Source organism: Pseudomonas silesiensis (assembly GCF_001661075.1).
Classification (GTDB): domain Bacteria; phylum Pseudomonadota; class Gammaproteobacteria; order Pseudomonadales; family Pseudomonadaceae; genus Aquipseudomonas; species Aquipseudomonas silesiensis.
Genome location: NZ_CP014870.1, coordinates 3,178,581 through 3,236,251 on the forward strand (window position 1 = coordinate 3,178,581; position 57,671 = coordinate 3,236,251).

Here is a 57,671-nt window from a genome sequence, read left to right on the forward strand (position 1 = left end):
AGTTCAGCTGTACTGGCTCGCCGAACCACCAGCTGATTTGCGCTTTCCAGCGTGGGTCAGCTGATAGGCAATCGCCAACCAAATGAACCACCCCGGCATGACCATCAAGGCAATACGGGTGTCTGGCCTTAATGCCAGCAAACAGAGGACAAAGCCCAGGAACGCCAGGGAGAACCAGGCCATCGGCACGCCCCCGGGCATTTTGTAGGCCGATTGCGCATGCAGGTCGGGCCGGCTTCTGCGGTAGGCAATGTACGACGCGAGGATGGTCGACCAGGTGAAAATCACGAGGATCGCCGACACGGTCGAGACGATGGTGAACGCTGTCATGACTTCCGGAACGATGAACAGCAACAGGACGCCCACCAGCATCAACAGTGTGGTGAACGCCAGGCTCGCCAGGGGTACGCTACTGCTCGACAGGCGTCGGAAAATCCCTGGCGCATTGTCCTGGTTCGCCAGCCCGAACAACATGCGGCTGGACGAAAATACGCCGCTATTGGCCGAAGAGGCGGCAGACGTCAACACCACGAAATTGACGATACCGGCTGCTGCGGGAAACCCTGCCACCAGGAACAGTTCGACGAAGGGGCTCTTGTTGGGCGAAACCTGGTGCCAGGACGTCACCGCAATGATGCAGGCCAGCGCCAGCACATAAAACAGGATGATTCTCAGCGGAATCGAGTTGATGGCCTTGGGCAGTGTCTTCTCGGGGGAGCGGGTTTCCGCGGCGGCGATGCCGATCAGTTCGGTGCCGGCAAATGAGAAGATTGCCATCTGAAAACCGGCAAAAAAACCGAACAGGCCGTTGGGGAAAGTTGCCTGTTTGTCCAGCAGGTGGCCCAGGGATGCCGTGACGCCATTGGGGGAGACAAAGGAGCTGGCGATCAGCACCAGGCTGACGCCAATCAGGGTCACGACGGCAATGATCTTGCTGATCGCGAACCAGAATTCCACTTCACCGAACAGCCTGACCGTCAGCACGTTCAAGGCAAACAGCGTCATCAGCATACCGATGGCTGGTATCCAGGCGGGTACACCGGGGAACCAGTATTGAAAGAAGCCGCCGACCACCACGGCATCGCCTATCACCGCGACGCTCCAACTGAGCCAGTACGACCAGCCGAGGAAGAATGCCGCCCGCGGGCCCAGGTAGGTACCGGCAAAATCCGCGAAGCTTTTGAAGTTCAGGTTGGAAAGCAACAGTTCGCCCATGGCGCGCATGACGAAGAAGACGAACATCCCGATGATCATATAGATGAGGATGATCGATGTGCCGGAGAGGGCAATGATCTTGCCGGAGCCCATGAACAGGCCGGTACCGATGGCACCTCCCATGGCCATCAGCTGGATGTGACGATTGCTGAGCGTGCGCTGCAGCGCGGGTTGTTCAACCCGATCGGACGAAGTCGATTTCATTACAAAACCTCTTGATTTTATGTTTTTGAGTTTTGGCAGAAAGTGGCTGGCTAGCGTTCTTGTTAGAGATGCAAGGCTACTGACGGTGGGTGGCAGGGCTTCGCGTTCACGACAGGGTGAGTTGCCCCTTGGCACGTTGCTCAGGGGCATCACCCAGGGCTATCAGCTGGCCGTGCGCAGTCGCGAGGCAATGATGGCTGGCTGCTGATCAAGCAATTGGTAGAGGTTTTTTATGTTGGCAGGCGTTGGTACCAGATGGATGCGCTCACCGATCGCATGCTCCCGCGCCAGGTCGTGCATGTAGCGCAGTGACGAAAAGTCTTCGAGGGCGAAACCCACCGAGTCGAACACGGTGACCTGAGCGTCGTTCTCGCGCCCCGGGACTTCGCCCAGAACAATCCGGAAGAACTCGACGACGGGAAAGTCGGGCTCCAGCTGTTGAATATCGCCTTCGATGCGGGTTTGAGGTTCAAACTCGACGATAACCCGGGCATTGCGCAGGATCTCGGCGTGCAGTTCGGTTTTCCCCGGGCAGTCGCCGCCGACGGCATTGATATGCATGCCGGGCTCGATCATCTCGGGCGTCAGAATCGTTGCATAGGCCTTGTCGGCGGTGACCGTGGTGACGATGTGCGCGCCCTTGACCGCGGCCTGTACCGAGTCGGCCAGAATCACCTCGATATCCGGGAAGGCGGACAGGTTGTGCTTCAACTTGAGTGAAGCGTCGCGGTCGATATCGAAGATGCGGATTTGCTTGATGGACAGCATTTCGTGGAAGGCCAGGGCCTGGAATTCGCTCTGGGCGCCATTGCCAATGATTGCCATGATACTTGCACCCGGCCGAGCCAGGGACTGCGCGACCAGGGCGGAAGTCGCGGCAGTGCGCACGGCGGTGGTCAGCGTCAGTTCGCTGAGCAAGGTTGGATAGCCGCTGTGGACATCGGCCAGGACACCGAAGGCCATGACCGTCAGCAAGTTCCTTTGACCGTTGTCCGGGTGACCATTGACGTATTTGAACGAGTATTGTCGGCCATCGTCGGTCGGCATCAACTCGATCACACCGTCGGCCGAATGATTGGCGGTGCGGGGCGACTTATCGAACTGCGCCCAGCGTGAGTAGTCCGCTGCGATGTAAACCGCCATGTCGCGGATCGCCCGACGGATGCCCACCTTGGCGAACAGGCGTGCGGCTTGATCGACGTCTATAAAAAGAGTCATGTTGTTATTCTCCGATCCAATAGTTGAAGCGCTGCGATTCAGGGGAAAACTCAGGCACGTTTGCTCTCGTAGCCATGCAGCACGTTGACTGCATTGATCCCGATTTCATCGACCATGTAGCCGCCTTCCATCACGAACAGGGTGGGGCAACCCACATCCGCGATCAGCTCGCCAATGCCGATGAAATCCTCACTTTCCAGCAGGAAGTGACTGATGGGGTCGTCCTTGAACGTGTCGACGCCCAGTGAAACAACCAGTACTTCAGGGGCAAATTGCTGGAGTTTCTTGCAGGCGTGGAGCAGGGCGGTGCGGTAGCTTTCCCAGGTGGTGTTCTTCGGCAGCGGATAGTTCAGGTTGCAACCTTCGCCGTGGCCAACGCCGACTTCGTGGCTGAAACCCGAGTAATACGGATAAGACACCGCCGGCTCACCGTGCAACGAGACAAACATGACGTCGCCGCGCCCGTAGAAAATGTTCTGGGTGCCGTTGCCATGATGAAAGTCGACATCCAGTACCGCGACACGTTTGGCGCCTTGAGTAATGGCCTGCTGCGCGGCAATGGCGGCGTTGTTCAGATAGCAATAGCCGCCCATGTATTCACGCGCTGCGTGATGGCCGGGCGGACGGCACAGGGCAAAGGCACTGTCGTGGCCTTCATCGATCAACGCCAGCCCGGTCAGCGCGATATCGGCGCTGGTTTTTACCGCTTGCCATGTCGTGGCGGTAATGGGCGAGCCGGCGTCCATCGCGTAAAAACCCAGCTTGCCATCGATGAACGTCGGCACGTGCTCGTTGGCCAGATCGCGCACTGGCCATACCAGCGGCAAGGCATCGTGGGTGCGTCCGGTGGCGCACCACTCAGACCAGGCGGTCTCCAGGAAGGTGACGTAGCGCTCGCTGTGCGCGTTGACATAGCACGACCGGTCAAATGCTCGCGGCTCGATGATCTGGCCAAGCCCTACCTGCTTGACCCGTTTATGCACGGTATCGGCCCGGCTGGGCTGTTCGAAGGACGGCTTGAGCACGCCGTCTTTCAATTCGGTGCCATGGTGCAAACGGTGGGAATCACTGAAAACTGTAAACATTCTGCGCATCCGTTGAGGTGAACCAGTGCAAATATTTTGTTCTGGTACGGCGGCGCTTTCTTTGCTTTATGTTCAGGGTTTGGTAGATTTTTCGGGAGAATTTACTTGGGAATGGCGTAATGCAGAAAAAAATATCCAAGCGCATCAGTCTCGACGACACCGACCTGGCGATTCTCGCGTTGCTGCAGGAAGACGCGAGCATTTCCAACGCCGAGCTCAGTGAGCGGCTGTCGCTGAGCCTCACGCCGTGCTGGCGGCGTCGTAAGCGGATGGAGGAGGCGGGCGTGATCAAGGGCTACCAGGCCAACCTTGATCGACGGATGCTGGGGCTGGATATCATGGCGTTCGTGCACATCCGTTTCTCCACCCACGCCGATCACGCGCCCGACGCCTTCGAGGCGGTGATTGCGCAATTGCCTGAAGTGCTGTCCTGTCACAAGATCACCGGGGATGCCGATTACGTGCTGCAAGTGTTGGCAGAGGATCTGGATAGCTACAGTGATTTCATTGAGCAGGTGCTCAGGCGCCAGGTGGGGATTGCGTCCATTCAATCCAGTCTGGCTTTACGGGAGGTCAAGGCCAGTAGCCGGATTGCGATACCAAAATCGAGTAAGGACTAAGCGGACAAGGGTTGGGTCACCTGCTGAAAGGTGCAGTCGACGCACCTTCGTGCACAGCTCTCGGATTTTTCCTACCGCTGGACGGGAGTTGCCTGCTTTGCGGGTGTTGAAGGAAAGGAGACAGTAATAGATGCGCAGCCCACATTACCTGACAAAGCTTCACGCACCAGGACTGACCCGTGAGTCGTAAAGGAAGACCAAGCATGCCACCACTGTCTATGAATCGAGCCAGCCTTGAGCAGTTGCACCGTGAAGTAGCCGCTCTGGCCGAGGAAATGAGCAGGCCGGCGCCGACTGCGGCCCGCGCTTTTCTGCTGCCTTTCTGCATCGGTGTTGCGTTCGCCCTTACGACTTTTGTCGTCGTCGCTCTACTGGCCAGAATGGTCTGAGCGCTCGCTCATCAATCATTTATCGGCCCCTTCAACACATTTTGAGTTCGCTTGTTTAAGCGCCCTACAGCTTACTTCCTGTGAACTACAAGACCTTGCGTCGTTGCCTACAGGTACGCCAGAATCCGCCGGCTTGTGCGCCTTGGGGTTGCTCGGTAACTTGATTCGCGTCACTGCCCATCAGTGATCGGGTTTAGTAGCCCGTGGCTAAATCTAAGATGTACAACACTACTATCAGCCGGGCTTTTCGCCCGCATTTGATGGTGGCTGTACGCAGGGCGTCCTTGGGCGCGCCGGCTTCTTAGATTCCCCGGTCTACTAACCTGCGTACAGCTGCCACCCCTTTTTTAGTAGAGAAGGAGTGGGAGCCCACATCAGGAATCTAAGACATGTTCAAGGTCACGCCCAATCCGCCGGACACCGATCCGGTATCCCGATACGAATCCGCTTCAAACAAACTCAACGAGGCCGCCGACCGGGCCCTCGACGCCCACTTTCCCTCGACTGCCGACATCAAAGCCACACCGCGTACACCCAACACACTGTTTACCGTGGACCCGAACGCCACAACCGAAACCCTGGTGGTTTATCTGGTAGAGACCCTGGCGTCGGTCGATGTGATGGTGCATCAATTGGTGGATCATCTGGAGGGCGGCTCGCGCAATGCGCTGCTGGGTATTTCGAACAGCGTGATGCTGGCGGAGATCACTGCAAACCGGGTGCTGGATCAGATCGATCCGCCTGAGTAGTTATTCCAACGGCAAAATCCGTATGCCTGTTTGACGGACATCTTTATGCGCCTGCCGGATCAAGTAAGCGTCTGGAGAAGTCACCTTCCTGACTCCAGCATTAAGGGCGATGGTGTCTGCGTTTTGATCGGACACAATTACCCTTAACGCCATAACGCGGTCGAAAATCAGATAAGGCCACGGGCATGGACGCTCGAACTGGTTGTTCGCCGGATCGCTACGCAGCGGCAAACGGGCGGCAGCAATCATGAGCTTGATCCAGTCTGCCCGCATGAATGGGCATGATCCGTATGCGTACCTGAAGGACGTTCTTACCCGGCTGCCAACGCAGCGGGCGAGTGAGATCGCTCGACTGCTGCCATATCAGTGGGGCACTGTTAATTTATCGGAGATGGCAACTTTTTAGAGTGGCTGAAAGCGAAATGACAAAAGAGACGGCACGTTACATCTTGATCACAGGCGCGGCAGGTACCGGCACCACGACCTTAGCGGATGCTTTAGCAAAGGAACTGAGCACAACTCACCTGGAAGCAGATGATTTTTTGTGGCTGCCCAGTAGCCCGCCATATCAGCATCTGGCAGACAAAACGCAACGAGGAGAGCGCTTGCTACAAGAAATGCGCTCTCATGGTCGTGCAGTGGTTGCCGGATCAGTAATGGGCTGGGGTCAATCGCTTGAGAGCGAATTTGATCTTGTGGTGTTCCTTTATCTTCCTGTTGAACTCAGATTAGAGAGACTAAAACGTCGAGAGGTAAAACGCTTCGGTCAAGCAAAGCCGGAGTTTCTGGCTTGGGCAGCTCAGTATGATGAGGGGGGCGTCCCTGGACGTAGCTTGGCCAGGCATCAGGAATGGTTGTCTGCGCTTACTTGTACTGTCTTAAAGCTTGAGGGGGACATATCCGTTACAGATCGGGTACGGCAAATACTGGATGCAGTCGACTGACTGAACCACACACCGTCAGTCATGTGAAGGTGTGTTGGCTATACGCTTACGGATCAAATTCGGTTTATGTACAGAAGGGCCCTGTAGGAGCGAGCTTGCTCGCGATGGACTCAATAGCGCCGCGTTTAACCAGCGAACACGCGTTATCGTTAACGACCATCGTCGGAACGCCGCCCGGAGCAAGCTCGCTCCTACAGGGGCCGCATTCGCTTAACTGACTGGCAGTACCCTCGAAGGGCCCTTTTTTTGAACGCTGTTTGGTCCAGGCGCTACCGCGAGCTCTGTAATAACTCAAGCAGTGTGTCATTTACAGAAGAATGCTTCTCGGTGTGCCTGAATCGCCAATGTCGTTTCTGGCAAGTACAACTGGTTGGGATGGGCCTCCAGGTAATTAACGACGATTCGCACACTGTCTTTGTTGTTCACCGCCGGTGAAACGCAGATGCGTTGCTCTTTGGGTAAAAGATCGGCGTATGCGACCAGCGTCTGGCGAACACCTTGGACCAGCCCAATGCACAACCCACTTTCAAAGGCACTGTAGTCGTCCGTTGGAATCTTCTGACCGATCATTTTGCACGCCATGAGCAAGTTGTGCCCATCTGCCAGGGCCTGGCCACAACTCAACAGCGATACCAGTGCGATCAGTCCGATTCGTTTTATCAAAGTGAAATCTCCCATGACCCGGTAGATGCTAGCCGTTGGGGAGCAATGCTGAAGGCCACATAAACAAAACCGATTGCCATATAAGATTTTCGCAAGGCACCGCACCAAACCCCATTACGCTTTCTCTGTAAAGCTGATAAGAAAAACCGATACCTATGCAAGTAATTCCCAGAGGCGGGACGGACAGTTGCAGCTTTAGAGTCATGCCCAGCATTCGGTTGAGCCTTGGTCTGGATCTGCCCGGAGGTCGAAGTCAGCTCGTCGCTTGCTCGCGGATCACCCGGCGAATCATGTCCATCAGGGCTTTCGCCACCGGAGAGTGCAGGCAGCCGTTGCGGTAAGTCAGGCCGATGGCGCGGGTGGTCTGTTTCAATGTCAGCGGCAGGATGCACAGTTCGCCGGAGGCAATCTCCTGTTCCAACTGGTGGGCGGACACTGCCGCGAGCATGTCCGAACGCAGCAACAGGCCTCGAATGATCGCCATGTCGCCGCTTTCCACCCTCGGCCGGGGAGGTGCAATGCCGAACCGGGTGAAGCATTCGTCGAGCATCTGCCGGGCGGGCGATCCTGCCCTGGGCAGTACCCATTGGGCGGTGCCGAGCTCTTTGTGCAAGGCTGTTTTTTTGTAGAACGGGTGACCACGCCGCGCCACCACGACCATTTCCTCCGTGAGTAATACTTCACCGGTCAGGTCGCTGGCGTAGGCCTGGGATCGCAGGGCGCCAAAAATGAAGTCGACATCGCCGGCTCGCAACTCGGTCGCCAGCAGATCGAATGGGCTTTCGTTGGTGATCACTTGGGTGGCCGGGTGTTCGGCCATCAAGCGCATGATGGCTTCGGGCAAAATGCGCGTACGCCCCAAGGGCAGGGCCCCGACATGTACTACGCCTTGCAAGGCTCCGCGCATGGAGGTGATATCGGTTTCGATATGGCGTAACTCATTCAGCGCCCGGCGGATCGGGAACAGGATTTCATTGCAGGCACGGGTCGGTTGCAAACCGCGAGGCGTGCGCTCGAACAATGATTGGCCGCAGCCATTTTCCATGACCTTGATGGTTGAGCTGATCGCCGGCTGGCTAAGACCCAGCAAGCTGGCTACCGTCTGCATATGGTGGGTTTCACAGAGTTTGACGAACACCTGCAGGCGCCTGTTCTGAAACAGGTAAAGCGGTTCGACCGCACGCTTCTCGTCGCTACCCAATAATCGCGGCACGCCTCCCAGCTCGGCCAGCACCCGACGCGCCCGAGGCAATAGCCGTGCACCGTAATCGGTCAAACGCATACCATTGGGGTGACGTTCGAACAACGGCACCTCCAGTCGGGCCTCCATCTCGGAAATCGATCGGGTCACCACTGATTGAGCCCGATACAGGGCGACCGAAGCTTTGGAAACGCTGCCATGGTCGGCGACCCGGACAAAGGCTCGCACATGCATCAGGCTGGGAAGTTCATGGATCTCCATGGGGAGCGTACTCTGCGGATCGATGTTCGAACGTGACTATGCATCGCCTGTTTGGCTACAGGCAATAAAAAAAAAGCATACCTGGAATGCGAAAAACCGATGAAGCGTTAGCTCACGCCTGGAGGCGCTGACCCACCCAAATCCAAAGGTTAGACCTTAGCGATAGCGATCCTCAGAGTGCGTACAGCAAACACAAATGCGAATACGTATCAAAAGCTAAAAACATGGTATACCATGCGTCGCGATTTTGGCACGTATGCCGTCCTATTTGGCTGTTTTCAAGAGGTTCCTAGATGCGTCGTACTCTGGTCTCCATTTGTGTGCTTCAGGCGTTTTCCGCTGCTTGCTGGGCGGAGCAAGCTACAAACGATAAAAACAGCCTGGAGCTGCAAGCGACCGACATTGTCGGTACGGCGGAGTATGAAACGGCTCAGGGGCCGGTGAAGGGCTACCGTGCAACGCGTTCCGTCAGCGCGACGCGCACCGATACTTCAATTCATGAAACGCCGCAGTCCATCAGCGTGGTAACCAAAGATGTGGTTGAGGATATCGGGGCTACCCGGCTTCAGGATGCCCTCGACTACGCCGGCGGGGTGGGACGCGCCAACAACTTCGGCGGCCAGGGGTTGACCACCTTCACTGTGCGTGGATTTACCACCGGCGAGTTCTATCGCAACGGCTTTCCGATCAACCGCGGGTATCCGAACATGCCAGACGCGAACACCATCGAGCGCCTGGAAGTTCTGCGGGGCCCCGCGACCACTCTCTATGGCCGGGGCGATCCTGGTGGCACATTCAACGTGGTCTCCAAACAGCCTCTGGCTGAACGTACCGTAACGCTGGGCAGCCAGGTCGATGATCAGGGAATGACACGTGGCACGCTCGATGCCTCCGGCCCGCTCGATGAAGAGGGCCGTCTGGCCTATCGCTTGAACGTGGTGGGAGAGGGCGGTGATACCTTCCGCGATCATGTCGAGACCGAACGTTACGGCGTGACCCCGGTTATTTCCTGGCAGGTCGACGACGACACCAAGGTGATCTTCGAGGGCGATTTCATGCGCAACAATCATCCGCTGGATCGCGGCGTGACGCGCTATCCGAATCAGATTGGCACCGCGTCCCGTGACACATTCTTTGGTGAAAAAGACGTCGGCAAATTGCACAACGACAACAACATGGCCCAACTGCGATTTGAGCACTTCCTGAGTGACAACTGGACACTTGGCGGTGGTTTTCAGTGGCTTGATGGCACCTTGCAGGGCAATGCCATTGAAGCGAACGGTGTCGCCGCCGATGGGCGCACGCTGGGACGCAACTTCAATTATCGCAAACTGGAGTGGACGGACAAGGACACTCAACTGAACCTCACCGGGCATTTCTCGGCCGGTGGTTTCGATCACACCTTGTTAACCGGTATCGAGTACGAGAATTATGACTACAAGTCGATCATTCAGCGTTCCAGTGGTGCCGTCAGTGCCTACCCGATTGATATCTTCGACCCGGTGTACGGCCAACCTCGCCCGACCCTGACCCGCACACCGACCAACGATAAGGAAAACCTCAAGACATACGCGGCCTTCGTCCAGGATCAGGTGGCATTGACTGACCGGTTGAAGGTGTTGGCGAGCGCCCGTTTCGAGCGCTTCGAGCATGAATACGAAAGCTTCGTGCCAGGTGGCAGAAGCTGGGAGGCGAGCGACAATGCCGTGACGCCTCGTTTCGGCGTGCTTTATGACCTTACCGAAACCGTGGCGATTTACGCCGATACAGCGCGTTCATTCAAGCCTAATTCCGGGGCCAGTCGACTGCGTGGTGGCTTCGACCCGGAAAAGGGCAAGTCTTATGAGATGGGTATCAAATGGGAAGCGTTGGATCGCCAGCTGAGTGTTGACGCGGCGATCTACCAGATTGAAAAACGCAATGTCCTCACCACCGATCCTGTGGACTCGACCTTCAGCGTGGCGGCGGGCGAGGTGCGCAGCCGTGGCTTTGATTTGAACGTGGCGGGCAATGTAACCCCCGAGTGGCGGGTGATTGGCGGCTATGCCTATGTCGACGCCGAGGTTACCAAGGACAATGTGATCCCGTCGGGCACCCGGCTAATGAACATTCCGAAAAACAGCTTCAGCTTGCTCAACGTTTACGAATTCCAGGAGGGCAACTTGAAAGGGCTGGGTGTAGGGGTGGGAGGCAAGTACGTGGATGAACGCGCCGGTCAGACCGCTGCCACGGCGTTTTCGATGGGCAGTTATACCGTTGTCGATCTGCTCGGCTTCTACAAGGTCAATGACAAGGTAAGGCTTAATCTCGATGTGAAGAACCTGTTCGATCGTGACTATGAAGAGGGTGCCTTCGGTAATGTCTATGCCTACCCGGGTGAACCGAGAACCGTTCAGGTCGGCATTTCCTACACGCTCTAAACCATCCGTAGCTATGTTTAAAACCGGAAGGCCTTGTATGCCCTGGATCGTGGAAAGAACCACAGGTCAGCCCGTTGGGGCGCTTAATCAATCTGCCTGAAGACGCTGGAAACCGGGACGTCAATCGGCGTCAGTTGCGGCATGCCGGTGCCGCGGTCCGACGAAGGAACCGCGGCGGCCGGTCAATCAGTTGGCGGGGAGCAAGCCTTTCTGTTTGGCGACATGAGTCGCCAGTGCGTCCATCAAGTCCGGCGACAGGCAGTCATAGGGCTCCAGGCCGATCGAGCGCAGGCGCTCCCGGATGGCCTTCATTTGCGCTGGCGGCGTGCCGGTCTCGATGATGGAGGACACGAACGCTGCAAAGCCCGGCGCTGCCCATCCGCTTTGGGGAGAGAGCTCGGTGTGGACGAAGTCCAGCCCATAAAACGCATGGTCCTTGTTCTCGATGCGCCCGAACAGATGGGCGTGGCACTGCTTGCAGGCATGCCGCTGGATGGTGGCGGATTCGTCGACAATTTCCAGTTTTTCACCGTGGGCAGTGACGCTGACCTTATCCCGAGGGACGACGGCAACGACGGAGAATATCGCGTTTTGCGGTTTCCAGCATTTGCTGCAGCCGCATGCGTGGTTATGCAGGGTTTGTGCGTCGATCTTGACCTCGACCTTGTCGGTCGCACACAGGCACTGCAGGGTACCACCGGTGAAATTCGCGGCGGTGGGTTGAATACCATTGTCCAGGGCAGGGTGAAGTTTCAAGGTGCTCACGTTGGCTTCTCCGTTTCAGGGTGTCGGACGAAAGTGCCTGGAGCCGTGCACCAGGCACCGGTGCAGATCGATTGCCTTCCTGCTTCAGGTCGAACGCTTCTTTGATTCGCTCCAGCGGCATGGAGTGAGTGACGGCCAATTAACGCTCGCATTCATCGCATCCTAGACCATCCTCGCCAATTGGGTGCGGCCGTTAATGCCTTTGGATCAAACGAACCGTAGAGCCCAATTGCACATTCCATTAGCCGTCAATCACCTAGGCCCGAGGAGCCTGAAAATTTATGTATTCTAATTGTAGACACAAAGAATAATGTTGTTTTATAGTGAGATTACAGGTAGTAGACAGCGTTCACTCACCCGTACAAAGGTCTTTAACGATGGTCATGAAAGAACTCGATCTCCAGGCTTCATCTGATATGCCTGTTGACCGTAAAGCCGTGCTGGGCGTGGCGCTGCGTCGGCGGATTCTGAGCATGGAACTGGCGCCTGGCGCCGTCGTCGATGAATTGGCCTTGTGCGATGAGTTCGGTCTCTCTCGACCACCTGTGCGCGAGCTGATGCGGCAGATGGCTGCTGAAGGTTATATCGACCTGGAAGCGAACCGGGCCGCCCGAGTCTCTTCGATGAGCTATCAATCGCTCAGAAGCTTTTTTCTGGCAGCGCCTTTGATTTACATCGGGACTACCCAGCTGGCCGCAACCCATGCGACGCCCTCTGAGATCGAGGAACTGAAACGCATACAAACGTTTTTTCGTGAAGCCATCGAGGAAAAAGATGTAGAGAAGCGTGTGCTATATAACGATGAGTTCCATTTGCAAATTGGCAAAATGGCCCACAACGTTTATTTGATGCCAAGTCTGCAGCGCTTGCTGATCGATCACGCGCGATTGGGGAAAATATTCTATCGGCATCCTACATCCGTCGATATGCAAGAAGACTTGCACTTGGCTGCCGACCAACATGACGAAATCATTACTGCTATTGAAAACCATGACCCGGCTTTAGCGGGGGAGATCGTGCGCGCGCACCTTGAACTGTCACGCCGCAGGATGTCCGAATATGCTGCGCCGGAAGGGTTGAATGTAGCAATTAATTACTAACAGGCAGTACCGGTATCCATTGCAAAAAATAATACACGGCGCGTGATCAGGTCGTGCAGGCGGGAAGCTTTTAGCACTTACAAACAAAAAAGAGCCCAGGTCGCGAAAAATGTCAAAAATCAGAAATACACCTGCAGATGACTCTAGTTGTGGCTGGTTCCACCTAAGCCCGCCTAGAACGGCTCGTCCGCCTCACTTTGGTGTTCGTTCAGCCCGGTGGGTAGTGGTGGGTGCAGGTTTCACGGGGCTTGCAGCGGCGCGTCAGTTGGCGCTGAATTTTCCTGATGACGAGATTGTATTGATCGAGGCCCAAGAGGTCGGTTATGGCGCTTCCGGAAGAAATGCCGGCTTCGCCATCGACCTGCCCCACGATATTGGTGCTGACGATTATATTGGCGATATCAAGACTGCAAAAATCAGTATGGAATTGAACCTGACGGGGCAATCCATCCTGAAGGATCTCGTTGAACAGCACGGTATCGAGTGCCAATTGCGCCTGTGCGGAAAATATCAGGCCGCCGTGGAACCTAGAGGTATCGCTGTTCTTGACGCTTATCGCCTTGGACTCGACAAGCTGGGTCAAGAATATGAAATGATCGAAGAGAAAGACTTGCCGAACCACATTGGCACCCCTTTCTATCGCAAGGCTTTGTTTACGCCTGGCACGGCACTCATCCAACCCGCCGCGCTTGTCAAAGGTCTGGTCAATAGCCTGCCGTCCAATGTGACGCTCTACGAAAACACGCCGATCACGGAGGTGCAGTATGGTGAAAAAACCGTTCTCACCCATGAATTCGGCCAAATCGTCGCGGACAAAGTGCTACTGACCAACAACGCATTTGCCATGAGTTTCGGCTTTCTGAAAGGCCGCATGTTGCCGATCTTTACCTATGCAAGCCTGACCCGGCAGTTGACGGAAGAAGAGCAGGCGCGTCTGGGTGGCAGACCTTACTGGGGCGTGATTCCCGCCGATCCGTTCGGTACTACGCTGCGTCGTACAACGGACAACCGCCTGCTGGTTCGTAACAGTTTTAGCTTCAATGCCGATGGACGAAGCAATCCCAAGTACCTGCAGCGGTTCATCCAACGACACAAAGAGTCGTTCGATCGTCGATTCCCGATGCTGCCGGATGTGAATTTCGAGTACACATGGGGCGGGTCACTGGCGCTGTCCAGGAACCACATGGCTCACTTTGGCCAGCTGAAAGACAACGTGTATGGCGCGCTGTGCTGCAACGGTCTTGGTATAACCCGTGGCACGGTAACGGGGACCTTGCTGGCAGACTGGCTGGGGGGCAAGAAAAATCATCTGATCGACTTTCTTCTGGCGTCCCCCGGGCCTAATAGAAATCCACCTGAGCCGATACTTTCCGCTGGCGTGAACATGAACTTGTTATGGGGTCAAAGTCGCGCCGGAAAGGAAAGCTGATTACCGATCACTCTTGCAGGCAAGTTAAAAGTTAAATATTGGTTGGGAATGTTCGGTTTTTTGGCGTCGCCATTAATACTGATCGTTTCTTATCGAGACGGCTTTAGTTTGCCTTGAATACTGGGTTTGCGCCTCAGCCCTTTGAATTGCCGAAGCGAAATAGGAGACAATAATGACAAGTCCTAATACTTCTGTTGAGGATGTTCCTCTCAACAACTTTCATCGTTTGCTGACAGCCCGTTCCGGCGGCGGGTCATTCGTAGACGGTTATGTGCTGAGTATCATCGGCATCGCCATGATGCAAATTACTTCCGCTCTGAACTTGTCAGAATTCTGGCAAGGGATGATTGCTGCATCGGCATTGATGGGGGTATTTTTCGGTGGCTTTATCGGTGGTTGGTTAACTGATAAGTTAGGCCGCAAAGTTGTTTATTTCATCGGGCCTTCCCTGTTCATCATTTGTTCCCTGGCGCAATTCTGGGTGGAATCGGCAGCGGCTCTGTTCGCTCTCAGGTTCATCATCGGGTTGGCGGTGGGTATCGAGTATCCGGTGGCCACTTCGCTTCTGGTGGAGTTTCTGCCGAAGAAACAACGCGGGCCCAGACTCGCTGCGTTGACCATTCTCTGGTTTGCCGGTGCGGCATTTGCCTACGTCGTCGGCAATGCGATCCTCAACACCGGTGGTGACGACGCCTGGCGCTTTGCACTGGCCAGCGCCGCCGTCATCGGGCTGCTGCTGTTGCTGTTGCGCCTTGGTACACCTGAGTCCGCTCGCTGGCTACTCAGCAAAGGGCGCAATAGCGAGGCCGAACGCGTGATCAAGCGCGTATATGGCCAGCACTACTCGCTTCGGGACCTGCCTGAAGAGCCCGACGCAAGGAAAATGACATTCCGCGATTTACTGCATTCCGGCTATGGCAAGCGCTTGTTCTTTGTCTCGGTCTTCTGGTCATGCTCGATCATTCCGGTATTCGCGGTGTATGCCTTTGCCCCCAAAGTGCTCCTGGCACTGAACCTGAAAGGGGAGTGGGCCTCCTACGGCTCGATGGCCATCACGCTGCTGTTTGTTGTCGGTTGTGTGCTCGCGACCAGGTTGATTAACACGATTGGCCGTCGCTGCATGCTGATTCACAGTTTCCTGTGGTCCGGGTTGGCGCTGTTGGGTCTGGCGACGTTCTCGAATAGCAACGAAATCCTCGTTCTTTTCCTTTTCGGTGCCTATGCCGTGTTTATCGGCGGGGCGCAGGTTCTGCAACTTGTCTATCCGAATGAGCTTTTTCCTACAGAGATTCGAGCATTTGCTGTTGGCATCGGCACCTCGCTTTCCCGTGTAGGTGCGGCGGTCGGCACCTACCTGGTTCCTGTTTCGCTTCAGACATTGGGTATCGGCACCACGATGTATGTCGCCGCGTTGGTCACCTTCATAGGCTTGATGGCGGCATGGGCCATGGCACCTGAAACACGTTCGTTGAACTTGCGCGATGCGGCGGCATTGAGCAGTTGAGTTGAAAAACATCCCTTACTGTTGGAGATACAATCATGAAATTCGAAGGCATTTACACCCCGGCCATTACGCCCCTGACTTCAACCGGGGCAATCGACAAGCCCGCATTCGCTGAGGTGCTCGAATACCTGATCGAGTCGAAGGTGCACGGCATCATCATCGGTGGTTCGACCGGCGAGTATTACGCTCATACCTCTCAAGAACGCATCGATCTCGCGACCCAGGCCAAGGATGTCATTGGCGGACGACTGCCGCTGGTTATCGGCACCGGTGCCATTCGAACTGAAGATTCCGTCGAATACGCCAAGGCAGCACGCGCCATCAAGGCAGATGCCATTCTGGTGGGGTCGCCGCCCTACGCGTTGCCCACCGAGAAGGAAAACGCCATTCACGCGTTGACCGTCGACCGCGCCGCCGACTTGCCGATCATGCTTTACAACTACCCGGCGCGCATGGGCGTGAGCATGGGCCAGGCGTATTTCTCGGCTGTTTCTGAATCGAAAAACATCGTCGCCATCAAAGAAAGCTCTGGCGACATGGCGCAAGTCCATAACCTGGCGCGCAACTACCCGAACATCAGTCTGTCCTGTGGCTGGGATGACCAGGCCCTCGAATTCTTTGCCTGGGGTGCCCGTAGCTGGGTCTGTGCCGGCTCGAACTTCATCCCACGCGAACACGTTGCTCTCTACGAGGCTTGCGTCGTCGAAAAAGACTTCGATAAAGGACGTAAGATCATGAGTGCGTTCATGCCATTGATGGACTTCCTGGAGAGCGGCAAATTCGTCCAGTCGATCAAGGCCGGCTGCGAGTTCAATGGCCTGCGTACCGGCAGTGTGCGTTCACCGCTGCAACCCCTGTACGAGCACGAGAAACAGGCCTTGCAGGACATCATCACCACCCTCAAACGTGACGTCGCCCTGGTGACCGGGAGCTCGAAATGACTGACCTGCTCAGTGCGGCAGAATATGCCTCCATCGCCCGGGAAATGAAGTTTCCTACGCAGTCCTTCGTCAACGGTGAGTCCTACACGTCGGGTTCAGGCAAAACCTTTACCACGACGAACCCTGCGACCGGTGAAGTGCTGGCCGAGATCACGGCGTGCAATGCAAATGACGTAGATGTCGCGGTGGCAAAAGCCAAAGAGGCTTTTGAAGACGGTCGCTGGCACAAGCTGAGTCCTGGTGAGCGTAAAAAAGTGCTGTTGCGCTTCGCCGATCTTCTGGAACTGAACGCCCACGAGCTGTCTGTCCTGGAAAGTCTGGACAGCGGCAAGCCGATTCGCGAGTGCCAACTCACGGATGTGCCGGAAACCATTCATATGATCCGCTGGCATGCGGAGCTGATCGACAAGATTTACGACAGTACCGCACCCGTCGGTTCTGGAGCGTTATCGCTGGTGGTGCGCGAGGCTATCGGTGTCGTAGGCCTGGTCCTGCCCTGGAATTTCCCGTTGCTGATGTTGGCATGGAAAATCGGTCCATCCCTGGCCGCAGGTTGCTCCATCATCGTCAAGCCAGCCAAAGAAACGACCTTGACGGCGCTGCGTGTCGCCGAACTGGCTCACGAGGCGGGTGTGCCCGCCGGTGTCTTCAACGTACTGTCGGGCGGTGGCGGTGATGTGGGTGAACCGCTGGGCCGGCACATGGATGTGGCCATGGTCAGCTTCACCGGTTCGACAGACACCGGGCGTCGCTTCCTCAACTACGCGGCCGATTCGAACCTCAAGCGCATTGTGCTGGAGTGCGGAGGAAAGAACCCGGCTGTTGTGATGGATGATGTAGAAGACCTGGATCTTGTCGCTGGCCATATCGTAAATGGCGCGTTCTGGAACATGGGCGAAAACTGCTCGGCCTCTTCGCGCCTGATCGTCCATGCCGACATCAAGGACGACTTGTTGAAGCGCATCGGCGTGCAAATGCGTGAATGGAAGATGGGCAACCCACTGGACCCGGAAAATCGCCTGGGCGCCATGGTGAGCAAAATCCCACTTCGAAAAAGTACGCTCCTATCTTGAGCAAGCCAGCGTCGAGAAACTGGACGTTGTCTTTGGCGGTAACACCGAAGGCAATATATTCGTCGAACCTACCGTTGTTGATGGAGTAGGTGTTGATAGCCGACTGTTCAAGGAAGAAATTTTCGGCCCGGTACTCACCGTTACCACTTTCAAGACAATTGATGAAGCCATCACCTTGGCCAATGACTCGGTGTATGGCCTGGCGGCGTCGGTCTATACCGATAACTTGCGCCACGCCATCAAGCTCTCGCGCGAAATTCGTGCAGGGATCGTAACGGTCAATTGCTTCGGAGAGGGCGACGCTTCCACTCCGTTTGGCGGCTACAAGGAATCCGGCTTCGGCGGGCGTGACAAGTCCATCTGGGCTCATGATCAGTACACAGAAATCAAGACGATCTGGATTGATGTCTCTGAGCGGTAATTTTCTGATCCGATGACAGCGATATGCGCACTCATCCCGAATATCACGAGTGTCGGGATGGGTGCGCTAAAGATCAGGGTATTTAACCGCGGGATTATCCCTGCGAGGTTGAAAAGATGGCTGGCATTTGCAGATGCTTGTAAATGGCGAGAGATCTCAGGCCGAAGGTAAAAATCAAGGCGATCCAACCGGCGATCCAGACCGTCGGGAAGATGTCGCGCAACGCTACATACAAGGTGCATCCCAACAAAATAGGCGTGGCATAAATGTCACGTGACATCAACAGCGAAACCCTGCCAGCCAGGACATCCCGTGCTATGCCGCCTCCAATGCTGGTCAGCACGCCCATCATCACGGCCAATGGCGCGGCAAGCTGTAGATCCAGCACTTTCTCGGTAGCGGCCAACCCGAATAATGCCGCTGCCAGGCCATCGAGATAGAGCAGCAGGCGATATCGTCGTTGTAATCCTTTTGTCAGGAAAAACGCCAGCAGCGCAGCAAACAAAGCGGCCCAGATGTAATTGAAGTCTGCAATCCAGAAGATCGGAAGATCCAGCAGCAGGTCCCGAAGGGTGCCACCTCCAATAGCGGTGATGATGCCGAGCACCACGGCACCAAACAGATCGACATCGGCTTTTTTGATAGCCAGCACGCCGGTGATGGAAAATACCGCGATGCCTAACATTTCCTGGAAGTAAAGCATCCTTTATTCCTTTTCTGAGGTAACCCGTCAGTTGAACGTTTATCGATGATGGCATCCCGGCGTAGATGGATAAGCTGGGCATCGTTAAAGAAAATCAGTGCAGGTTTTGATTTTTTATTAGTGTAAAGATAACCGAACTTTTCATAGGCGTCATTTGTTAGATGATCGACTTTCAGGGCCGATTCCGATGGCCGGGCAAGCCCGTTGGCCTGTCGCAAATGGGTAAGCGCGTGACGTATTCAGTTGACCAGGCTGCGCAGGGCAAACCGTAGCATCCTTGCCCGTCACAAGCGTTTAATCTTGTGATGGTTCTTAAAACGACAATGAGTGCGCGATGCATAACAATAAAATCGCACGTTTCTTAATACACCTTCTTCCCACCTGCTTTTAACGTTTCACCGCATTGGAAATACGCTGCGCTAATCATCAGAGTTGGCACTTGCAATTAATTTTGCAAATCACTGATAGATAGCGGCTTGCCTTCAAAAAATAACAAGGGCTCACTAATGTCAAATAACGGAATATCAACCGGCGACAACCTGGCAAGAAGGCGGTGGCAAGCCCGGATACGGGCTCCTTTTCCACCTATGCCGACCGGGCGATCGGGCCTTGGGCCGGATTTACCATCGGGTGGTTATATTGGTGTTTCTGGGTATTGGTGATTCCCCTCGAGGCGATTGCCGCCGGAGTGGTGCTCAATAGCTGGTTTCCTCAGATAGAGACGTGGATGTTTGCGGTCGGCGTGACGGCTCTGTTGACCCTGACCAACCTGTTCAGCGTTGCCAAATATGGCGAAATCGAATTTTGGTTCGCCATATTCAAGGTGATCGCGATCGTCTCCTTCATTGCGCTGGGTGCCTGCGCTATCGCTGGGGTTCTGCCGGGCCGGGAGGTCAGCGGTGTCAGCCGACTTGCCACTGAATTCGGTGGCTTCATACCTTTTTACTCGCCAGTTCGGCTTCATCGTTTTCGCCCTGGGCGTAATGGTCGCAATGCCCGCACACCGTAGCGAGGTGCTGTCTACAGGGGCTTTGACCATAGTGATCGTTGCGTTGGGAATTATGAACACCCGTCGTCACCCCGCGAGAACACCCATTCATTCGCTTCAGCCAACCCGTAATGCAATAGCGGTGGATCCCCTGATCGGGCAATTACTGCAGATTGTAAGTCATTGCCCGATGTCTTTTTTAGATTAAAAAATAGATGAAAAACAACAGGTTATGTATTTGTATATCGGTCGATATATGGACGTGACCTGACGCTGGCGCTTAGCTTGGAATCGCAAAGCCGAACTTGAATTATCACAAGGAAAACAAAAATGGGTCGACTAAAAGGCAAAGTAGCGCTGATCAGCGGTGGGGCAGGGGGCTGCGGCCTGGCCGTTTCGGAGTTGTTTGCCCAAGAGGGCGCGAAAGTCGCGATTCTGGATCTTCCAACCAGCCAGGGCGAAGCGGTGGCTGAGCGGATTAACGCTGCCGGCGGCGACGCCATTTTCCTCGCGGCGGATGTTTCCGTCGCCGATCAGGTTCATCGCGCGGTCAGGCAAGCCGAAGAACGTTTCGGAGCGATTACCGTGTTGATGAATCACGCCGGTACGATTGCTGCCGGGCCTTTCCTGGAAACAGATGAGGCAGACTGGAATCGTCTGATGAGCATCAACGTCAAAAGCATGTTCCTCGTCACCAAGGCCGTCCTGCCCGGGATGATAGAGGCGGGGGGCGGCAGCATCATCAGTACGTCGTCTATTTCCGGTGTGGTCGGCACGCCGATGGAAGTTTTGTACTGCACCACTAAAGGCGCGTGCCATATGTTCGCACGGGCCATTTCCGTGGAGTTTCGTGATCGCAATATTCGCAGCAATGCCATCTGTCCAGGGTTTATCAGCACCGTCCATGGCAAGCGCGAGCTCGACTTGCTCCGACGTTTTGGCGTGGACGCTTCCGACGAGGCGATCGGTGCAATGCAGGGTCGACTGTGTGAACCCTCCGAAGTCGCATCCGCCGCGCTGTTTCTAGCCAGCGACGATTCCAGCTTCGTCAACGGCACTCATCTTTTCGTCGATAACGGATATACCGCGCTCTGAGTCAGCCTACTGACCGACAATAATAAAACCTTCTGCAACTCAGTTCTGCCAAACAATAAACTTCTAATAGCAGAGGCAGCAATGGAACATATAGGCACGTATGTAATTTATATTATTATGGTGTGCGCCGTTATTGGCGGCCTGGCATCCATCTTTAATGCAGAGTCTGAACTCGCGAAGGAATTCAACGCCGGCATCCACAGCATTGGCCCGATCTTCTTGCCCGTGGCGGGCATCATGGCGGCCATCCCCTTTATATCCAGCTTCATCAGCCAGATTCTGGCGCCGATCTTTCTCACCATGGGCGCGGATGCCGGCATTGCCGGGCCTATATTCATTGCCTCCGATCTTGGTGGATATCAATTGGCCCATGCCTTGTCACAAAGCCCCGAAGGCTGGATTCTCGGCCTTATTACCGGGTTCCAGTCCGGCTCTACCGTGATCTTCGTTATACCCGTGGGCCTTGCGATGCTGGCCAAGGCCGATCACAAGTATATGGCGCTGGGTATCATGGCGGGTTTGTTGAGCATTCCGATCAGCATCATCATCATCGCGATGGGTATGCAATTTCTTGGACTGGGCGTGAGGCCGGACATAGCGACTGCCGGTGAAGCCACGCAAGCGCTGAATTTCAATCTCGGGATGCTGGTTCGGAATCTGATGCCGTTGATTCTGTTTTGCGTCGCGCTCGCCGCAGCATTGCGCTACTTGCCAAACCTGATGGTGGTGCTGTTCCTCAGGCTTGGCCAGGTCGTGTACGGGGCTGTGACATTGGTATTGGTGGCCTCCATCGTCGAATATTTCACCTCGTTTTTCAGTTCGGTGTTCGGCACCTGGGGTTTCGCCCCCATCATTGCCGATAAAGAGGATCAATTCCGCGCTCTGGAAATCGCCGGATACGTTGGCATCATGCTGTGCGGTGCGTTTCCAATGGTCTATCTGATCAAGCGTTTCCTTTCCCGGCCCATTGAAAAGGTGGCTTCCCTGATGGGACTTTCGCCTGTGGGCGCAGCGGGTCTGCTCGCGGCATCGGCGAACATATTGGCGATGTTCCGGTTGGTCTCCGACATGCCGCCCAAAGACAAAGTGTTGGTCATTGCCTTTTCGGTTTGCGCTGCGTTCACCTTCGGCGACCACCTGGCCTATTCCGCCAATTTTCAACCGTCGCTCATTCTTCCATTGATCATCGGCAAGCTCAGCGGTGGCCTGATCGGCATGATGCTCGCTTATTGGCTTGCTGTGCCCAAGGCGCTGGAACTTGGCGAGAAGGACATCGCAGAGGAGGGCAGGAGCGTCGCTCCTGAATTGACCTGATAGTTGTGTAATGTCAGTGCGCCCTGGTGAGTTCGAAGTATCGCGGGAGGGTCGCGTAAGCTATCGTGCGGTCACCTTCGAACCGCCAGGGCGGCTCGATTTTTTGAACCAGAAGCGTAATGAACATGAATGCCTGTGACGCAAAAATGCTATCAACCCTGATAGGGGCCGTCGGGTCAGATCGTCTGGGAGCGTCCATCGATTCGGCCCTGAGAAGCACATTGGGCTTTGATATGAGTTGCGGTTATCTCTTCCGCTTCAATCAGCCTCCCATCTTGATACACAACGGATACAACAATTCGGTTCCGGAAAAAACGCTGAATGCCTACATTCGTGGCGGCTACCTGCTCGATCCTTTCTATGTCGCCTGCATCAACAATCACCCGGCCGGTTTATGGCGGATGAGCGACCTGGCCCCCGACAGTTTCTTTTCGTCGGGCTTTTCAATCTCCAGGGATCTACATCCGTGTGTGTCCTCCGAGCACGGGACGCTCATTGAAGAAATAGGTTTCATCATTCCGGTCCAGTCACGGGTTGCGATTGTTTATTCGCTGATGAGGAGCTTGAAGAAAGGAGCTTTTCTGACGAGGGAGATGAAGGTGTTGGAAACGCTGGCACCGGTGATCAATGCCTTGCTCGAATTACACTGCCGGCTGAACTACAGCGACTTTTATACCGACACGGAGAACACGGATGCCAGATCGGAGGATGCTTTCGTTCACATTCTCCAAGGGCGGCTCACGGAGACTCAGCGTTACATCGCGAAATTGATATTGCAGGGTCATAGCAGCACGTCGATCGCTGCGGTGCTGAAGATATCGGAAGGCACGGTGAAGGTTCACAAGCACAACATTTACCAACGACTTGAGATCTCCACGAATGCCGAGCTTTTTCGGCTGTTCATTGGTTATCTGACGGGGCCGCTCTGAAAAGACCGGGCGAACCCGGCCATAAAGGTCGAAAGATCAGGGGAGCAGGCAATAACCCTTGGTAACCGATTCGTCTGTAAGGTTCAACGATTCAGAAAAGCCAGCAGGTCTTCGTTCAAGTCCTGCGCATGTGTAGTGGGGAAGCCGTGCGGAGCATCCGGGTAAACCTTGAGCTCTGCGCCTCGAATAAGTTTGGCGGCGACTTTGCCCGTTGTTTCAAAGGGTACGATCTGGTCAGCGTCGCCATGAATGATCAGAGTGGGAACATCAATGGCGGCCATGTCAGGGCGGAAGTCGGTTTCCGAAAACGCGGTGATGCAATCCACAGTACCTTTCAATGAAGCCAGCAAGGCGATATTCAAAGTCTGGGTCAAAACGCCGGTTGAAACCTGCTGGCCACGATTGGTGCCATAGAAAGGGCTGGCGAAGTCAGCAATGAACTGTGCCCGATCCTTCAGCAGACCCGACTTGATGCCGTCGAATACTGACTTGTCGACGCCTTCCGGATAATCCGGTTTCTTTCCGAACATTGGTGTTACAGCACCCAAAAGCACCAGGCCAGCCACTCGTTCGCTGCCATGCCGAGCGATGTAGCGGCTTACATCGCCACCGCCCATGGAGAAACCGACCAAGGTCACCTCGCGCAAATCAAGGTGCGCAATCAGCTGTGCGAGGTCATCGGCGAAAGTATCGTAAACATAGCCGTTCCAGGGTTGATCGGACCGCCCGAAGCCGCGCCGATCATAAGCGATGGTGCGATACCCGCGACTGCTCAGGTATTCCATCTGGTATTCCCACATGTCGGCGTCCAATGGCCAACCGTGGCTGAACAAAACAGGCTGGCCGGAGCCCCAATCCTTGTAATAAATTTCGGTACCGTCTTGAGTGAAGAACGTGCTCATGGAAGCTCCTTTGTTTGCCGTTTTGGTCAAAATCTTAAGTGGTCGCCATGGTGACCACGATTGAGTATTGCCCCAAAGAAGATCGGGTACTTGTACCGATGTGCTCGCCGCTGCGGCACACCGAAGGTGACTATTCGCTGGCTGTCACTACCGCAAACGTTCAAAGCGACCCCAGTTGGTGGGATACTCGATGACTACGTAAATCCGGTCTGTGTCATCGCCCGCCTGAGCGCTGCTTGCTCGATGTGTCACATGGGACAGTTGCAAGGACAAGTCCTTCGCCGGACCCGACTGCACGATGTAGTGCAGTTCTATGTCGCGCTCCCAATGCCGGCCGCCGGCTCCTTGTTGGGGTTGGTAATCGTCGGTAATCGGGTCGAACGGGTTGTACGCGCCGCCCTTGGGTGCCTGGGTTCCGTCGATGCCGCTACCGGTAACCCACCCCAATCGTGCCGGGAGTGAATCCTGATTCGAACGAGGGGATGAAGCCTTGAGCCCATTCCTGTTAGTAGCTCTTGTCTGCCGGGGATGGCGAACGATAGTCATTGTTGAGATAGAAGTTTCGGCTGAGCACCTCAAGCGTCGACCCTTCCAGAAACCCTTGCGCGGTTTGTGCAGGTTCGCCCGCTATCGCGGTTCCGGCGGTTCTCGTGAGCAATATGCACAACCAACTGTAAGGTGCCAGATTGACGACGCCCGCTTTGCCGATCGATAAGATCCAGCCGGCAAACTGCAGCTTGAGGTCTCGCTCAATGATCAGTAGGTGGAGATCGTCGTTGATGTATTCGACCTTACGGTAGCGTGGCCGTTGGGTGCCTGCGCGGGCCTGGCATGTCATAAGCTGACTAACCTGAATCTCATGCCCTGGAATGCACAGAGCTATCTGACACTGCGCGGCATGCCGACCGGCATCGACAAATTGAGCGATCAAGACACCCTTGGGCCCAATCGTTCCAGGTGGAACGGCCTGTGTTTTCGCCAAATTGGTGCTTTGTGGTTGCAGTCATTACTTCAAAACGCATCACCATCGTCCTCACCGGTCAAGTCGAGCTAATGGTTACGCATTCCACAGGATCTGGATTGAACGGGTGTGCTGCGTTTTTGGATGTTTGTTACGCGATGATATGGGCCTGTTTGAATCATCTCTATCGATGAATTTTCACAAGCTTAATGAATGAGACGTTCGGGCCTGTAGCTCCGCTGTTCCACTTCAACAAAGAGGCGCAAGCCATTGAAATGGCGAACGACAAATACAGAGGATGGCCAGGTGGCCATCCCTTTTTTTCAAACAGTTTTCCAGATTGATTCGTCCCGGATTAACGCAGGCTTCGAATTAACCGTCCATCCTCAAACCCGCCCGAGCTCATCTATTCACTAGTCGGGCAGGTATCGCAGTCATTACAAGAACTGCACAGAGGAACAGAAAACCGCCGAGCATGTACATTCCGGTGTTGGTGGAATGCGTCAGATCTCTCAAGAAACCAATCAGATAAGAACTGACAAATCCTGACAGGTTACCAAGCGAATTAATCATCGCAATGCCGCCAGCAGCCGCTGTTCCTCCAAGGAACGCTGTGGGGAACGTCCAGAAAAGCGGGGTTATGGTCATGATGCCTGCACAGCCCACGGTCAGTGCGATGATGGAGTACACAGGGCTTTGAGCAAAAACTGCGCTCAATATCAGGCCGACCCCACCCATGATTGCCGGGATTGCAAAGTGCCAGCGCCGTTCAGCGTGTTTGTCGGAGCTTCGGTTTATCAGGCTCATGGCGATAATCGAAACAATGTAGGGAATGGCAGACAACAATCCAATATCCAACGGCCGTTCAACACCAGTTGCTTTGATCAAGGTCGGCAGCCAGAAACTCACCCCGTAAAGCCCCATCAGCACGCAAAAATAGATCAAAGCCAGGATCCATACCCTGATGTCGCTCAGCGCCAGCTTGAATGAATGGCTGGTTTTTTCGCCGACATCCTCGCGAATATTATTTTGCAGGATTATCTTTTCTTCGGCGGTTAGCCATTTTGCTTCCGAAATACTGTTGTCCAAGAAATTCCAGACCAGCAATCCGACTAAAACAGTGGGCGCGCCCTCCAACAAAAACAGCCACTGCCAACCGGCCCAGCCATGCACGCCATTAAAGGTTTGCAGGATCCACCCAGAAAGAGGGCTGCCGATAATTCCGGAGATCGGGATACCCGCCATAAACATGGTAATGGCCCGGCCGCGACGGTGTGCGGGAAACCAGTAAGTCAGATATAACAGCACGCCTGGGGTAAATCCGGCCTCGGCTACGCCGAGTAAAAAGCGCATGACATAAAAGGAGGTGGGCGTAGTTACGAACATCATTAATGCGGAGATGATGCCCCACGTGATCATGATTCGGGCAATCCATTTTCGGGCCCCGACTCGATAGAGAATCAAATTACTTGGCACTTCGAAGAAAAAATAGCCAATGAAAAACATGCCCGCGCCGAGGCCGTATACAGTTTCACTGAAGTTGAGGTCGGCAGACATTTGCAGTTTGGCGAAGCCGACGTTGACCCTGTCAAGATAGGCAACTATAAAGCAGAGGAACAGCAAGGGCATTATTCGCCAAACGACTTTGCTATATGCTAGAGCTTCTTTGTCAGGGATCGCGTCGTCGAAGGCTGTGATGTCTTTAGTTCTCATAGTGGATCTCTTTTTATTGTAGGACTGCCGAAAATACGTTTGCTGAGTAATCAAACAGGAACAGTGATCCTTGCGACACACTCACAGATGGTCGCCCACCAGTACCGACTGGTACTCACAGTGCCGGGGTTAGTTACTTTTAGAAAAATCTGACTCTATCCAGGGCAAGCGAAATGATGATCTGCGGTTTACTTCCTTTCACATCATCCCACCCGTAATCGATGCTCAGTCCGGGAGCGGCACCGATTCGCATTCATTTCCCCCCAACAGGCCCACTGCCTTGTCTTGTCGGAAACGCGTAATGGCGCATTGCAGTCGCGAGGGCGATAGCGATGCGCGCCACGGACGCAATGGGGAGACATCGATTTGGCTGGTGGGACTCATGACACGCCTCCAATTATTGTTTTTTTTCACGGTTATGCGATGCGTCAACTGTTTTGCATAAGGCGAGCGCGGTATTGGCGGCGCCGTTCGATTTTCAGCTTATGCGGTGATATGGTTATAGTACAAGCTAATTTTTTAAAATAATTTTCCTCGCGGCGTAAAGGCGCAAAGGGCTCAACGGCTTGAAGCAAGGCAGGGCAGAGGCTGTCTCTCAGAACCCGACACCGCCCGCGTGTAGAAATCCTTTGCCATTCCATTTTACTTGTACTATAACCATATCACCACATAGGTGCCGATGACGTATGTTCGATAAAATTCCAACCCGCACGCTTAGCCACACCGTGGCTAAGCAGCTGCAGAAAGAAATCGAAAAAGGGAGTTTCAGGACGGGGAGCAAGCTTCCTTCGGAAGCCACGCTTGCGCGTGATTTTGGCGTGAGTCGCACCGTTATTCGAGAAGCTATTTCTCGCTTGAAGAATGAAGGCTCAGTCGAGGCGCGACAGGGTATAGGTGTGTTTGTCACCAAAGTTACAGGGATACGCTCTCTGAAAATCGACTATTTGGAAGCGCTTGAACCAGAGTCAGTCCTCCAGCTTCTGTCGCTTAGACGAGCTATTGAGACTGAAGCTGCGTCCGAGGCTGCACTGCACCGCACGGAAGAGCAAATGACAGCCATCGATGCTGCATTAGTGAAAATTGATACAACCGATACTTTGGGTATAGGTGGCGTGCCGGAAGACATTGAGTTTCACCATGCTATCGCCCATGCCAGTGGCAATCCCTATTTCCTTAAAACCCTCATTTTTTTAAAGCAGTATCTGGAAGCCGGCATGATTATGGTACGTAAAAAAAATGCAGTGCGTGAAGAGTTTTCACACCAACTTCAGGAAGAACACGCTGCCATCGCCCTCGCCATTCGTGCCCGCGATCCAAAAGCTGCCCGTGCAGCGACGCAAACGCATCTGCAAAACACAGCGCTACGCTTGTCTAAAACCAACTGAACCAGGCTCTTTATAATGAAAAAAACAGTCCTTGCCTTCACCCCTATTTCTGCAGCCATGATCGAGCGACTGCAACATGACTTCCATGTCATTGCCCCCACTCCTGAGCAGGGTGATCCTGTCGAGCATTTTAACGAAGCGTTATCCCATGCTCACGGTTTAATCGGCGTCGACCGCAAACTTGATAGAGCTTTGCTGGAGAGAGCAGTAAAACTTGAGGCCGTATCCAGTGTTTCAGTCGGTTACGACAACTACGACCTGTCATATTTGAATGAACGAGGGGTGATGTTAACCAATACACCGGGCGTTCTGACCGAAACGACCGCGGATCTAGGTTTTGCTCTGGTCATGAGCAGCGCGCGACGGGTTGCCGAGCTGGATAGATGGACAAAGGAAGGGCAGTGGCAAGCGTCTGTCACCGCTAATCAGTTTGGAAGCGATGTACATGGTAAAACGCTAGGTATCGTAGGAATGGGCAACATCGGTGCCGCAATCGCACGTCGTGGGCGTCTGGGTTTTAACATGCCCATTCTCTACAGCGGTAATAGCCGAAAACTGGCGTTGGAAAATGAACTGGGCGCTCAGCAATGCAGCCTCGAGCAGTTGCTCGCGAACGCAGACTTTGTCTGTGTAGTGGTACCGCTGAGTGAAAAAACCCGGCATCTGATCAGTCATGAGCAACTGGCCCTCATGAAACCCAGCGCATATCTTATCAACGTTTCCCGTGGGCTCGTGATCGACGAAGCAGCATTGGTACAGGCTCTGCTCAAAGGTCAGATTCGCGGCGCGGGATTAGACGTCTATGAAACAGAACCTATGACGCACTCCCCACTTTTCACGATGCGCAATGTTGTTACGTTGCCGCATGTGGGGGCGGCGACGTTCGAATGTCGTAGCGCGATGGCCAACCGGGCGATTGATAATTTACGGGCCGCTCTTTTGGGCGAGCGACCACGTGATTTGGTGAACCCGCACGTTTGGAAGGAATGACGCTACACGTAATGCTCTCGGGTGGTACGGACAGCGGCAGCATATACTCACCTTGCAGCAGGCGCGATCCGTCTGCTTTCCCCCTGTTTTGCGATGGTGGTGCGTTGTATCTCGGATCCTAAGAGCGCCACTCCAGGTTGGTGGGCGGCGTTTCAGCAGCAGTCGACGACCGCGCGTGTTTTGGCATCAACGCAGGGCCAATACCAGGCAGCGTTAATTCACGTTGTGCCAGCCCATCAGGGCAAACCATTGCGGGCGTCGCGCCGCCAAGCATATACATGCTGATGCTCGTGGAGTGTGTCAGATCTCTCAAGAAGCCAATCAAGTAAGAACTCACAAATCCTGACAGATCTCCAAGCGAGTTAATCAGCGCAATGCCTCCAGCCGGCGCTGTTTCATCAAGAAATACAATTGGAAGGGTCCGGAACAGTGGACATATCGTCAGGATGCCTGCGCAACCCACACTCAGGGTAATGATGGAGCACGCGGGGTCTTTAGCGAATACTGCGTTGAAAATAAGCCTTGGTCCCGTAGCACTCGGTGGCGATCTCATCATCAACTGAGATCGCTTCTGAGCTCCTTGAGTTATTTAATTCGCCAGGGAGTTGTTGGGCATTAATTATTACAAGCGAAAGCGATGTTCTGCGATTTTGTGTTTTTCTATGTAATCCCAATCGTAATCAACGCCCAATCCCGGACCTGTCGGGACCGAAACACAACCATCTTTCCCAACGGCATCCATTTGGTCTGTATAACCGCAGCGGTAAACAGGTGGGATCAGGTTGGGCATACCTGGGCCAACCAGAGCGAGCTCGTAATAAAGGGTATTACGTATTGCTGCAACACAGGCTCGGTGAGCAGGACCACTGGCATGTACCTGTACATCAAGTCCCAGAGCTTCACCCAGATGAGCAATCTTCAGGGTGCCGGTGATGCCCATGTCGTATTCCGGATCGGTGTGAATCAGGTCTGCACCGCCGGCGATCATGAAGTTTGCCTTTTGCTCCAGTCCTCGGACATGCTCGCTGACAAGAAGAGGGGTTTTGAGTTTTTCTCGGAGTAAACGCTGGCCGTTAGCAGAGACGCTAGCGTCGCGGTAGGGGTCTTCATACCAAAGCGCATCGATCTCGTCGCAGGCGCGACCAACATATAGCGCGTCAGTCCAAGTATGCAGGGCACTCGCCGGATCCATCATAATGTCCATGCGATCACCGATGGCTTTTCGTGTCGCGTGAAGTACCTGCGCCTCGCGATGTTTCTCGCCATCGTGCCATCCGTGAATTTTGAACCCGCGGAAGCCGAGTTCCGCGCATTCGACTGCGTAGTCGGCGAAGGCCGCAACCGAATCCAGTCCACCTGGCTCATCTTGTCCGTGATGCGTGCTGGCATAGGTTGGAAGCCGCTGCTTGTACGCACCAATCATGGAACCGATGGACATTTTGTATTTCCGGCCGACCAGGTCCCACAACGCAATATCCAGCGGGCCGTGGCCCATGTGGTCATAGGCGCGCAGGTAACGCTTGAAATCGTCGTAAATGAACTCTCGGTGTTCTGGGTCTCGACCGAGCAGATGGGGAGCCAGCATCACGGTTTGCGCGAGTGCGGACTGAGAACCGACCAGATGAGTGACATACCTCCCTTCAAAGCCATCGTCCGTGCGGATCGCGACGGCGTATCGCATGACAGATAACTTGTTGCCTTTTTCGTAGCGCAGGTTGCCCACTCCCATTCCTCGAGTGCTACTCGTCGAAAGGTTTTCAACCTCGAATGTAAACGGGATGACATCGACTTGGGTAATGCGACTCATGACACGCCTCCAATTGTTGTTTTTCAAGCATTTATACGTTCAGACGGAGATTTCAGCCGGGCGTAGGTTGGCCCTTGCCAAGCCCCAAGAGCGGCGTCAGCTTATGCGGTGATATGGTTATATTACAAGTTAAGTTTTTAAAATGAACCCTCACTTGGTGCGGTTAGCGGTGATGGAGTGCGCCTCCGTGTGGAATGCCCCCCGCAAAGAAGCATTGCAGCCTCTATTTCTTGTACTATAACCGTATCACCTCAACGGCTAGGATCGTGTATGTTCGAAAAAATCCCAACACGCACGCTGAGTCAAACCGTCGCTCAGCAACTGCAAAAAGAAATCGAAAAAGGTAGCTTCGAGATGGGCAGCAAGCTCCCTTCGGAAGCGACGCTTGCCCAGGATTTCGGGGTCAGTCGTACCGTTGTTCGGGAAGCTATCTCTCGTTTGAAAAATGAGGGGATAGTCGAAGCGAGGCAGGGGATCGGTGTCTTCGTGACCGGATCTACGGGTATTCGCTCGCTGCGAATCGATTATCTGGAAGCACTTGAACCAGAGTCGGTGGTACAGCTGCTGGCACTCAGACGAGCCATTGAAGCCGAGGCTGCGTCGGAAGCCGCCCTGCACCGCACCGAAGAACAGATGGCAGCAATCGACCTCGCACTGGGGAAGATCGCTACCGCCAATGCTGAAGGCAAAGGTGGCGTTCCGGAAGACATCGAGTTCCACCATGCTATTGCTCACGCCAGTGGCAATCCCTACTTCGTGAAAACGCTTTCTTTTCTAAAGCAGTACCTGGAGGCTGGAATGATTGTCGTGCGCAAGAAATACTCAGCGCGCGAGGAGTTTTCACGGGAGCTCCATGAAGAGCACGTAGCCATTGCGAATGCTATTCGGGCGCGTGACCCGGCGGCGGCCCGTGCAGCGACTCAAACTCACCTGCTTAGAACCGAAATGCGCTTATCTGAAATCAGCTGAATGATGCGGCGTTGATTCGTTGCGCGCGATCAATCTACAGCGATGTGGAACACGTGCATGTTGAGCATTATGCAAGTGCGCGGTGGACGCCTTTTCGAGATGCCGATGACGAGCGCCGCAAGGGGATATTGAGTTGCTTATGCGTTTAATGGTTGGCTGTCATCGGCATCACGGGGAAACGGGTTGGCCAGCGAACTTTAATCAACTGTAGCGGTTCTCGATAGTGAAAAAAGCTGATCTACAGATCACCAATCCTCATCCCTTGATTCAACCGCAAACGGTGTAAGTTAACCGTCCAAGTACTTTTTATTTGCACGTTGGCAGGGGCCGAATTATGGAATTGGGAATATCGGGGCGCTGGGCGATCGTCTGTGCCGCCAGCAAGGGTTTGGGGTTGGCCTGTGCACGAGCCTTGGCGAAGGAGGGCGTCAATCTGGTCATCAACGCCCGTGGGGATGAGACCTTGCAGGCCGCCGCCATAGAGTTGCGCCGCCTGGCGCCGAGCATCGAAGTACGCACGGTAGCGGGCGACATCAGCGAACCGGCGGTGCGCGAGAACGTGGTGATGGCTTGTCCTCAGGTGGACATCCTGATCAATAACGCGGGCGGCCCGCCCCCGGGCGACTTCCGCGACTGGCAACGCGAAGACTGGTTAAAGGCGCTGGATGCCAACATGCTCACGCCCATCGAACTGATCAAGGCCTGTGTTGATGGCATGGCGGAGCGAGGTTTTGGCCGCATCGTCAACATCACCTCTGGCGCGGTGAAGGCGCCGATCGACGTATTGGGTCTCTCCAATGGTGCCCGCAGCGGTTTGACCGGTTTCATCGCCGGGCTCGCGCGTCAATCGCGACTGGCCGGGAACAACGTAACGATCAACAACCTCCTGCCTGGCCCATTCGAGACCGAGCGCTTGCACAAAACCCTGACCGCTGCCGCCGGGGCCAGTGGCGCCAGCGTGGAGCAGATCAGCAAACAGCGGCGCGAAAACGTGCCGGCCCAGCGGTTTGGCCAGCCGGACGAGTTTGGCGCCTATTGCGCATTCATTTGCAGTGCCCACGCCGGCTTCCTTACCGGGCAGAACCTGTTGCTGGACGGTGGAAGTTACCCTGGCACGTTCTGATCGCGGCGCACCGGTCACAAGCGCTCGATAATCTCATGGCCTATGTTGACGGGAGGGTGATTTCACCTTCCTGCTGACAGCTCGTATTGGCCCGGTCGATCTTGGTCCGAAGGCGGACTTGCGAGGTCGAGCGACAAGCCAGCTTCGCACCGCAACATTCCCGCCCGTCACTCATATGAAAACCCGGCCATTGGATCCGGCACTAACCCGTGAAGGCATTGTCAGTAATGGGCGCCTGTAGCGACGAGGACCGTCTCTGATAACAGCTCGTCAGCCTACATTCAGTGTTTTCTCCAATTCCTTGGGCAAAACGCTCGCGATGGATTGCGTCCTGGACCGACTTTTCCTTTTGTGAGCGACATATTAATGGGTTTGCTTCTCGATCCGCGTCATGACATTGATGCCGCGTTATTAAGCTATCGCCGGGTGTTCTGGTCCCTGGCGCTATTCAGTGGCGTGATCAACCTGCTGGTGCTGGTGCCGTCGCTCTACATGATGCAGGTGTACGACCGGGTACTCACCAGTCGCAACGAAACCACCTTGTTCATGCTCACCTTGATCGCCTTGGGACTGTTCATGTTCAGCGCCCTGATCGAGTGGGTGCGCGGCGAGGTGATGATTCGCATGAGCGCGGGGCTGGACGATGCCTTGGGCGAGCGGATTTTCGACGCGGCCTTTGCCCGCAGCCTGCGCGAGCACAACGCCAACCCGGCGCAGGTGCTCACTGACCTGGCGACGCTGCGACAATTGCTTACCGGCCAAGGCCTGATTGCCTTGCTCGACGCGCCGTGGTTACCCATCTTCCTGCTGGTGGCGTTCATCTTCCATCCATGGTTCGGTGTGCTGACGCTGGTTCTGGCCCTGGTGCTGATCGGCCTGGCGCTGTGGGGCGAGCTGGCGACCCGTACGCGCTTGGGCGAAGCCAATCGGTTGGGCGTGCAGTCTTCGAGCTATGTCAACAGCACGTTGCACAATGCCGAGGTTATCCAGGCCTTGGGCATGCTTGGGCCGTTGCGCCAACGCTGGAGCCTGCTGCAGCAACGCATCATTGCCGCCCAGGCCCATGCCAGCGATCGCAGCGCCCGCATCACTTCGATGACCCGTTTCGTGCGCATCTCCGGCCAGTCGCTGGCCTTGGGCCTGGGGGCGCTGCTGGTGCTGGAAGGCCAATTGTCGGCGGGCATGATGATTGCGATGTCGCTGCTGCTGGGGCGTGCCCTGGCGCCCGTGGAAATCGCCATTGGCTCATGGAAGCAATTCAACGCCGGCCGCCAGAGCTACCAGCGCCTGAGCCAACTGCTGGCCGAGCATCCGCGCGAGCGCCTGCGCATGCCTTTGCCACCGCCCACCGGCGCGGTGCGCCTGGAGCAGTTGTATGTCGGCCCGCCCGGTGCTGCGCAACCGATTGTGCGGGGCATCAATTTCAGCCTGTCCAAAGGAGAGGTGCTTGCCGTCGTCGGCCCCAGCGCCAGTGGTAAATCGACATTGGCCAGGGCGCTGGTCGGGGTATGGCCGGCCATGGGCGGGTCGGTGCGTCTGGACGACGCCGAGATCAGCCAATGGTCCCACGACGCCCTGGGCCCGCACCTCGGGTACCTGCCGCAGGACATCGAACTGTTCGACGGCAGTGTGGCGGACAACATTGCCCGCTTCGGCGAGCAGGACGCCGACAAGATCATCACCGCCGGGCGTCACGCCGGTATCCACGAGATGATCCTGCGGTTCCCCAAGGGTTACGACACGCCGCTGGGCCCCGGCGGGCTTGGCTTGTCCGGTGGACAAAAGCAACGCCTCGGCCTGGCCCGCGCGCTTTACGGGCGCCCGTCGCTGATCGTGCTCGATGAGCCCAACTCCAACCTCGATGAAGCCGGAGAGCTGGCGCTGGTGCAGGCCATCAGTGCGCTCAAGGCTGCTGGCAGCACCGTGGTGCTGATTACCCACCGACCTAACGTGCTGGCGGTGGTCGATCACATCCTGGTGCTCAAGGACGGCACTCAACAAGCGTTCGGTCCACGGGATCGGGTGCTCAAGGCATTGATGCCGGGGCCAAGAGCGGCCGTGGTCAAGGAGGCTGGCAAAGATGCGTGATCTGACCCCAAAGGCTAAAACATACAGCGAGCAGGGGCTGAGCGTACGTGGCGACTCCACGCTGCCCGGCGCCAGTACCGACGCCCGGGGGGCGGCACGTTATGGTGTAGGTTTCCTGGTCCTGACCCTGGGCGGCTTCTTGCTCTGGGCCTGCCTGGCGCCGCTCGACCAGGGTGTCTTGGGCAGCGGCACGGTGGTGGTAGCGGGCGAACGCAAGGCTGTGCAGTCGTTGGTCGGTGGGGTGGTGGAAAAGCTGCTGGTCAGCGATGGCGACCGCGTCACCCAGGGGCAGTTGCTGGTGCAGTTCAACACGGTGCAGGCGCAGTCGCAACTGGACGTGACCCTGGGCAAGTTGTTCAACGATCGCAGCGTCGAGGCGCGGTTGATTGCCGAGCGCCTGGGCTCGGCCCAGATCCAATGGCCCGCTGAACTGCTGGCACATGCCGACGAGCCGCGGGTCAAGGCGGCCATGGCCTTGCAGAGCCAGTTGTTCCTGACGCGCCGAGCAGAGTTGGGCAGCCGCTTGCAGATCATCGAACACGAAGCCGCGGCATTGCAGCAGCAATTGCTCGGCTACGAAGGCGTCAAGCGCAACTACGACGCGCAGATGCGCTTCCAGCAGCAGGAACTCGAAGGCCTGCGTGATTTGGCCCGTGAAGGCTACGTTCCGCGCAGCAAGCTCTTCGAGTCCGAGCGCAACGCAGCCCAACTGGCCGGGCAGATTGCCTCCGGGGTGGGCGATGTCGGCAGGACCCGCCAGGCGATCAACGAAAGCCGGCTCAAGGCCTTGCAGGCGCAGCAGGAATTTCGCCGCGATGCCGAAACCCAGCTCAGCGAGGTCTCTGCCGAGGCGGCAGGTTATGCCGATCAGATTCGTGCCTTGCAGTTTGAAGTCGACAACGGTGCGATCCGGGCGCCGGTGTCCGGGCAGGTCATGGACGTGAGCATCCATACGGTCGGCGGTGTCGCCCAGGCCGGCCAGACCCTGATGCAGGTGGTGCCGCTGGATGCGCCGATGGCGATCACCGCGCGCTTCGAACCGCTGATGGCCAACAAGTTACGCCCGGGCCTGCCGGTGCATGTGCATTTCACCGCGCTGCAACGGGTGGATACGCCGACCGTCACCGGCACGGTGGCGACCGTGTCGGCGGACCAGTTGATCGATGAACAGACGCACCAGCCGTACTTCTCCGCCAAGGTCGAGATTGCCGCCGACACCGTCGCCTCGCTGCAGGTCGCCGGCCTGCAGGTGCGCCCCGGCATGCTCGCCGATGTCACGGTGGTAACGGGGGAACGCACCTTGATGAATTATCTGATGAAACCACTGCGCGAACGCTTGCTCGCAGCCTTCAAAGAGGAATGAGCATGACCGACCGTTGCCGCTATCGCTACGCTGTACTACTGGGTTTGTGTGCCAACTGGGCCGCGATCAATCCCGCAGGGGCCGCCGAAGAAGGCCTGAACCTGACCGCTGCCTATGACGCCTCGCGGCTCAATGACCCGACCGTGCAATCGGCAGCCCATGCCTTTGATGCTTCCAGCCATGAAGAGGCGATTGGCCGCGGCGGCCTCTACCCGCAAGTGTCGCTTTCGTCACGCTACGGTTACGGCGGACGTATCGACGGCGGCGATGACAACACCTACGTCAACAGTAACGACTACCAGGCGAACAGCGTCACCCTGGCGGCGCAACAACCGCTCTATGACAAGGGGCGCTGGGCGGCGTATGAGGAGGGCAAGGCGCGGGGGGAGTTGGGTACCCAACTATTCGATGTTGCCGGCCAGACCTTGTTCGACCGGGTGGCCAAAGGCTATTTCGACGTCGCCCGTGCAGAGAACGAGATCAAGTTGATCGCCCAGCAAAAGGTGGCTATCAATGGGTTGGTGATGCAGAGCAAAAAGCTGTATCAGGGCGGCCAGGGCACGATCACCGATATTGATGAGGCCCAGGCCCGGCTTGATCTCGTCGATGCCCAGGAGGCTGAAGCCCAGGCTCGCCGCATGGCTGCGTTGCGGGCGTTGTCCGGGCGCTCCAGCGTGCCGATCGATGACATTCAGCCGATGCGCGAAGAACTGCCCGCCGGTAGCCCGATACCGCCGGAGCGGGATTTGCCGTACTGGACGGCGATTGCCCGCGAAGCCAGTCCCGATCTGGCGTCCCGGCTGGCGGCAGTGAAAGTCGCCGAGGCGCAGGCTGACAGTCAGCGCGCCGGGCATTATCCGACCTTGTCGCTGACTACCCAGCTAACGCGCCGGGAAAGCCCTCAGTACGAGGACCTCGACCCGCGCCAGGACTCTTATTACGTGGGGGTTCAGCTGGATATTCCGTTGTATCGCGGCGGGGCGGTACGTGCCTCGGTGGCGAAGGCCGAAGCGCAATTGGCCGGTGCCCAGTCCGACTACGATGTGCAGCGTCAACAGTTGGCCGAGGACATCGAGGCCGATTACCTGGGGGTCGTGGCCGGGTTTACCAAGAGCAAGGCAATGCAGCGTGCGGTGGACTCCAATCAGCGGGCGCTGACCTCGACGGAGAAAGGCTTCCAGGGTGGAGTGCGTTCCACGGTGGACATTCTTGATGCCCAGCAGCGGGTGTTCCAGGCCCGTCGAGACCTGCTCAACACCAAGCTCGATATGCTGCAAAGCTACGTGAGCCTGCACACCCACACCGGCCAGATGAACCGCGCGGTCCTGGAACAGGTACAACGTCTGTTTTGAGCCGTAGGGTGGCAACCGGGATCAGGGTTGACGCCCATTGCCACGAATCAAGCATGCTCAGCCAGGTCGAATGCATATCCTGTGGGAGCGGGCTTGCTCGCGAAATCGGTGGGTCAGCTTGCATCAGTGCTGGATGTGCCGCCGCCTTTGCGGGCAAGCCCGCTCCCACATTTGATCTGTGGTTGTCCTCGATTTTTCGGGCACTGCAAACCCTTGTGGGAGCGAGCTTGCTCGCGATAGCGGTGGGTCAGCTTGCATCAGTGCTGGATGTGCCGCCGCCTTTGCGGGCAAGCCCGCTCCCATGGGGAGCGGGTTGACTCAGGCTGTGAAATCGCTGGCGTGCAGCTCCTTGACGCCTACCAGTTGGATTTCGAACTCGGGGGTGGCGTCGGCATTGACACTGCCGTAGACAATGCCATCGGCAAAGCGCAGTTGGCCGGTGGCATTGGCAGGGTCAAAGGCATTGCTGCCGATGAAGGTGAAGGCGTCGACAGCGGCGGTCAGCGGGTTGGCGTCCAGGCCAGTGAAATCCAGATGATCGCCGTCGGCGGTCTTGAAGCCGTTGATCACATCGCGCAAAGCCCCGACGCCCATGTCCGACAGCGCACCGAACGCGTAGGTATCCGCGCCCGTGCCGCCGCTGAGGTTGTCGGTGCCTGCTCCGCCGATCAGCCGGTCATCGCCCGAGCCGCCCACCAGGGTATCGTTGCCCGCACCACCGTTCAGCACGTTCGCGGCGCTGTTGCCCGACAGACTGTCGGCGTAGGCGCTGCCCGTCAGGTTTTCGAAGAACTTCAAGGTATCGAGCCCGGAACCCAAGGTGTTTTGCTGCGCCGAGGTCGAAAGGTTTGCGGTAACGCCGGACACGGCGCGCTCAAAAGACACGGTGTCATTACCCTCGCGCCCGTCCAGCACATTGTTGCCGGCGCCGGCGAACAGCGTGTTGTCCAGCCCGTTGCCCGTGCCGTTGGCGGCGCCAGCGCTATCGATATACAGATGCTCGACGTTGTTGGCGAGGGTATAGGCGGCCAGGCTGCTGTGCACGCTGTCGATCCCTCCCGGCCCGGCACTGTTGCTGGTCTCGATCACAGTGTCGTCGGCGTTGTCGACATAGTAGGTGTCGTTGCCGTCGCCGCCGCTCATGCTGTCGGACCCTGCGGCACCATCGATCACGTTATTGGCGGCATTGCCGGTGATGAAGTTGCGTCGTTCATTGCCGGTGCCGTCGATGTCCGATACGCCGGTGAGCACCAGGTTCTCGAGATTGGCGCCCAGGGTCCAGCTGACCGAGGCCTGTACGGTATCGATCTGCGCGGTCGAGGTGTTGGTTTCCTCCACGGTGTCGAAAGCGTTATCGACCACATAGATGTCGTTGCCATCGCCACCGGTCATGGTGTCGGCGCCCAGGTCGCCATCCAGCGTGTCGTTGCCCGAACTGCCCACCAGGGTATCCGCCTGGTCAGTACCGGAAATCATCCCGCCCTGGTTCTGAGCGTTGTCGAAAATGTCCTGTACGCTGTTGTTGTCGCCGGGGTTGCCCTGGAAGCCAAGGTCATCGGCAATGAAGTCGGCCAGGCGCTGGCCGACGATCTCCGCCGATTCCTCGTGCAGGTGCCAGACGTCATCGGGATACACCAGTGGATCGACCTCGTAGCGCAAAGGCAGGTCGGTGTAGTCCACCGCCAGCTTGACATCGGCGCGCTCGGCGGCGATGGCTTCCTGGGTGGCGCGAACATATCCGACCCCTTCGACTATGGAGGCTATCTTCTCTTCCGAGTAACCACGGGCACGCGCTGCGTCCTGCTCGTAGTGACCGGTTTCCATCATGTAAACGCTAAAGCTGCCGAATTGGGCATGCAGGTAATCAAAGACCTTCAGGGTTGCGGCCTTGTAGGCCGCAGCTGCCGCTGGTTTGTCCGTGGCGCGGCCGATTTCCTGGGCGGCTTCCTCGCCCTGGCCCCAAATAATGCCCATGGTGACGTTGTCGATGGATTGCAGTTCGGTGAGCTGGTCCCGCAGCAGCGCCTCGGCGCGCAGCAGTGCAGGCCCGGGTTGGTTGGTGTCGGTCAGCCACCAGCACAACTTGAGTTCCTCTGGGCCCAGGGTCGACAGGCCGTTGACGGTGCTGCCACCCACGGCGATATCAATGCCGTTGCCATCGGCGTCGGTGAACTGGCTGCGCACGTCATAGGGGGTGTAGCGGTCCAGGTCATTGACCAGCATCGAGGTGCCGGACTGATCGTCGTCCTCCGTCATGCGCAGCAGGCGTGCATTGGATTGGCCGAGGGTGGGCAGGTAGAGGATGTCTTGCTGGGCGCGCTCTGCGAACACGAAGTCACTGGCGGTCAGTGTGTCGAGGTAGTTGCCGTTGAGGGCGATTTCAAAACGATTGCCATCGGCATCCGCTTCGGCGGACTTGATGTAGGTCTTGTCGCCGGCCGTGTTAAGGGTCATGTACAAGGTGCCGTTGCTGCCATCGCCCAGGCCGAGAAAACCCAGGCCCGAGACATCGATCCTGTCGACGCCCGCGGTGAAGTCATAGATCGTGTCCGTGGCCGTGACACCGCCGGTGTCATAGTCGCGGTAGCTATCGAGCACGTTGGTGTAGCGGAAGGTGTCGGCACCGTCGCCGCCATAGAGCGAATCGCGTCCGGCGCCGCCGTCGACGATGTCCGCGCCGATGCCAGCCTTGATCGTGTCATTGCCACCGAGGCCGAGGATCAAGTCCGCTTCCACTGTGCCATTGAGGGTGTCGGCATTGTTGGTACCGGCGATGGTACTGGCAGGTGCATCGGCCACCGCCAGGGCGAAGCTGTCGCTGACCGACGCCCCCGAGGGATCGCTGGCCTTGACCAGGACGGTGTAATTGCCGGACGCAGTGCTGACCGGCGTACCGGTGAACGTCAGGTTGGTGGCATTGAAACTCAACCAGGCGGGCAGGGCGCTGCCGTCGGCAAGCGTCGCGGTGTAGGTCAGCACATCCTGGTTGGCGTCGGTGAAGCTGTCATTGGTCAGGGTGTAGCTGAACGGTGCACTTTCGGTAGCGTTCTGGTCGAGGAGGGGGATGGCCACCACCGGTGCTACATTGCCGGAGGTGTTCTGGTCGGCGAAGACAAAATGACTCGCCGTCAGACTGTTTACCAGGTTGCCCGCCAGCGACACTTCGAAGCGGTTGCCGTTGGCATCGACGGTGAGGTCCTTGAGGTAGGTGCGGTTGCTGGTAGCGCTGTAGGTCACTTGCAGCGTACCGTTCAGGCCATTGCCCAGGCCGGTATATCCAAGCGCCGAGACATCGATCTTGTCGGCGGCCACGTCGAAATCGAGGATCTGGTCACTGCTGCTGGTGGCGCTGGTGCGGTAACTGTCGAGTGTTGCGGTGTAGCGGAACACATCGGCACCTGCGCCGCCGGTGAGTTTGTCCGCACCGGTACCGCCGACGAGGATGTCGTTGCCCCCGCCGCCATTCAGCGTGTCGTTACCGGCACCCCCGAACACTTGTTCGTTGGCGTCGGTGCCGGTCAGGGTGTCGTTGTTCGGCGTGCCATTGATCACGGCGGGGCCAGCGGGTACGTCTTGCACGGCCAAGGTAAAGGTGTCGTTGACGGTTGCATTGCTGGCGTCGGTGGCGGTGACCTGGATGGAATAAGTGCCCGACGCGGTGTCGCTGGGTGTGCCGCTGAACGTACGCGTGGCTGCATCGAATGTCAGCCAGTTGGGCAGGGCGTTGCCATTGGCCAGTTTGGCGGTGTAGCTGAGGCTGTCGTTATCCGGATCGGTAAAACTGGTGGCCGGCACCACGTAGCTGAATGCGGTGTTTTCGGTCGCGTTCTGATCCAGCAGTGGCGTGGCCAGCACCGGCGCCTGATTGGTCGGCGACGCGGTGGCGAATACGAAATTGGTGCTGGTCAGCGTGTCGAGGTAGTTGCCATTCAGTGTCATTTCAAAACGGTTGCCATTGGCGTCGGCGCTCAGGGACTTGATATAAGTCTTGGTGCCGGCACTGTTGAGCACCAGGTACACGGTGTTGTTCTTGCCATCGCCCAGGCCGGTGAAACCCATGGCCGAGAGGTCGATCTTGTCGGCGCTGATATCAAAATCGGTGACCAGGTCGCTCAGGTTGACACCGCCGGTGTTGTAATTGCGGTAACTGTCCAGGCGATCGGAGAACACGAAGGTGTCTGCCCCGGTGCCACCGGTGAGGGTGTCCATGCCGGCACCGCCATCGAGCTTGTCGTCTCCCGCGCCGCCACTGAGGCTGTCATTGCCCGCCAGGCCTAGCAGGGTGTCGGCCGAATCACTACCCAGTAGCGAATCGCTGCCGCTGGTGCCGCTGACCACACGGTTGAAGATGAAGTTGTTGGCGGTCAGGGTGCTGGCCAGGTTGCCCGACAGGATCAACTCGAAGCGATTGCCACTGGCATCGGCGTCGTAGTCCTTGATGTAGGTGCGGTCGTTGCTGGCGCTGTAGCTGACCTGCAAGGTGCCGCCACGGCCATTGCCCAGGCCGGTGAAGCCGAGACCGGCGAGGTCGATCTTGTCCTGGGTGACGTCGAAGTCGAGGATGGTGTCATCGAAGCTTGCGGTTGCGTTGCGGTAACTGTCGGACTGCGCGGCGAAACGGAACGTATCGGCACCGGTACCGCCGGTGAGTTTGTCGATGCCTGCACCACCCACCAGAATGTCGTCACCGGCCCCGCCATTGATAGTGTCGTTGCCGGCACCGCCGTAGAAAATCTCGCTGGCGGCGCTGCCCGACAGGGTGTCGTTGCCAGCCGTACCTTGCACGGCGGTCATCGGCACCGTGGCGCTGACGTAGCTGCCGTCACCGTAGACCAACGTGGCACCCTTGCTGGTGTGACTGATGGTGTTGCCAATAATGGCGTTGCGATCGGTGCCGTCTTCATTGCGCTCTGCAACGCCGTAGGTCGACAGGTCGCTGCCGCTGATAATGTTGCCCTGGATGGTGTTGTCGCTGCCGTTGAAGTACTTGCCGGACACGCCCAGGGTATCGTCGTAGGACTGGATGATGATTTCCGGTACGGGGTTGCCCAGGGAATTGTTGTTGAGCGTGTTGTCGATGATCTCGACGTGGTTGCTGCCGTAGACGCGGATCCCGGCGCTGGCATTGTCATGAATGTCGACGTCGCTGACAGTCACCGCGCTGGACATCTTGATCAGCACCCCTTCGGCGCCGTTGCCATACACCTCGCCACCGGTGATGGTGATGTTGCTGGGGGAGGGTATGTCTTCGCTGCCGCGCTGTACCACGATGCCATTGCCGCCGTTGTTGTAGGCAACGTTGTTGGCGAGGGTGAAGTCGTGGGTACTGGTAACGACGTTGAACCCGTGGCGGTCATTGTCGTAGGCGACGTTGTTTTCGAAGGTGCTGTCGCTGAGGAAGTCAGCCACGAAGCCGTCCAGGCCGTTGCCGTGGGAGACGCTGTTCTTGATGACCATGTTGACGGTCTGCTCGTGGGGGTCGAAACCGTACCCGGAGCAATCCTTGATCTCGACGCTGTCGAGGGTGACGTTGGAATCGTAGCCTTCTTGGCCGGGAATGTAGCCATTGAACCAACCGTCGACCTTGCCCGTGGTGCTGTCGCGGTTGCCGTCGATGGTGAGGTTGCTGACGCCGAAGTCGTGGGTTTCCTCGCCATAGGCGGAGCGGATGACCCCCGTGATCTTGGTGTCGGAGCCATCAGCCACCTTGACGTTGGTTTCGCCCATGCCATCGCCGTACAGGTAGACATTGCTCTTGAGCATCAGGCAGCCGTCGGAGGGTTCCTCACCTCCGGAAACGATATAAGTCCCGGTCGGCATGTAGACTTGCCCACCGCCTGCGGCGGCGGCCGCATCGATCGCACTTTGTATCGCCGCCGTGTCGTCTGTGATGCCATCTCCTTTGGCGCCAAAATTTTGTACGTTAAAAATCATAAACTTATCTCCGTGTCAGGCTAAAACCGCGTAAATGCCAATATTCCATCGACGAGCACGCTGTTAGGGCCTGAGGGAGCGTAAAAGTTGTGACCGCACATCGGAGAATCGTCAATAAACCGATCTATCTGATGAGTGGAACTGAGGTCTCTTGAGAAAGTAACGTTATTTTGACATTGGTTCGGGCAATGAGCACTGCCATCGGCACACTTGACGATCAACTGTAGGAGCGAGCTTGCTCTCGAAAAACCTGAAAGCGCCGCGGGGTGTCAGGTTGATAGCGTTATCGTTGACGACCATCGTCGGAACGCCGCCCGGAGCAAGCTCGCTCCTACAATCAGGACAACCCTCCCAGCAGGCCATCGGCGCGAAGCAGATCGACAATCACATGTTCATCGACTGCATACACACCTCGGGAAGCCTTCCAGACCAACTTCTTCTCCTGTAAGGCAATGAGTGCTTGCTGGACACCCGGTACTTCAACCTTTATTTCGCTTGCTGCAATCCCCGCCTGTGCCAGCGCTTTGGCGTACAGCGCCATGGTCGGCGCCTCGAATGGCGCGTAGTTATCGCCCTTCACGCTCATGACGCGAATAACGGCAGACTGGATAGGGGTGAGGCTATGGATCACCTTCTTCAGGTTCGCGTACAACTCATCAGCTTGCGCTCGAACCAGCTCGGTAAACCGTGCCGGTATGGTTGCAGGGTCAATGGTGAAGTCAAAGCGGATTTCGTCAGCCGCCGCGCCGAGGAGTTCAGGTCGGTAGCCACTTTCCTTGAATAGCTGGAACACCTCTGTTGGATCGAGCGCGCAGGGCAGATCGAGGTTGGCACATAACCAATCGATAAAGTCTTGATCCAGGGTGGGGAACTGCACCATGGAAGCGCCAAAGAATGCCTGATCCTTGCTGTTGCGCAGCATGGCCAGCTTGTCCCTGTTCGATCCCGTGCAGACGATGCGAAGGCCATGATGCTTCGAACTGTTGAGTTCGTCCCTGGCCGCCTTGAGGGCGAACAGCGCCGCCACACCTTCGCTCGTTGTTATTGCGTGCTGCGCTTCATCGATCATCAGGACGATGATCTTCTGCGATTCATCGGAGAGCGCCACAAGCGCAGTGGTGAGATCGATGTCTTTGCCGAGGCCGATTTTATCCAGGCTGAAATTCATGCCACCGACAGTGACCTTGTCCATGCCGGATGACTTTGCCAACCGTGTGATAAACCCGTCGTTACGCCCAACCGCTTCGCGAACTGCCTCCACGATGACAAGGCCGGGGTCATTCGTCAGGTCCTTCCACAAGTCGGCATACAGCACAATCGCCCCGGCTGCTTCCAGGGCGGGCCGTAGGTCTTCACGGGCAAAAGTGGATTTGCCGGTGCGTCGTGGCGCTGCCAGGAAGACACCCGAACTTGCCGAACTGCCCACGGCGACCTGCATGATCAGCTTTGAAAGCCGCGTAGCCAAGGCTGGACGGTGAAAGAGGGTTTCGGTCATTGCAGGTCTCAAATTCAGGTCTATAGAGGATTATAGAGCGATTATAGATCAATTATTGTCGGGGCTTGCAGCAGGGATGTGATTTTTTATGGCGGATTATAGAGTTACTATAGGCAGATTATAGGGTGGGTCGCGGTGTTCCGGCGAGGGCCTTTGGCACAAGCAAAGCTGCGGCTGGTGGGAGGAAGATATTCTCTGGGAATTCGATAATACCACCCCCGCACTCTGCCTCCCGTGATTAGATACCCTCCGTATGTTTTGTTGATCACGGCGCGTAGCGCCAGAGCGGCGGGGCAGGGTTATGAGGTAAGGTGGGCGCTATAAGCTACCCTAAGTAACGGGGTGGTATTATTTCGAAGGTTGCCCAATGTCCGATGCTGTCAAAGCCGCATATCAGGAACTATTGAGTTCTCTCGCCATCTTTGACGCTACGTGGCCACCCCTGGTTTGCGCCGGACATGTTTGGCAGCTTCCACTCTTGAATACCCAGAAAACTCCATCGTTTATTCCTGTCAAACACCTGACTGGCCTTGCGGCAGTGAATGCCAGTCGGGCAGCGTTCAGTGAGTTCGAGCGTGATATTGGCCAAGCACCAGGAACGGTCATGCGGTTGCCGGGATACTTCATCCTTAGCAGTTCTGTCCTTGAACAGGGCAGGGCAGTCAACCGCTGCAAAGCAGCCCTCCAGGCTGCCATCGAAGCCGAGCGAGTCGCCCAAAATGTCTCGATAAGTCGGCGATCGCACATCATGCGCCGCGCCCTGGGTAAAGATTTTTCCCTGAATCAACTCAAACGGTGCATTCAAGTCTTCGACGCCACCCCGCGACAGATTACGTTTACATGGGCCGGGCACACCTCCGGGAAGGAGAAAGTTGGGGTTGGGGCGATCCGCGAGTACTTGCTTGCCGAGGCCCAAGGTCGCGCCCAGCGTGAAGGTATTGCCATTGAGCAAACGCCCGAATGGATGGATTTACGAGCCCTATCCAATCTGAGTGATGACGATGTGCTTGACCATCCCAAGCAGGTAGCACCTCACCCTCGGAGCATGCTTTGGTTCTCCGGAAGCAGCCGATACGACGCTATGGTTCACGCAAACCTTCCAATTTTCGTGCTCCAGGGCAACGTAGAACCCAAAGTGGTTGGCCTGAAAGACTTCGACAGCCAGGTGCGCACAGCCAAGCGGCCAGATCAAAAGAATCGTCGAGCAGCCCTACCAGGAGGAAGATTTTTTCTACCCAGTGATGAGCCTAAAACACCACCAGCGGAGGAAGGTGCACATCTCGCCGGTATTGAATCGACCTACGGACAGAGCTAGCGCCTTCAACATTCGAAATTGGCGACTACGTTGCCTGCCGTAATCGCCCCGTGACTTCCTCGCAGGCCCCGCCAAACTGCGCAAGATGCAAACCGACTTCTCTCAGTAGCGCTAGAAAGATGCTACTTACAGTTGCCCGCTTTTCGATATCCCGCCGCCTGGGCTCCAGATTCAGAATCAAAGGCTATCTGGTTTTTCGCCGACACCTGACCATAACCTGGGCACCCCATTGACAGGTGATAGATCTGGCTTTTCCGGTTGCCAATGATCGCACCTGCTCTGCTTGTGCTCGCCAGGGACGGCGGGGCTGCTGCTCGCGGGGGATTCACAGGAATGGCGCTAACCACTCCATCGCCAACCGCCTTGTACCCTTGCGTCCATCGACGGTCACCGGTTACGAACGGGTTGGAATACCCCATGATTGCCGCAATGCGCCTGTCACGCTCTTTCTCCCAAGCCGAAACGGGGTGCTGTTTGTCCCAGGCCATCAGGAGCTGTTGCTGCTGGCGAGACATGTTCAGGTTGTACCGGTCGAACATGTAAAAGGTTGTCCTGGCGACCAGCCCCTTAACCTCGTCACGCGGTTCCGCAGCGCGTTGATCGAAATCGACTCGAGTCTTGCACTGCCCATACTGCGGCGCTACGCCGGAAGCCATACCGTAGTTGAAATTGCTACGATCGCCGTTCACCTCGCCAACGGATGGATAGAGGTTGAACAGGTCTGCCTCCATTGCCCGAAAAACCGGATCATCGTCGACGCAGTGCTCTCGACCACCGTTCTGCCAGCATTGGCGCTGATTACCAAATGTCCAGGCAGGAACGATGTGTTCCCACTCAGTCCGTTCAGCACGGTTCTGTTGTTTCCTGGTTTGATAGCCGCAAGATTCAGGGTCAATCCGGCCACCCGACTTGCCTACCCATGTCCACTTGCAGCCACAATACAACTCGCCAAAGGCACTGTTCGCCTGGTCGAGGTAGATCTTTTGCTTTGCGATGACCTTGGCTTCGGAAAAGGTCGATGGAGGGCTTGAGAAGGCGGGGGTGATGACCGACAGGGCCAGTGCGACTACGGAAAGCAGTTTTTTCATTGGACAGCTTAAGCAATTGAAAGGAAACGCATTATACGCACGACTTCATGGTTGCCGATGGAGATCGGGGGATCTGGGATGGCGTGTCTCGTCCACCAATCGCTGGGAGGACGTGCCTTCAGGTTAGAATGTTCACCCATGGCTATTCAGAAGAGCCCACCACTCGGATCGCGTAGTCGCGCCAAGCGGTTCCAGCGATATTAAATAGATAAGGAAGCAAGATGCTATTGCACGATTTGAGTCTTGGAGAAACCGTGTACCAATCGTTATTTGAAGAATGAATCGCCCGCTGTTTGTTTCTCTGGATGGGCCCAAGGGAGCCGGCAAAACCACACTGTTGGAGGCCGTCACGAAAGTACTGAGGGCAGACAACAAGAAGGTGATCCGGCTTAGCGAGAGTAAAAGCGATCCCTACAGGGGTGAAACAATGGCCCTCGTCAACACACTCGTCAGAAATCCCACCCGGGATCTGGAGTTGGAGGTTTGTGAGCGCTTTGCTGATAGCCGTACCTGGATTTCAGAGCACGTGCTGGTTAAACAGCCACCGGGCAGCATCATCTTGATCGATCGCTGGTACCCGTCTGATGCAGCGTTTCGCCGGATAGTCCCGTTTGCAGAGATTCTGCAGTTGAACATTGATCGAAATGTGCAAGTGCCAGACCTGCATGTCGGGGTTGTCACCGCCCCTGATATTTCATGGGCGAGGGCAGCGGCACGGTCTCGTGGGTTGGGCAGTACAGTCATCCATAACCTGGAAGAGCATGTCGCTTGTACCAAGGCGTTCGAGCGAGCGATTGCAGATCACGGCTGGGTTTTATGCCGTAATGAAGGAACGATCGAAGACGCAACGATGCAGGTGGTTTCCGAGATCTATAGGGTGCTTCGAAGCCCCGTAGGCGAAGGCGCCCAACCACGGCTGGGCGCCATTTGACTCAACCAGTGTGGTGACTCTCGGCAAGGCCGTAGACGGATGTGTCGATGCCTTCGAAGCGCGCCTTTAACTGCAGCGCCAGATACAGCGAATAATGCCGTGACTGATGCAGGTTGCCACCGTGGAACCAGAGGTTTTCCTGTTGTGTCGGCTTCCACATGTTCCGCAGTTCGCCCTCGTAGGGGCCAGGATCATTCGTGGTTCCAGAGCCCAAGCCCCAGCAGCGGCCGACCTTGTCAGCGACTTCCTGGGAAATCAGCTTCGCCGCCCAACCATTCATTGAACCATAGCCCGTGGCGTAGACGATCAGATCTGCCGGTAGTCGGCTGCCATCGTTGAGTATGACGGCATCTGTTTCGATGCGTTCGACACCGAGGCCAGGCGCGCTCTTGAGCTTGATCGTACCGTTAGCGATCAGTTCCGAGGCGCCGACATCGATGTAGTAACCAGAGCCACGGCGCACGTACTTCATGAAAAGGCCAGAGTCGTCGTCACCGAAGTCGAGCATAAAGCCGGCCTCGGCCAAGCGTCCGTAGAAGTCCTTGTCACGCTCCTTGATCGCGTCAAAGACGGGTTGATGAAAGCTCGGCATTACCTTGTAGGGGATCGAGGCGAACAGCATGTCGGCCTTGTCCGTGGTCAAACCCGTCTCCAGGGCGTCTTCTGAGTAGAGCCCGCCGAAGACGAGATCCATTAAACTGTCGGAACGCACGATGTGGGTGCTCGAACGTTGCACCATGGTCACCTCGGCGCCGTTCTCCACCAGGTCGGCGCAGATATCGTGAGCCGAATTGTTCGCTCCGATGACCACCGCGCGTTTGCCGCTCCAGGCGTCTCCGCCGGGATGGCGGCTGGAATGATGCTGCTGGCCGTTGAAAATCTCGGCACCCGGATAACCAGGAACATTGGGTACGCCAGACATGCCGGTGGCGAGGATCAACTGGGTAGGCTTTAAAGTCAGACGCTCGCCATCGCGCTGCACTTCAACCTGCCAAGTGCCACTTTGCTCGTCAAAGCTGGCGCTCACGCATTCTGTACGCGGCCAATAATTGAGCTCCATGACTTTGGTGTACATTTCCAGCCAGTCGCCAATCTGGTCTTTAGGGGTGAAGACTGGCCAGTGATCGGGGAAGGGCAGGTAAGGCATATGGTCGTACCAGACAGGGTCGTGCAGGCACAGCGACTTGTAGCGCCCGCGCCACTGATCGCCAGGACGCTCGGCCTTGTCGACGATCAGGGTTGGCACGCCCATTCGCTTGAGCCGCGCAGCGAGCCCCAGCCCACCCTGGCCGCCGCCCACGATCAGGCAGTAAGGTTGGGTGGTGATGCCTAGCGAAGCTTCTTCGTCACGGCGGCGTTCCAGCCAGTTGCGTTTGTCGGCATGGGCGTGACCATGATTGGCACCCATCGGACGACGGCGGCCGCTGGGTTCTTCAAAGCCTTTGAGCTCGCGCATGGTCGTCAGCAGCGTCCAGCACAGGCCTTCCTTCAGGCGCACGTAGCCTTTACCTCGCGCCGCTTCGGTTTCCAGGCTGATCCAACCTTCGAGCACACCGTTATTCAGCGTCGCCTCACCTTCCACTTTCCACTGCTCAGGACGCGTCTGGTCCAGGCGTGTTTCGAGCATGTCCCGGATGGCGGGCTTGCCTTCCAAGGTCACCAGGTTCCAGCTGAAAAGTAGCAGGTCGCGCCAGTAACACTCATCGGCAAATAGTTCGAGTGCGCCGTCCAGATCACGTCGGGCGAGACACTCGTTGAGGTTTTCGACCCAAGCCGCGAGCTGAGCCGTGGGCGTTTGCAGAGGTGTTTCGATAGCGATGTTCATTGAGTTTCTCCGTTCTTGTTGTTTTTGTAACAACTTGTCCTAGAGCAAAGCCCGGGCCATCTTCATGAAAGCCCTGTTGCAGAGCGGCTGCCGCAGTACTGCTCAGGTTTCGACACGGATCCATGTCACGATTCCGGGAATGGCGGATGACAGAGTGTCACTCGGTACAAAAAGCGCTCGTTGCGATCTTTTCATATAAGCTGCAAACAGCCCCGTGTCCTGACCGTAACGGAGAACAAGAACAATGAAGCCGGCCTTGATCAACGCCCATGCACAACAAGTGCTACAAGCCGTGCAGGGCACTCCCGCCAGTCACGGCCATACCACTGACCTGGCTATCACGCGGTCCTGGCGTCGATGCCTGGATCAGCATCAGCTGGATCCCGCCAGCCGCCGCGAGCCAAATGTAGTTGAGCACCCACGGTTACAGGATCACCGCGCGCCACTGGAACACATCATCTCCGTGGCGCACTGGCAGATGAGCAGTTTGCACCAGCAACTCGGGCGTGACGGCCACGTGGTGCTACTCACCGATGCGCGCGGCGTGGCGATTGACAGTGTGTTCAACGAATCAGAACGAGCCGAATTCCAGCGTTCCGGACTGTGGCTCGGTTCGGTATGGAGCGAGGATTGCGAGGGTACCAACGGCGTCGGTACCTGCCTGATCGAGCGACAGCACGTCACCATCCGTCGTGATGAACATTTCCGCGGCAAGCACGTCGGCTTGACGTGTTCGGCCAGCCCGATATTTGCTGCGAACGGTGAGTTGCTTGCCGTGCTCAACCTCTCCTCGGTGCGGGAGGAACAGAGTCTTCAGCAACACTTCAAGGCCATGGCGTTGACCAGCCTGACCGCCAATTTGATCGAGAGCTGTTATTTCCTGGGGCATGATCCGCAGCGATACTTGCTGCGCTTCCACCCTGAGGCAGGCTTCGTTGGGCTGCTGGGTGAAGGCCTGCTGAGTTTCGACGAGAGTGTCCGTATCTGTTCAGTCAATCAGGCTGCGCTGGATCTGCTGGGCCTCAGCCGTGACCAGGTGGTTGGGCAATCTCTGACGATGCTGCTGGAAACGCCTATCGATCAAGTAGTGAGTCAGGCCAGCGCTCAGCCGAGCGTCTGTTGGCCAATGCGGCTGGTGGACGGACGCCTGCTCTACGGACAATTGCGCGAACCCTTGCGCCAGATGCCTTCAGTCACGCCTGCAATCCCCAACATCAACGACGTGCACGTGTGCCTGGAAGACCCGCGCCTGCAACGGGGCTTTGCTCGCGCATTGCGTGTGTTGGAGCGTGACGTTCCGGTGTTTCTACAAGGCGAAACCGGTACCGGCAAAGAAGCTTTTTCTGCGGCGCTGCATCGTGCCAGCTCCAGAGCGAGCCAGCCGTTTGTGGCGATCAATTGCGCGGCCATTCCAGAAACGCTGATCGAAAGCGAGCTGTTCGGCTATCGCGGCGGCAGCTTCACCGGCGCACGCAAGGACGGGATGATCGGTAAGCTGGAGCAGGCCCATGGCGGCATTCTATTTCTCGATGAGATCGCCGATATGCCGCTGGCGTTACAGACCCGCCTGCTGCGAGTGCTGGAGGAACGTGAGGTGGTGCCGCTAGGTGGCACGACGGCACGTCCGCTCGACATACGCCTTATCAGTGCCAGCCACCAGAATCTGCAAACCTGTGTGGCCGAAGGGCGCTTTCGCGAAGATCTGTTTTACCGTATTGCCGGGTTCGCCGTGCAGCTCCCGCCGCTGCGTGAGCGTTCTGACAAGGGCCGTTTGCTTGACCTTCTACTGCGCGAAGAGACAAAAGGTGCCAGGGTTCGGCTGGAGGCTGGCGTTAGAGAAAGTTTGTTGGCCCATCCCTGGCCGGGCAATGTCCGGCAACTGCGTACGTGTCTGCGCACGCTGGTGGCGTTGGCGTTGGAGGGGCGTGTCACTCTGGATGATTTGGCGGAGTTGCTGCCGGCAACGCCAGCGACGGTTGCGCTGGCCGAAAATCCGCTTGGCGTGTCCGAACGGCAGACGCTGCTGACGTTGATTGAGGCGGAACATTGGCATATTGCCCGTGTTGCGGCGCGACTGGGGATCAGTCGTAATACGCTTTATCGCAAATTGCGTCAGCATGGAATTTCGCGGCCGGGTTGAATGCGGAGGGACATCGCTGAGTTTTCTGGCTTTGGACTTGGGCTGAGGCGTTAGAGCTCGAGTAAAGAGAGGGCGCTAGAGGATTGATTGCTGGCTTCTCGAAAGGTTTTTGAACGAGCCCCCATGAAAGACAGGACACCGTTTCTTCTTCCGTAAACAAAATTCACGTAAAATAAGTTTACAAAGTAAAATTATTTTACATAAGTAAGTTCGACATCACCCCTGATTTTTGCCGGGAACGACGATTAATGCTGGGGGCTTTGGCAATTGCTGTACTACGGCAAAAGTTGGCACTGCTATTGCAGATTAAACTTTATTCCGCTCATCTTTCAAGGCGAACCGAGGACGGTAAGGTCTATTACACTATGTTCCGGCGCTTGCCAGAACCATGGATATTTAACCCATGCCATTTTTCACAAGCAGTGGCATGTTTCCATTTCACTACATTAATTAGGGTCGGCACATGCGCACATTTAAAGCTATCACTTTCGACTTCTGGGGAACGCTTGTTGACGTAGACACCAGCGGTCAGCTCGGGATGGGCAAAGTTCTCGCTGAAAGTGAAGTGACTGGTATAAACGTGAAAGATCTCTATTTTCAATGGGATGATGCTACCGTTCGGCGCTACCGATCCACCACATGGCGTCCTTATTTCGACAATGCGTTGCTTGGTCTCAAAGATGTGCTGGAACCACTTGGATTCGAAACGAGCCCTGAGCGTTGGCGTGATCTGACAGAAACGCTTCTGGTAACTATGACGGGGGAGGCAAAACCCCATCCTGAGGTGCTGGAGATTATCTCTGTACTTAAACAGCATTACCCGCTGATGCCAATCACGAACATGGACAACCGCCTCTTCGAGCTGAACCCGTTTAAAGCAGAATTCTCAATGGCCACAACGGCTGAAGAGGCGAAAGCTTTCAAGCCTTCCGCTTTGATATTTCAGCGGGCGATAGATCGTTTGTCCGTGCCTGCGCAAGACATTCTGCATGTTTCCCTATCCCAGTTTGCCGACCTCGAAGGCGCAATGCCGCTGGGTATGAATGTGGCTTGGATCAACCGTTATGGGGAAGCCCGGGGCAAGTTCACGCCTGCCCCACTTTATGAGTTCAGAAATCTGTCTGGGCTACGAGACGTGATTGAGGCATCTTGGTAAATGCAGGCACTCCGTCTTTGTATTTACAACGAGTTGAGTATTAATCCTACTTTAAAGGGTTTTGGCGCAGTGCTCAGTGGTTGTTATGGATGGTGTTAATGCCGTTTTTTACGCTGAATATTGCGCCTTATCGCATCAAACGATGGCGTACTCGATGACGTATCAATATGACTCAGACGACGTTGTCGTTACGCGTTGCTTGGAGCTGAGTAGCTAGTGAAAATAGCATCCAATCCGCCCTGGAAGCTTATATCGCGGCAGTGAAAATTGGTGTTTTCCCAGCCCAGTACCCTAGCAAAAATTACGCACGAATTTTGGGGTTCGACCTGTCAATGACATGCCGAGCATACCGTGCCGAACCAATACCTGACCATCAGTGCTCGACTCTGCGCCGATGCTGATGACGGGAATGCGTACTGTCTGGCTGAAACCCCTGTTTCCTCGCTTGACGTTCGCTAGAAAGTTATAAATGAGTCCCCGCTTCATCATTGGCAATCAATAGGCATTGTACTGTTTTAGCTTTTTGTAGAGCGTCGGCCGTGTTATGCCCAGGGCTGAAGCCGTCTTCGTGATATTGTTGTCGAAAGCTCGAAGCGCAGCGGAAATTGAGCGGCGCTCCGTTTCAGCAAGGCTAATTACGCTCTCGCAGTTGTCAGGCGCAGAGGACAACGAAAGATCTGAATGTTCGTCTGCCAGATAATCGGGAGGCATTTCTGTGACATGGTCGCCATCGGTCATATTGACCAAACGTTCGATAACGTTTTGAAGTTGTCGGACGTTACCGGGCCATCTGTAACGGCGCAGTTTGCTAATAACATCCGGGCCAAGCTCGATGAGTGAGCGATGCAGTAACGTGCACGTCCTTTGTACACATTGGTCGACGAGAAGCTCTATATCATCAGGTCTATCTCGAAGAGATGGCAGGTCAATTCGAAGGACGTTTAGACGATAAAATAAATCGTCCCGAAAGGCCCTTTTAGAAACCATTTCGGTTAAATCACGGTTCGCTGCTGCTATGACCCGTACATCCAACGCAATGCTCGTTGCACCCCCGATCCTGGTGACCTGACGCTCTTGAAGCACGCGCAGTAATTTAGCTTGCACATCAAGTGGCATTTCTGAGATTTCATCAAGAAAAATTGTTCCACCGCTCGCGAGCTCAAATCTACCCAAGCGACCGGCCTTGTCAGCTCCGGTGAAACTCCCTGGGCTATAACCGAATAGCTCACTCTCTATCAGATCCCGGGGTAGAGCGGCGCAGTTGACTGCAACAAACGAAGCGCCAGCGCGCCTGCTTTCATTGTGAATAGATTGAGCGAATACTTCTTTACCTGTACCACTTTCCCCATACAGTAGAACGTTGGATTCTGACTTGGCTGCGCGTTTCGCAATGGCAACGACCTCAGTAATCTTCGGAGAGCGTCCAATAATATCAGTGAAGTGGTACCGAGCCAGATCCCCTGCCATTCGGTTGGACAACCTTTTGGCCCGAGCGATTTCATGAAAAGTGTTGACGATGGATACCACTGTGCCTTCTTCATCGATAATTGGAACGGCGGTATCAAGAATATGCAGGTTAACTTTGCTTGAGCGAATTTCAAGCTCCCGGTCAACATAGCCTTTTTTGGTGGAAAAAATCGGGGTGATGAAGGGTTCAAAGTCGATGACTTCGCGTAATGCACGCCCAATGCTTTTCTTGGGGTCGACACCCAGCATGCGTCCCCCTGGAGCATTGAGATAGCGCAACACGCCGACTCGATCAAGAACCAACAGTCCGTCGGACATGTTGTCCATAATTGCTTTTTGTTCTCGGAACAGTTGTTGGGACACACTCGCTTGGTCAAGCAGGTCAATTGTTCTAGCAACAAAACCTGAGCCCATTTTGCAGAGTCGGATAAGCACCTCCTCTGAGATTGGTTCTTCAGTGCAAACGGCAAAGTAGGGCGAGCCTTGGTTACTTCCTGTGGCCATTTTGATTATTGAGAGCAAGCGACCGCGATAATCACCAATGGATGGTGTGAAATCCATAGGGCAACGATCCGATGGCACCTTCGTAGGGAAGGAAATCGAACCCGCAGAGTTCCTCAATCGATGATCGTCATCGTAGACTGCAACGCCGACCGTTGAATCGGGCAGTATCGAGCGATACAAGTCACACAACTCGCTTAGGTGAGAAATCAGTGGGTCAACCTTTGCCGGTTCCATCGCACTCGCGCTCTCAAAAACCTTTAATGTATGAACAGCTCACACTTTGTCAGCTTGTCCTTCAAGCTCATGCCGTTGCCATCCCCTCAAGATAAGCGTTTCTGATTTCTGGTTCAGAAATAAGTACTTCAGCATCGCCTGAGTGCACAACACGCCCAGTTTGCAGTACATAACCTCTGTCCGCTATCGAAAGTGCCATTGCAGCATTTTGCTCCACCAGCAGAATAGTAATGCCTTCCTCCCGATTAACCCGCTGAATTGCATCGAAAATCTGGCGAATGATGATCGGTGCAAGGCCCAGCGATGGTTCGTCGAGCAAAAGCAATTTTGGCCTTTGCATGAGCGCTCGTCCAATAGCGAGCATTTGCTGTTCACCGCCCGACATGGTACCGGCGCGTTGCCATGCGCGTTCTTTCAAGCGAGGGAACAACTGGTAGATTTTTTGCAGATCTTCATCAAAGTGCTTCGGATCGCTCAGAAATGCGCCGATTTGGAGATTCTCCAAAACGGTCATCTTAGGCATGATCCGGCGGCCTTCCGGTGAGTGAGCAATGCCAAGGTCGGCAACCATGTGCGACTGCAAACCGTTAAGCGGCTTACCATTGAAAGAGACCGAGCCCTTCTTGACAGCCGGCGAACCAAACACGGTTTTGAGCAGCGTTGACTTGCCAGCACCATTGGCACCCAGCAGCGTTACGATTTCACCTTGATTTACTTCGATGCTAACGCCGTGGAGCACTTCAACTGCGCCATAGCTCGCATGGATGTTGTCGACAGCGAGAACCGATGGTGCGAAGGTTGTAGGTACTCGTCCTTCACGTGGAAAGCGTTTCAGTGGATTTTCACTGTCACTGTGACCAAGGTAGGCAGCAATAACACCTGGGTGCTCCTTAATGTACTGAGGAGTACCTTCAGCCAGTTTTTTGCCGTACTCAAGTACTACGATGCGATCCGACACGTTCATCACGACACTCATGTCGTGCTCGATCAACAGCACACCGACTCCATCTTCGTGTTTCAGCCTTTGCAGATCCTCCCCCAGTTCACCCGACTCTTTTGGGTTTAGTCCAGCAGCTGGCTCATCCAAGCAGAGAAATCCCGGGTCGAGACACATCGCCCGTGCGATCTCCAGACGTCGCTGTTGCCCATAGGAAAGATCGCCGGCCAGATCATCTGCACGTGTAGAAAGGTTCATCCGCCGAAGCCATTTCATGGCTTTCACAACAGCTTCTTCTTCTTTGTCACGGTAGGCTTTCAAGCCGAACAAGCCTTTGAACTGCAGCATTCCGCCGCCGCTGAGTGCCGTATGCTGTGCCACCAGCAAATTTTCCAGTGCTGTCATCCCTTTGAATAGGCGGATATTTTGGAATGTTCTCGCAATGCCGGCTTTAGTCACAATTTGATGGCCGGAGAGGGTGTCCACTCTAAGGTTAGACTTACCGTCCTCAATGGAAATTTTTCCAGACGTCGGTTTGTAAAAGCCGGTGACGCAGTTAAAGGCAGTCGTTTTCCCGGCGCCATTAGGGCCGATCACCGCCGTAATTTCTCCGCTGGCCGCTTTGAAATTCAAGCTGTCGATCGCTTTGATACCACCGAAACACATGTTCAAACCTTCAACAGACAGAAGTCTGGAATTCTGTGCCTGACTCATCGCAATGACTCCGAAACTTGAAGATTGGGTAATTCGGCGGGAGCAAG

Annotated in this window: 43 protein-coding genes and 6 pseudogenes (1 of these 49 only partly in view); 27 read left to right on the forward strand and 22 right to left on the reverse strand. The window is 56.0% G+C overall.

Going from position 1 to position 57,671, the window contains the following annotated elements:
- Positions 1-3: 3 nt before the first annotated feature.
- The 3 genes from PMA3_RS14250 to PMA3_RS14260 form a co-directional block, all read right to left on the reverse strand.
- A complete protein-coding gene (locus PMA3_RS14250; protein ID WP_064677753.1) occupies positions 4-1,419 on the reverse strand; it encodes an amino acid permease in 1,416 nt (471 codons plus the stop codon).
- A gap of 162 nt (positions 1,420-1,581) precedes the next feature.
- Positions 1,582-2,637 carry an ornithine cyclodeaminase gene (locus PMA3_RS14255; RefSeq protein ID WP_064677754.1) on the reverse strand — a complete coding sequence of 352 codons (1,056 nt, stop codon included), beginning with the start codon at positions 2,635-2,637 and terminating at the stop codon, positions 1,582-1,584.
- Positions 2,638-2,687: 50 nt separating this feature from the next.
- The gene (locus PMA3_RS14260; protein WP_064677755.1) at positions 2,688-3,722 is read right to left on the reverse strand and encodes a histone deacetylase family protein; all 1,035 of its coding nucleotides are present in this window, start codon (positions 3,720-3,722) and stop codon (positions 2,688-2,690) included.
- Positions 3,723-3,841: 119 nt separating this feature from the next.
- Here PMA3_RS14260 and PMA3_RS14265 point away from each other — a divergent pair, with 119 nt between their 5' ends.
- The 5 genes and pseudogenes from PMA3_RS14265 (at position 3,842) to PMA3_RS14285 (ending at position 6,424) form a co-directional block, all read left to right on the forward strand.
- On the forward strand, positions 3,842-4,342 hold the full coding sequence (locus PMA3_RS14265; RefSeq protein WP_064677756.1) for an Lrp/AsnC family transcriptional regulator: 501 nt from the start codon (positions 3,842-3,844) through the stop codon (positions 4,340-4,342).
- 203 nt (positions 4,343-4,545) lie between these two features.
- Entirely contained in the window at positions 4,546-4,731 is a 186-nt protein-coding gene (locus tag PMA3_RS14270; RefSeq protein ID WP_064677757.1) for a hypothetical protein, read from the forward strand.
- A 389-nt stretch (positions 4,732-5,120) separates the two neighbouring features.
- Positions 5,121-5,480: a DUF6124 family protein gene (locus PMA3_RS14275; RefSeq protein WP_064677758.1), complete on the forward strand. Its 360-nt coding sequence runs from the start codon at positions 5,121-5,123 to the stop codon at positions 5,478-5,480.
- A gap of 150 nt (positions 5,481-5,630) precedes the next feature.
- Positions 5,631-5,886 (forward strand): annotated as a pseudogene (locus PMA3_RS30750) (transposase domain-containing protein); the annotation flags it as partial.
- A 1-nt stretch (position 5,887) separates the two neighbouring features.
- The gene (locus PMA3_RS14285; RefSeq protein ID WP_237140717.1) at positions 5,888-6,424 is read left to right on the forward strand and encodes an AAA family ATPase; all 537 of its coding nucleotides are present in this window, start codon (positions 5,888-5,890) and stop codon (positions 6,422-6,424) included.
- A gap of 303 nt (positions 6,425-6,727) precedes the next feature.
- Here PMA3_RS14285 and PMA3_RS14290 read toward each other — a convergent pair whose 3' ends face one another.
- Both PMA3_RS14290 and PMA3_RS14295 read right to left on the reverse strand, forming a co-directional pair.
- Positions 6,728-7,087 carry a Rap1a/Tai family immunity protein gene (locus PMA3_RS14290; RefSeq protein WP_064677761.1) on the reverse strand — a complete coding sequence of 120 codons (360 nt, stop codon included), beginning with the start codon at positions 7,085-7,087 and terminating at the stop codon, positions 6,728-6,730.
- Positions 7,088-7,340: 253 nt separating this feature from the next.
- Positions 7,341-8,549: a LysR family transcriptional regulator gene (locus PMA3_RS14295; RefSeq protein WP_064677762.1), complete on the reverse strand. Its 1,209-nt coding sequence runs from the start codon at positions 8,547-8,549 to the stop codon at positions 7,341-7,343.
- A 293-nt stretch (positions 8,550-8,842) separates the two neighbouring features.
- Between PMA3_RS14295 and PMA3_RS14300 the strand changes: the two genes are divergently transcribed.
- Positions 8,843-10,969, forward strand: coding sequence for a TonB-dependent siderophore receptor (locus tag PMA3_RS14300; protein ID WP_064677763.1), 2,127 nt, complete (start codon positions 8,843-8,845; stop codon positions 10,967-10,969).
- Positions 10,970-11,155: 186 nt separating this feature from the next.
- On the opposite strand, the gene gfa is transcribed toward PMA3_RS14300, so the two are convergent.
- Positions 11,156-11,734: an S-(hydroxymethyl)glutathione synthase gene (gene gfa / locus PMA3_RS14305; RefSeq protein ID WP_064677764.1), complete on the reverse strand. Its 579-nt coding sequence runs from the start codon at positions 11,732-11,734 to the stop codon at positions 11,156-11,158.
- A 377-nt stretch (positions 11,735-12,111) separates the two neighbouring features.
- On the opposite strand from gfa, the gene PMA3_RS14310 reads away from it, so the two are divergent.
- From PMA3_RS14310 to PMA3_RS14330, 5 genes and pseudogenes are all read left to right on the forward strand, one after another.
- Positions 12,112-12,834 carry a GntR family transcriptional regulator gene (locus tag PMA3_RS14310; RefSeq protein WP_064677765.1) on the forward strand — a complete coding sequence of 241 codons (723 nt, stop codon included), beginning with the start codon at positions 12,112-12,114 and terminating at the stop codon, positions 12,832-12,834.
- Between the two features lie 109 nt (positions 12,835-12,943).
- Entirely contained in the window at positions 12,944-14,263 is a 1,320-nt protein-coding gene (locus PMA3_RS14315; protein WP_064677766.1) for an NAD(P)/FAD-dependent oxidoreductase, read from the forward strand.
- Positions 14,264-14,435: 172 nt separating this feature from the next.
- Positions 14,436-15,767, forward strand: coding sequence for an MFS transporter (locus tag PMA3_RS14320; RefSeq protein ID WP_064677767.1), 1,332 nt, complete (start codon positions 14,436-14,438; stop codon positions 15,765-15,767).
- A 35-nt stretch (positions 15,768-15,802) separates the two neighbouring features.
- The gene (locus PMA3_RS14325; RefSeq protein WP_064677768.1) at positions 15,803-16,708 is read left to right on the forward strand and encodes a dihydrodipicolinate synthase family protein; all 906 of its coding nucleotides are present in this window, start codon (positions 15,803-15,805) and stop codon (positions 16,706-16,708) included.
- Positions 16,705-18,202: pseudogene (locus tag PMA3_RS14330) on the forward strand (aldehyde dehydrogenase). Before PMA3_RS14325 ends, PMA3_RS14330 begins: the two are co-directional and overlap by 4 nt.
- 94 nt (positions 18,203-18,296) lie before the next feature.
- Here PMA3_RS14330 and PMA3_RS14335 read toward each other — a convergent pair.
- Entirely contained in the window at positions 18,297-18,905 is a 609-nt protein-coding gene (locus PMA3_RS14335) for a trimeric intracellular cation channel family protein (protein WP_064677769.1), read from the reverse strand.
- Positions 18,906-19,428: 523 nt separating this feature from the next.
- Between PMA3_RS14335 and PMA3_RS30755 the strand changes: the two are divergent.
- The 4 genes and pseudogenes from PMA3_RS30755 to PMA3_RS14355 all read left to right on the forward strand — a co-directional run.
- A pseudogene (locus PMA3_RS30755) lies at positions 19,429-19,845 on the forward strand (amino acid permease); the annotation flags it as partial.
- Between the two features lie 378 nt (positions 19,846-20,223).
- Positions 20,224-20,988 (forward strand): SDR family NAD(P)-dependent oxidoreductase, encoded by a 765-nt coding sequence (locus PMA3_RS14345; RefSeq protein WP_064677771.1) that lies wholly within the window; start codon positions 20,224-20,226, stop codon positions 20,986-20,988.
- 81 nt (positions 20,989-21,069) lie between these two features.
- A complete protein-coding gene (gene eutH, locus PMA3_RS14350; protein ID WP_064677772.1) occupies positions 21,070-22,302 on the forward strand; it encodes an ethanolamine utilization protein EutH in 1,233 nt (410 codons plus the stop codon).
- A 125-nt stretch (positions 22,303-22,427) separates the two neighbouring features.
- Positions 22,428-23,231 (forward strand): LuxR family transcriptional regulator, encoded by an 804-nt coding sequence (locus PMA3_RS14355; protein ID WP_064680707.1) that lies wholly within the window; start codon positions 22,428-22,430, stop codon positions 23,229-23,231.
- An 83-nt stretch (positions 23,232-23,314) separates the two neighbouring features.
- On the opposite strand, the gene PMA3_RS14360 is transcribed toward PMA3_RS14355, so the two are convergent.
- From PMA3_RS14360 to PMA3_RS33600, 4 genes and pseudogenes are all read right to left on the reverse strand, one after another.
- Positions 23,315-24,133 carry an alpha/beta fold hydrolase gene (locus tag PMA3_RS14360; RefSeq protein WP_064677773.1) on the reverse strand — a complete coding sequence of 273 codons (819 nt, stop codon included), beginning with the start codon at positions 24,131-24,133 and terminating at the stop codon, positions 23,315-23,317.
- Positions 24,134-24,280: 147 nt separating this feature from the next.
- A pseudogene (locus PMA3_RS33590) lies at positions 24,281-24,574 on the reverse strand (OprD family outer membrane porin); the annotation flags it as partial.
- Entirely contained in the window at positions 24,561-24,617 is a 57-nt protein-coding gene (locus PMA3_RS33595; protein WP_420848693.1) for a hypothetical protein, read from the reverse strand. The gene PMA3_RS33595 and the pseudogene PMA3_RS33590, both read right to left, overlap by 14 nt.
- A gap of 21 nt (positions 24,618-24,638) precedes the next feature.
- Positions 24,639-25,064, reverse strand: coding sequence for a hypothetical protein (locus tag PMA3_RS33600; RefSeq protein ID WP_420848676.1), 426 nt, complete (start codon positions 25,062-25,064; stop codon positions 24,639-24,641).
- 239 nt (positions 25,065-25,303) lie between these two features.
- Between PMA3_RS33600 and PMA3_RS33605 the strand changes: the two genes are divergently transcribed.
- The gene (locus PMA3_RS33605) at positions 25,304-25,438 is read left to right on the forward strand and encodes an aldehyde dehydrogenase family protein (RefSeq protein ID WP_202970129.1); all 135 of its coding nucleotides are present in this window, start codon (positions 25,304-25,306) and stop codon (positions 25,436-25,438) included.
- Positions 25,439-25,496: 58 nt separating this feature from the next.
- Here PMA3_RS33605 and PMA3_RS14375 read toward each other — a convergent pair whose 3' ends face one another.
- Positions 25,497-26,807: an MFS transporter gene (locus tag PMA3_RS14375; protein WP_064677776.1), complete on the reverse strand. Its 1,311-nt coding sequence runs from the start codon at positions 26,805-26,807 to the stop codon at positions 25,497-25,499.
- A gap of 686 nt (positions 26,808-27,493) precedes the next feature.
- Between PMA3_RS14375 and PMA3_RS14380 the strand changes: the two genes are divergently transcribed.
- A complete protein-coding gene (locus tag PMA3_RS14380) occupies positions 27,494-28,192 on the forward strand; it encodes a FadR/GntR family transcriptional regulator (protein ID WP_064677777.1) in 699 nt (232 codons plus the stop codon).
- A gap of 15 nt (positions 28,193-28,207) precedes the next feature.
- Positions 28,208-29,182: a 2-hydroxyacid dehydrogenase gene (locus PMA3_RS14385; RefSeq protein ID WP_064677778.1), complete on the forward strand. Its 975-nt coding sequence runs from the start codon at positions 28,208-28,210 to the stop codon at positions 29,180-29,182.
- A gap of 622 nt (positions 29,183-29,804) precedes the next feature.
- Here PMA3_RS14385 and PMA3_RS14390 read toward each other — a convergent pair.
- Complete coding sequence (locus PMA3_RS14390; protein WP_064677779.1) at positions 29,805-30,989, reverse strand: enolase C-terminal domain-like protein; 1,185 nt, start codon at positions 30,987-30,989, stop codon at positions 29,805-29,807.
- Between the two features lie 270 nt (positions 30,990-31,259).
- Between PMA3_RS14390 and PMA3_RS14395 the strand changes: the two genes are divergently transcribed.
- The 5 genes from PMA3_RS14395 to PMA3_RS14415 all read left to right on the forward strand — a co-directional run bounded on the left by PMA3_RS14395 (position 31,260) and on the right by PMA3_RS14415 (position 37,884).
- On the forward strand, positions 31,260-31,958 hold the full coding sequence (locus PMA3_RS14395) for a FadR/GntR family transcriptional regulator (RefSeq protein WP_064677780.1): 699 nt from the start codon (positions 31,260-31,262) through the stop codon (positions 31,956-31,958).
- A gap of 334 nt (positions 31,959-32,292) precedes the next feature.
- Positions 32,293-33,081 carry an SDR family oxidoreductase gene (locus tag PMA3_RS14400; RefSeq protein WP_064677781.1) on the forward strand — a complete coding sequence of 263 codons (789 nt, stop codon included), beginning with the start codon at positions 32,293-32,295 and terminating at the stop codon, positions 33,079-33,081.
- A 366-nt stretch (positions 33,082-33,447) separates the two neighbouring features.
- On the forward strand, positions 33,448-35,169 hold the full coding sequence (locus PMA3_RS14405) for a type I secretion system permease/ATPase (RefSeq protein ID WP_064677782.1): 1,722 nt from the start codon (positions 33,448-33,450) through the stop codon (positions 35,167-35,169).
- On the forward strand, positions 35,162-36,532 hold the full coding sequence (locus PMA3_RS14410) for an HlyD family type I secretion periplasmic adaptor subunit (RefSeq protein WP_064677783.1): 1,371 nt from the start codon (positions 35,162-35,164) through the stop codon (positions 36,530-36,532). Before PMA3_RS14405 ends, PMA3_RS14410 begins: the two co-directional genes overlap by 8 nt.
- Positions 36,533-36,534: 2 nt before the next feature.
- Entirely contained in the window at positions 36,535-37,884 is a 1,350-nt protein-coding gene (locus PMA3_RS14415) for a TolC family outer membrane protein (RefSeq protein WP_064677784.1), read from the forward strand.
- A gap of 318 nt (positions 37,885-38,202) precedes the next feature.
- Here PMA3_RS14415 and PMA3_RS14420 read toward each other — a convergent pair whose 3' ends face one another.
- Positions 38,203-43,818, reverse strand: coding sequence for a putative Ig domain-containing protein (locus tag PMA3_RS14420; protein WP_064677785.1), 5,616 nt, complete (start codon positions 43,816-43,818; stop codon positions 38,203-38,205).
- Between the two features lie 337 nt (positions 43,819-44,155).
- Positions 44,156-45,313, reverse strand: a complete 1,158-nt coding sequence (locus tag PMA3_RS14425; protein WP_064677786.1) for a hypothetical protein — start codon at positions 45,311-45,313, stop codon at positions 44,156-44,158.
- 367 nt (positions 45,314-45,680) lie between these two features.
- Between PMA3_RS14425 and PMA3_RS14430 the strand changes: the two genes are divergently transcribed.
- Positions 45,681-46,628 carry a DNA replication terminus site-binding protein gene (locus tag PMA3_RS14430; protein WP_064677787.1) on the forward strand — a complete coding sequence of 316 codons (948 nt, stop codon included), beginning with the start codon at positions 45,681-45,683 and terminating at the stop codon, positions 46,626-46,628.
- 122 nt (positions 46,629-46,750) lie between these two features.
- On the opposite strand, the gene PMA3_RS14435 is transcribed toward PMA3_RS14430, so the two are convergent.
- On the reverse strand, positions 46,751-47,716 hold the full coding sequence (locus tag PMA3_RS14435) for an endonuclease (protein ID WP_064677788.1): 966 nt from the start codon (positions 47,714-47,716) through the stop codon (positions 46,751-46,753).
- Between the two features lie 277 nt (positions 47,717-47,993).
- On the opposite strand from PMA3_RS14435, the gene PMA3_RS14440 reads away from it, so the two are divergent.
- The gene (locus tag PMA3_RS14440) at positions 47,994-48,647 is read left to right on the forward strand and encodes a dTMP kinase (RefSeq protein ID WP_064677789.1); all 654 of its coding nucleotides are present in this window, start codon (positions 47,994-47,996) and stop codon (positions 48,645-48,647) included.
- A 1-nt stretch (position 48,648) separates the two neighbouring features.
- On the opposite strand, the gene PMA3_RS14445 is transcribed toward PMA3_RS14440, so the two are convergent.
- A complete protein-coding gene (locus PMA3_RS14445; protein WP_064677790.1) occupies positions 48,649-50,472 on the reverse strand; it encodes an NAD(P)/FAD-dependent oxidoreductase in 1,824 nt (607 codons plus the stop codon).
- A gap of 244 nt (positions 50,473-50,716) precedes the next feature.
- Here PMA3_RS14445 and PMA3_RS14450 point away from each other — a divergent pair, with 244 nt between their 5' ends.
- A complete protein-coding gene (locus PMA3_RS14450; RefSeq protein WP_064677791.1) occupies positions 50,717-52,612 on the forward strand; it encodes a sigma-54-dependent Fis family transcriptional regulator in 1,896 nt (631 codons plus the stop codon).
- A 463-nt stretch (positions 52,613-53,075) separates the two neighbouring features.
- Positions 53,076-53,768 carry an HAD family hydrolase gene (locus PMA3_RS14455; protein WP_064677792.1) on the forward strand — a complete coding sequence of 231 codons (693 nt, stop codon included), beginning with the start codon at positions 53,076-53,078 and terminating at the stop codon, positions 53,766-53,768.
- Positions 53,769-54,065: 297 nt separating this feature from the next.
- Here PMA3_RS14455 and PMA3_RS30765 read toward each other — a convergent pair.
- From PMA3_RS30765 to livM, 5 genes and pseudogenes are all read right to left on the reverse strand, one after another.
- Positions 54,066-54,194, reverse strand: a pseudogene (locus PMA3_RS30765) (3-methyl-2-oxobutanoate hydroxymethyltransferase); the annotation flags it as partial.
- A gap of 69 nt (positions 54,195-54,263) precedes the next feature.
- The gene (locus tag PMA3_RS14460) at positions 54,264-55,796 is read right to left on the reverse strand and encodes a sigma-54 interaction domain-containing protein (RefSeq protein WP_161491145.1); all 1,533 of its coding nucleotides are present in this window, start codon (positions 55,794-55,796) and stop codon (positions 54,264-54,266) included.
- 244 nt (positions 55,797-56,040) lie between these two features.
- Positions 56,041-56,808, reverse strand: coding sequence for an ABC transporter ATP-binding protein (locus PMA3_RS32940; protein ID WP_237140732.1), 768 nt, complete (start codon positions 56,806-56,808; stop codon positions 56,041-56,043).
- A 15-nt stretch (positions 56,809-56,823) separates the two neighbouring features.
- Positions 56,824-57,624: pseudogene (locus PMA3_RS33610) on the reverse strand (ABC transporter ATP-binding protein); the annotation flags it as partial.
- Positions 57,621-57,671, reverse strand: the 3' portion of a protein-coding gene (livM, locus tag PMA3_RS14470; protein WP_269465844.1) for a high-affinity branched-chain amino acid ABC transporter permease LivM. It continues 1,227 nt past the right edge of the window; only the last 51 of its 1,278 coding nucleotides appear in the window; the start codon falls outside the window, past its right edge; its stop codon occupies positions 57,621-57,623. The pseudogene PMA3_RS33610 and the gene livM, both read right to left, overlap by 4 nt.

What these genes read in the sequence shown, in the direction of transcription:
- PMA3_RS14420 (WP_064677785.1), bottom strand. Translation starts at nt 43,818, where the DNA reads ATGATTTTTAACGTACAAAATTTTGGCGCCAAAGGAGATGGCATCACA.
- PMA3_RS14295 (WP_064677762.1), bottom strand. Translation starts at nt 8,549, where the DNA reads ATGGAGATCCATGAACTTCCCAGCCTGATGCATGTGCGAGCCTTTGTC.
- PMA3_RS14450 (WP_064677791.1), top strand. Translation starts at nt 50,717, where the DNA reads ATGAAGCCGGCCTTGATCAACGCCCATGCACAACAAGTGCTACAAGCC.
- PMA3_RS14385 (WP_064677778.1), top strand. Translation starts at nt 28,208, where the DNA reads ATGAAAAAAACAGTCCTTGCCTTCACCCCTATTTCTGCAGCCATGATC.
- PMA3_RS14335 (WP_064677769.1), bottom strand. Translation starts at nt 18,905, where the DNA reads ATGCTTTACTTCCAGGAAATGTTAGGCATCGCGGTATTTTCCATCACC.
- PMA3_RS14460 (WP_161491145.1), bottom strand. Translation starts at nt 55,796, where the DNA reads ATGGATTTCACACCATCCATTGGTGATTATCGCGGTCGCTTGCTCTCA.
- PMA3_RS14355 (WP_064680707.1), top strand. Translation starts at nt 22,428, where the DNA reads ATGAATGCCTGTGACGCAAAAATGCTATCAACCCTGATAGGGGCCGTC.
- PMA3_RS14325 (WP_064677768.1), top strand. Translation starts at nt 15,803, where the DNA reads ATGAAATTCGAAGGCATTTACACCCCGGCCATTACGCCCCTGACTTCA.
- PMA3_RS14415 (WP_064677784.1), top strand. Translation starts at nt 36,535, where the DNA reads ATGACCGACCGTTGCCGCTATCGCTACGCTGTACTACTGGGTTTGTGT.
- PMA3_RS14320 (WP_064677767.1), top strand. Translation starts at nt 14,436, where the DNA reads ATGACAAGTCCTAATACTTCTGTTGAGGATGTTCCTCTCAACAACTTT.
- PMA3_RS14400 (WP_064677781.1), top strand. Translation starts at nt 32,293, where the DNA reads ATGGAATTGGGAATATCGGGGCGCTGGGCGATCGTCTGTGCCGCCAGC.
- PMA3_RS14310 (WP_064677765.1), top strand. Translation starts at nt 12,112, where the DNA reads ATGGTCATGAAAGAACTCGATCTCCAGGCTTCATCTGATATGCCTGTT.
- eutH (WP_064677772.1), top strand. Translation starts at nt 21,070, where the DNA reads ATGGAACATATAGGCACGTATGTAATTTATATTATTATGGTGTGCGCC.
- PMA3_RS14345 (WP_064677771.1), top strand. Translation starts at nt 20,224, where the DNA reads ATGGGTCGACTAAAAGGCAAAGTAGCGCTGATCAGCGGTGGGGCAGGG.
- PMA3_RS14260 (WP_064677755.1), bottom strand. Translation starts at nt 3,722, where the DNA reads ATGTTTACAGTTTTCAGTGATTCCCACCGTTTGCACCATGGCACCGAA.
- PMA3_RS14410 (WP_064677783.1), top strand. Translation starts at nt 35,162, where the DNA reads ATGCGTGATCTGACCCCAAAGGCTAAAACATACAGCGAGCAGGGGCTG.
- PMA3_RS14425 (WP_064677786.1), bottom strand. Translation starts at nt 45,313, where the DNA reads ATGACCGAAACCCTCTTTCACCGTCCAGCCTTGGCTACGCGGCTTTCA.
- PMA3_RS14250 (WP_064677753.1), bottom strand. Translation starts at nt 1,419, where the DNA reads ATGAAATCGACTTCGTCCGATCGGGTTGAACAACCCGCGCTGCAGCGC.
- PMA3_RS14455 (WP_064677792.1), top strand. Translation starts at nt 53,076, where the DNA reads ATGCGCACATTTAAAGCTATCACTTTCGACTTCTGGGGAACGCTTGTT.
- PMA3_RS14255 (WP_064677754.1), bottom strand. Translation starts at nt 2,637, where the DNA reads ATGACTCTTTTTATAGACGTCGATCAAGCCGCACGCCTGTTCGCCAAG.
- PMA3_RS14390 (WP_064677779.1), bottom strand. Translation starts at nt 30,989, where the DNA reads ATGAGTCGCATTACCCAAGTCGATGTCATCCCGTTTACATTCGAGGTT.
- PMA3_RS14380 (WP_064677777.1), top strand. Translation starts at nt 27,494, where the DNA reads ATGTTCGATAAAATTCCAACCCGCACGCTTAGCCACACCGTGGCTAAG.
- PMA3_RS14405 (WP_064677782.1), top strand. Translation starts at nt 33,448, where the DNA reads ATGGGTTTGCTTCTCGATCCGCGTCATGACATTGATGCCGCGTTATTA.
- PMA3_RS14435 (WP_064677788.1), bottom strand. Translation starts at nt 47,716, where the DNA reads ATGAAAAAACTGCTTTCCGTAGTCGCACTGGCCCTGTCGGTCATCACC.
- PMA3_RS14300 (WP_064677763.1), top strand. Translation starts at nt 8,843, where the DNA reads ATGCGTCGTACTCTGGTCTCCATTTGTGTGCTTCAGGCGTTTTCCGCT.
- PMA3_RS33605 (WP_202970129.1), top strand. Translation starts at nt 25,304, where the DNA reads ATGAATGAGACGTTCGGGCCTGTAGCTCCGCTGTTCCACTTCAACAAA.
- PMA3_RS14430 (WP_064677787.1), top strand. Translation starts at nt 45,681, where the DNA reads ATGTCCGATGCTGTCAAAGCCGCATATCAGGAACTATTGAGTTCTCTC.
- PMA3_RS14265 (WP_064677756.1), top strand. Translation starts at nt 3,842, where the DNA reads ATGCAGAAAAAAATATCCAAGCGCATCAGTCTCGACGACACCGACCTG.
- PMA3_RS14440 (WP_064677789.1), top strand. Translation starts at nt 47,994, where the DNA reads ATGAATCGCCCGCTGTTTGTTTCTCTGGATGGGCCCAAGGGAGCCGGC.
- PMA3_RS14275 (WP_064677758.1), top strand. Translation starts at nt 5,121, where the DNA reads ATGTTCAAGGTCACGCCCAATCCGCCGGACACCGATCCGGTATCCCGA.
- PMA3_RS14315 (WP_064677766.1), top strand. Translation starts at nt 12,944, where the DNA reads ATGTCAAAAATCAGAAATACACCTGCAGATGACTCTAGTTGTGGCTGG.
- PMA3_RS14375 (WP_064677776.1), bottom strand. Translation starts at nt 26,807, where the DNA reads ATGAGAACTAAAGACATCACAGCCTTCGACGACGCGATCCCTGACAAA.
- PMA3_RS14360 (WP_064677773.1), bottom strand. Translation starts at nt 24,133, where the DNA reads ATGAGCACGTTCTTCACTCAAGACGGTACCGAAATTTATTACAAGGAT.
- PMA3_RS14270 (WP_064677757.1), top strand. Translation starts at nt 4,546, where the DNA reads ATGCCACCACTGTCTATGAATCGAGCCAGCCTTGAGCAGTTGCACCGT.
- PMA3_RS14395 (WP_064677780.1), top strand. Translation starts at nt 31,260, where the DNA reads ATGTTCGAAAAAATCCCAACACGCACGCTGAGTCAAACCGTCGCTCAG.
- PMA3_RS14445 (WP_064677790.1), bottom strand. Translation starts at nt 50,472, where the DNA reads ATGAACATCGCTATCGAAACACCTCTGCAAACGCCCACGGCTCAGCTC.